The organism is Streptomyces sp. NRRL B-24085, assembly GCF_001282115.1.
Lineage (GTDB): Bacteria > Actinomycetota > Actinomycetes > Streptomycetales > Streptomycetaceae > Streptomyces.
The window spans coordinates 1-44,958 of record NZ_LJBR01000006.1 but is presented as its reverse complement, the minus strand read 5'-3'; the positions used below and the strand labels follow the sequence as shown (position 1 = coordinate 44,958).

Genomic DNA, 44,958 nt, shown 5'->3' with positions numbered 1-44,958 from the left:
GGTGCCCGACGGTGTGCCGGAGGAGGTCCTCGCGGCGTGGCGGCGGGCCCGTTTCTACGGCGTACCGCACGACTTCGGCGTGCCGCACGACTTGCGGGAACCCGCCGCCGATCCGCCCCGGCCGGTCGAGTCCGCGCTGCTCGGCGCCGCCCGCCCGGTGCTCGAACGGATCGCCCCCGCCCTCGGCACCGGCCGCTCCGTCCTCCTCCTCACCGACGCACGGCTGCGCGTGCTGTGGACGTACGGGAACGCGCCCGGGCTCGTCCCCTGCCCGGGGCTGTCGGAGCAGGAGGTCGGTCACAACAGCGCGGCCCTCGCCCTGCGCAGCCGGCGCCGTGCCGAGGTGCACGGGCCCGAGCACTTCCTCGACCTGTGGCAGGACGTGTCGGCGGTCAGCGTCCCGGTCCTCGCGCCGAAGGGGGGACAGGCGCTCGGTACGCTCACCGTCGCCTCCCACCTGCCGGGCGGACGCCCGCCGCACCCGCAGGCGGCGCTCGCCGAGGCCGCCGCGGCGGCCGTCGAAGCGGAACTGCTGGCCCGGGCCGGACGGCCCGAACAGGTCCTGCTGGACGCCTACTTGCGGGCCGCCCGCGGCGAGGACCGCGCGGTGGCCGCGCTGGACGGCCGCAACCGCCTGATCAGTGCGGCGGCCGAGCGGCTGGCGACTCCGGAGGTGCTCCGGGCCCTCGAGCACACGGCGATGGCGGCACGGCACACAGACGCGCCGCCGGTCGCCGAGTTGCCCGAGGGAGCCGGGTGCGGGGCCCGCATCGACCCGGTGCGCCAGGAGGGGGTGGTCGTGGGGATCGTGGCCGTCCTGGAGCCGCGGGCGCAGGACGTCCCGAGGCCCCGGCCGGTGCCGTTGCCCTGCCTGGCGGGTTCCTCCCCGCCGTGGCGTCACGCGGTCGAGCGCGCCGCCGAACTGGTCCGCTCCCCCGAGCCCGTGCTGCTGACCGGGGAACGGGGGACGGGAAAGACCGCGCTGGCCCGGGAGTTGCTGGGACCGGCCGGCGTTCAGGTGGTCGACGCGGCCGAAGGCGGCACCCTGGAAGGCGACTTGGCCGAGTGGGCTGCGGGGGGTCCCCTGGTCCTCCGGCACGCCGAGCGCCTGACGCAGCCCGCCGTGGCCACGCTCAACTCCCTCCTCGACACGCACCCGGAGCTCCGGCTGCTGGTCACCCACACCCCCGGCACGGCACCCGGGCCCTGCCTCCAGCGGCTCCTCGACAAACTGGCCGCCCGCACGGTCGTCCTGCCGCCGCTGCGTGAACGCGCCGAGGACATCAGGGAGTTGCTGTCGGCGCTCGCCCCGCGCCCGGCCCCGGGGTGCCCTCCGCTGACCTGGACGCTGGACGCCCTGCGGGCGCTCGAACAGCATCCGTGGCCCGGGAACGTCACCGAACTCGCCCACGTCGTGCAGGCCTTGGCGGAACACCGGCGGATCGCGGGACCGGTTAGGCGGGACGAGCTTCCGGACACCGTGCGGGAGGGCCCCGCCGTCCGCCCGCTCAGCCCGATGGAACACGCCGAACGCGCCACGATCCTGGAGACCCTGCACCGCCACGGCGGCAACAAGTCCCGGGCGGCGGCGGCCCTCGGCATCGGACGGGCGACGCTGTACCGCAAGCTGCGGGAGTACGAGGGCTGAGGAGCGGGCCGGGCCCGGGCCGGAATCCGGCAGGCAGCCCCCTTATCAGGCTCATCCACTCCATGGATGAACCGGATACGGGATTCGGATCGCGTGGAGGATGGCGGTGAGCCGTCCGTACCGCTCATAGTCGTGCCAGCCCGCACGCCGCTGTCCGACGAGCCGCCGGTGTGCGGACGCCCCCGGCATGCCGAGCGCGCCCACGCAGGGCGTGTCGCTCACGGCATGACCGCTTCCCGTACACCGTCCCTGGAGTCGTCATGCCCGGATCCGTGCCCCCGTCCCCCGCCGCGGTGGACGACACCGCCCGTCGCCGTCTCGGGCCCGGCCCATCTGCTGCGGGTGACCCTGCTGATGGCCGGAAGCTGCCTCCCGATCCTGGGGGCGGTCCTGATCGCCCCGGTGCTGCCGAAGATGCAGGACCACTTCGCGTCCGTGCCGGGCGCGAAGGCACTCGTGCCGCTCGCGCTGACCGTTCCCGCGCTGGCGCTGGCGTTGCTCGCCCCGTTCGCCGGGGTGATCGTGGACCGGCTCGGGCGCAAGCGGCTGCTGATCGTGGCGACACTGCTGTACGCCGTCTTCGGCACGGCGCCGCTGTGGCTGGACTCCTTGGGCGCGATCATCGCGAGCCGGGCGTTGGTCGGGGTCACCGAGGCCGCGATCATGACGTGCTGCACGACACTGATCGGCGACTACTACTCGGGGCGGCTGCGGGTGCGGTACCTCGCGCTGCAGACGATGTGCGCCTCCGCGTCGGCGACCGTGTTCTTCGTGCTCGGCGGGGCCGCGGGCGCGGCGGGCTGGCGGATGCCGTTCTGGGTGTACGCCGTGAGCCTGGTGCTGGCGCCGCTCATGGCCTCGGCGCTGCCCGGCACCGCGAGCCGGGTGACCGTTGCCGAGCGCCCGGCCGGTCCTCGACGGCCCTTCCCCTGGAGGCAGTCGGGCGGCATCTGTGCGCTCACCTTCTTCGGGGCGATGGTGTTCTACACCGTGCCGGTCGAGATGTCGTATCTGCTCGACGACCTCGGGGTGGCGAACTCGGGGGTGATCGGCCTGGCCACGGCGGTCGCCGGTGCGGCCACGCTGGGCGGGGCGATCGCCTTCGCCCGCCTGGAGCGTGCGCCGGAGCCGATGCTGCCCGCCGTGCTCGCGGTGTGCGCGGCCGGTTTCGGGGTGATGTCCCTCGCGGGGAACGCCCCGCTGCTGGTGGTCGGCGCGGTGATCAACTGTGTGGGGACGGGGATGCTGCTGCCGGCCCTGCTCACGAGCGCGATGTCCCGGTTGGCGTTCGAGGACCGCGGCCGCGGTACCGGCCTGTGGACGGCGGCGTTCTTCGGCGGCGAGTTCGTGTGCCCGCTGGTGCTGCTGGCCGGGGAGTCGGCCGTGGGGAGCCTGGCGGGTGCGGTGGGGGTCCTGGGGGCGGCCGCACTCCTGGTCGCCGCGGGCCTGAGGGGCGTACGGCGACGGCCGGCGACTTCCGGCGCCCGCCCTCTGCCGGACGAAGCGGCCTGACGGCGGTTCCTCGGGGGGCGGGCTCTGCACTGTGCTGAGGCTCCCCGCACGGGCGCCGCAGCCAAGCCCATTTCCGCCACCTTCCGGCGCAGCCGGATGTGCGCCGCGTCCTGGGCGTGCACCGGATGCCGCCTCGCATGAGCTGGACGTTCGGGAAGAGGACGGCCTGCGCCTCTGACAGCCTGCGCCTCGCGCGGGAGCTGGGCGCGCCCCGGAGACGTTCTCGGCTCCGGGGCCTGCGGAAACGGCCGCTGCTGCGCCGAGCTGTGCGGCCGCGCGGCAGGCAGGACCCGGCCCCGCGGCCCGGGGACACGGTCACCGTCAGGGTCGGGGGCACGGCGGTGTCAGCAACACCGTGGTGCGCGGCACCGAACCGGTACCGGCGGAGCTGAGTGGCCGCAGGCCGGGAGGGTCCCGACCGGCGGGGCGCCGCACCGGGCCGCAGCGGGCCTGCATACCGTAGAGGCAGATCACCGTCTGCCCGGGAGCCCGCATGACCGGTAGCCGCCGCAGGAGACCCGGCGACACCTTCGACACCATCGAGCCGCCCGGCGACGCCCAGCTCGTCGCCGCGGTGGTCGGTGTGACGGGCGTGGTCGAGTTCCTCGGCGCGCTGTCCGGGTCCGAGGTGTGGCTCCTCGGGCTCCTGGTGTTTCTGCCGGGTGCCGCCTCGGCGCTGGGCACGGTCCGGCAGACGGCGTTCGTCGCCGTGTGGACCACGCTCGTCGTCACCGCCAGCGTGCTGCTGCGGGACCGCCAGGCGGGCCACTGGTTCGACCGGCTGCTGCTGATCCTGTTCACCGTGGTCCTCGCGGCGACCTCCGTCTACGGATGCCACCGCCGGATCAGACGCGAGGAGGCGATGCTGCGCCTGCGGTCCACGGCCGCGGCCATGCAGCGGCACATCCTGCATCCCCTGCCCCTGATGACCGTCGACGTCCTGGTCAACGGCGTGTACGAGCCGCTCCAGGAGGAACGGCTCGTCGGCGGGGACATCTACGACGTCGTGGACTCGCCCTTCGGTACGCGGGTGCTGATCGGGGACGTGCAGGGCAAGGGGCTCGCCGCCGTGGGCTCCGCGTTCGCCGTCATCGGCGCCTTCCGGGAGGCGGCCCACCGCGAGCCGACCCTCACCGCGCTGGTCGACGCCCTGGACGCCGCCGTCGTGCGGCACAACTCCTACGCCCTGCACACCGGCGACGACGAGCGGTTCGTCACCGCGCTCATCGTCTGCGTCGACGCGGACACCGAGGTGCAGGCCGTCAACTGCGGGCACGTCCTGCCGCATGTGCTGCACGAGGGGACGGTCAGCACGCTCGAACTCGAACCGGGCGTCCCACTGGGTCTGGCCGAGCTCGCCCACGAGCCCACGACCGTGGGCTGGTTCGACTTCCCCGAGGGCGCGACGCTGCTGCTGAGCACCGACGGCCTGACGGAGACCCGGTCCGCCGACGGCACCTTCTATCCGCTCGACGAGCGCCTGACCAAGTACGCCGGCCTGTCCCCCACCGAGCTGCCGCAGGCCCTGCACGACGACGCCCGCGCCTTCGCCGGGAACGGCGGTCCCCAGGACGACGTGGCCGTCCTGACGGTCCGCCGTTCCCTGCGCACCTGAGACCGCGCGGGCCCGCAGCGGTCCCGGAGGCCGCCGTGGCATCACCTCCATGGACACCCTGGGCAGTGTCTCCCAAGCCCAGGACGTGAGGTGCGGCGCAGTCGGCGCGGGTGCGCAGGGAGGCGTGCGAGGCGTTCAACTATCCGTACGACGAGATCGCGGGCATCGTCGGGCTGGCCCAGGCGAATGTGCGGCAGGTCGTCAGCCGGGCCCGCAAGCGGCTGTCCGCCGAGCGCCGTGGGCCCGTCGGCACGGTGGAGCACCGACGGCTGCTCGACGCCTTCGTTGCGGCGGCGCGGCGACGTGGCGACGTGGCGGCGCTGGAGAGGGTGCTGTCGGCCGACGTGGTCGTCTACACCGGCGGCAACGGGCTGCGGGGCGTGGCCCGGCTGGAGGTGGTGGGCGCGGAGCGGGTGGCCAGGATCAGCGCGTTCGCCGACAAGTGCTTGTCCGCCGGGGCGGGGAGACCGTCGGCCTGGTGAGCGCCACGGTCGGGGCCGACGGCATCGACGGGCTCTCCCGGGTGCTGGCGCCGGAGAAGCTCCGGGCGTACGAGCGCTCCTCGGACCGCCTCGGGCGCCGGGAGCCGTAGGGACCGTGCGGCCCGACCGGTTCGGCGCGAGCCCAGTCACCAGGTCTTCCCGAGAGCACCGCCCGCGGTCACGAGACCTGGAACGCGCGCCCGCGCCGCCCGGAAAATCGCTGTGCCCCGAGGCTCCCGCCACGGCAGGATGATCGCTCGGTGTCGGCCACACGAGGGGAGACGGCGGATGAGGCGGAACCGGCTCGGCAAGACCGATGTGCACGTCACGGAGCTGGGCTTCGGCGGCGGCCCGCTCGGCGGTCTCTTCGCACCGCTGGACGACGAGACGGCCGCGGGCGCCCTGGAGGCGGCCTGGGACAGCGGGATCCGCTACTTCGACACCTCCCCGCACTACGGCATCGGCCACTCCGAGCGCCGCATCGGCGCCCTGCTGCGGGACCGGCCGCGCGACTCGTTCACCCTGTCGACGAAGGTCGGCCGGCTGCTGGTCCCGCAGGACCCGGCGGGCCGCATGGACGAGAGCTTCGCAGTGCCGGCCACGCACCGCAGGGTGTGGGACTTCACGCGGGACGGTGTGCTGCGCAGCGTGGAGGACTCGCTGGAGCGGATGGGCGTGGACCGTGTCGACACACTGTTCCTGCACGACGCGGAGGAGCACTTCGAGGACGCGTTGCGCGACGGATACCCGGCCCTCGCCGAACTCCGCGCCCAGGGCGTGGTGGGGGCGATCGGCGCGGGGATGTACCACCCCGGCCAACTGGTCCGGCTGGTCAGGGAGTCGGACGTCGACGTCGTGATGCTGTCCGGCCGTTACACGCTCCTGGACCACAGCGCCCTGGACGAACTCCTGCCGCTCTGCACGGACCGCGGGGTGTCGGTCCTCGCGGCCTCGGTCTTCAACTCCGGTCTGCTCGCCACGGCCCGGCCCACCGAGGGCAGCACCTTCGACTACGCCCCCGCCGAGCAGAGGATGCTGGACCGCGCGCACCGCATCGCCGACGTCTGCGAGGCCCACGGCGTGACCCTCCCGGAGCTGGCGATGGCGTTCCCGCTCCGCCATCCCGCGGTCGCGGGCATCGTCGTCGGCATGCGCACGGCGGAGGAGGTGCGCGCCAACACGGCGGCGTTCGGCGCGGAGATCCCGGCCGGGCTGTGGGACGACCTGCGGAGTGAGCGGCTCCTGGACGAGCGGGCACCTGTGGCGTAGCACGCCGTACGCACGGCGGATCGGTGGTCGCCTGCCTCGGTGCGCGGCACACCGAATGACCGGAGACGATCGGGCGGCCGATGACGCTCCGGGGCGGCAGCGGCGGGGCACGTGGAGAAGTCCGTGCGCCCGCCGCTCGCGCACGCGTGCGACGGGCCGCCGGACCGCGCTCCTGGCAGGATGGCCGGCATGGAACGTGTGCTTGGCATCGGCGGATACTTCCTCAGGGCCGCCGACCCCGTGGCCCTGAGCGCGTGGTACCGCGACCACCTGGGCCTGGAGGCCGACGACAACGGCCTGTGGCGGCAGGACGCCGGACCCACGGTGTTCGCGGCGTTCGAGTCCGGGACCGACTACTTCGGGTCCCGAGCCCAGCAGACCATGCTCAACTTCCGGGTCCGCGACCTGGACGCGATGCTCGCGCAACTGCGCGCGGGCGGAGCGGACGTGGCCGAGGAGATCCAGGACATGCAGGGGGTCGGCCGCTTCGGCTGGGTCACCGACCCGGAGGGCAGCCGCGTCGAGCTGTGGCAGCCCGCCTGACCCGTCGAGGGCAGGAGCGCCGTTCCGGCCCTCAGTCTGCGTGACGCGTACGGAAGCGGTCGGGTTCGGCCGGATCCCGGTCGACGATCCGGACCGGCGCCCGGTCCCACTGCCAGACACCGGTGCCCGGCGTGCGGGAGAACCGGATCCGGCCGCGGGTGCCTTCCACGGCCACGTGCGGCCAGGCCGCGGCGATGTCCGCCCGGTCCGTTCCGTGGGTGCGCAGCACCTCGGCGAGGACGGCGATCGTGTCGTAGCCCTCGAAGGCCACGAAGGAGGGCGGCGCGCCCAGCTTCTCGCGGAGTGCCGCCTCGACCCGTGCGCCGAGGGGGCCGAGACGCTCGGGCAGATAGCGCAGGAACGGGATCGCGGTGCCGTCGCCGCCCAGCGACCCCGCCCATGCGGCGAACTCGGGCTGTCCGGCCGGAGCGCCGATCATGACCTCGGCGAGGCGCCGGTCGCGGCGGACGGACCGGACGATCGACACGGCCGGCTCGGGGAAGCCGGCCAGCAGGAGGAGGGCCGTCGCCCGCTGCTCCACGAGTCGGTCGCACAGCGCCTCGGGAGTGAGGGCCCGCGCGTCGAGTTCGACGACGGTGCCGCCTCGTGCCGTGAGCCGGTCCCGGAGGATGCGGGTCCCCGTCGCCCAGTAGACGCTCGGTTCGGTCGCCACGGCGACACGGCTGTGGCCCGCGCCGAGGAGGAAGTCGGCGTAGACCCGCCAGCCGTGGGACTGCGGCGGGGACAGGCGCGCGACCCATGGCGTGGGCTGCTCGGTCAGCGCGTCGAGGACCGCCGACGAGCAGAGGTACGGCAGACGGAGGGCGTCGGCCCTGGCGGCAACGGCGCGGGCGACGACGCTGTGGTACTCGCCCACCACGGCGGCCACGCCGAGCCGGTCCAGTTCGTCCACGGCCGCCGCGGCCCGCAGCGGATCGGCCGCGGTGTCCCGGACCGCCAGTTCGAGAGGTCTTCCGTCGATCCCGCCGGCCTCGTTGACCTCGTCGACGGCCCGTTCCAGGCCGGCGAGCAGGTGCCGGCCGGCCTCGACCCAGCCGGGCCGCGTCAGCGGAACGAGAGCGCCGATCCGGACCGGCGCCGCCGGACGCACCTGAGTGATCATGCCGGTCATTGCACCCCTCACCCCGGCCCGAGGGCAACCTCTTGAGTGTTTCCGGGACCTGAGAAGCGCTTCAGCAGGCCGCCCTCGGCATGCGGCGGGCGGCGGGCTCGTCGTCCAGCCGGAGTGATCCGTCGGCACGATGCCCGCCGCCCGAGTGCACCGCCCTCGCCGCTCAGTCGTCGTCCGGGAACTCGCCCGCGAACGCGCCGGCCATCCGCAGCCAGGGCTCCGCCTCCTCCGCGCGGCCCAGCCGTTGCAGGGTGCGTCCCAGCATCAGGTGGGCGTAGTGCTCCACCGGATCGCGCTCGACGATCACCCGCAACTGCTCCTCGGCACGCCGCAGTTGGGCGGAGTGGTAGTAGGCGCGCGCCAGCAGCAGCCGGGGGCCGGTCTGTTCCGGCGCCTCCTCGACGACGGCGGCGAGGAGCTTCGCGGCACCGCTGTAGTCGCGCGCCTCGAACAGCAGCCCGGCCCGCTCCCAGCGCTCGACGGTGGTCTCCTCGTGCGGCACTCCGACGCCGTCGTCGAACAGGTGCAGCGCGCTGGCCCAACGGTCGGGCGCCACCCCACCGGTGGCCGCGTACGCGTTGAAGTTGTCGGTCATGATGGCTCCGTCCGCCGGCCGCGCCTTCGCGCGGACCGGCTTCGTCGCGAGGGTCCTGGGATTCGGGTTCAGACCGCCGGTGCGGCGGTCGCGGCGCGCTCCGCCTCGTGGGCGGCGAGCAGGGAGGCGTGGGTGGGGGCGTCGGGCACGTCGGCCGGCCGGTTCCGGGCGAACTCCTCGCGCAGCACCGGTACGACCTCCTCGCCCAGCATGTCGATCTGTTCCAGGGCGGTCTTCAGCGGGATGCCGCCGCCGTCCACGACGAACAGCTGGCGCTGGTAGTCACCGGCGTACGTGCGGAAGGACAGGGTCTTCTCGATGACCTGGTCCGGAGTGCCGACGGTGAGCGGGGTCTGTCGCATGTACTCCTCCATACTGATCCCGCCTCCCATCACCGGTGAGTGGTCGAAGACCGGGCGGAACTCCCGGACGGCGTCCTGGGAGTTGTGGCGCATGTAGACCTGGCCGCCGAGGCCGACGACGGCCTGCTCGGGGGTGCCGTGGCCGTAGTGCGCGTACCGCTCCCGGTACAGGTCGATCAGCTTCCCGGTGTGCTCCTTCGGCCAGAAGATGTTGTTGTGGAAGAACCCGTCGCCGTAGTAGGCGGCCTGTTCGGCGATCTCCGGCGAGCGGATGGAGCCGTGCCACACGAACGGCGCGACTCCGTCGAGGGGCCGGGGGGTGGAGGTGAAGCCCTGGAGCGGGGTGCGGAACTTGCCTTCCCAGTTCACGACGTCCTCGCGCCACAGGCGGCGCAGCAGGGCGTAGTTCTCGATGGCGAGGTTGATGCCGTCCCGGACGTCCTTGCCGAACCAGGGGTAGACCGGGCCGGTGTTGCCGCGGCCCATCATCAGGTCCACCCGGCCGTCGGCCAGGTGCTGGAGCATCGCGTAGTCCTCGGCGATCTTCACCGGGTCGTTCGTGGTGATCAGCGCCGTGGACGTCGAGAGGATGATGCGCTCGGTGCGCGCGGCGACGTGGCCGAGCAGGGTCGTGGGAGAGGAGGGCACGAACGGCGGGTTGTGGTGCTCACCGGTCGCGAAGACGTCGAGTCCGACCTCCTCCGCCTTCAGCGCGATCGCGACCATGGCCTTGATGCGCTCGTGCTCGGTCGGCGTACGGCCGGTGTGCGGGTCGGTGGCCACGTCCCCGACGGTGAAGATGCCGAACTGCATCGCCCTCACCCCTCCTAGTGGTTGATGCATCAACTATACCCGCCCAACACGGGGCCACCCCCGGCTATTCCGCTCGGTCCGGAGCAGGCCCACGGGGATTCCGAGCAGGCAGAACGCGGGCGAGGGCGGTTGGCGCCACGGGATCCCGATCGTGGACTTTCGCAGGCAGGACCCGGCATCGCTGCCGCCGACGGCCCTCGTCGCCCCGATGACCGGTTCGGTGGCGACCGGAGGCTTGCGTGCGTCAGGTCGAGTCAGCCGCCGCACACCGCGAGGACGACTGCGAAGACCTCCGCGTCAGGCCGGGTTCTCGTCCAGCTTGCCGATGACGCGCTCGGAGATCTCGGCCAGAACCCGCAGCTCGGCCGGTGTGACATGGTCGATGAACAGTTCACGCACCGCCTCGACATGACGCGGGGCCGCCGCCTCGATGGCCGCCCGGCCGGCGTCCGTGATGACCACGAAGGCGCCGCGCGCGTCCTCCGGGCACTCCTCCCGGACCACCAGCCCGCGCCCGGCCATCCGCGCGATGTGGTGGGACATCCTGCTCTTCTCCCACTCCAGCGCACGGGCCAGATCCTGGTACCGCTGCCGCCCCTCCGGGGTGTCCGTGAGATGGACCAGCACGGCGAAGTCCGCGGGCGACACCCTGGACTCGGACTGGAGCATGCGCCCGAGACGTCCGCCGAGCCGCTCGTGCAACCGGACGAAACCCCGCCACGCGCGCTGCTCCTCCGGCGTCAGCCATCGCACTGTGTCTGCCATGGAAAAAGTGTAAGCGGAGTTGACACATCACCGAATTGTGCGGGGCCAGGCGGCGCTCGGCTCCCCGGCCGGCCCCGTCCGGGCTACTCCGTGGTTCCCGGGGGCGGAATGCTGCCCTTGGTCGCCAGTTCCCGGTACCACAGGGCGCTGTCCTTCAGGGTGCGGCGCTGCGTCTCGTAGTCGACGTGCACGATGCCGAACCGCTTCGAATAGCCGTAGCCCCACTCGAAGTTGTCCATCAGCGACCACACGAAGTACCCGCGCAGGTCGACTCCGGCGGTGAGCGCACGGTGGGCGGCGAGGAAGTGCCGGTACAGGTAGTCGATCCGCTCCGGGTCGTGGACGGCCTGGCTGCCGTCGGGGCGGGTGACGAGGCGGTCCTCGAAGGCGGCGCCGTTCTCGGTGATGACCAGCGGCTGGTCCGGGAACCGGGTGTGCAGGTCCAGCAGGAGCTCTTCGAGTCCGTCGGGGTCGATGTTCCAGCCCATGGCGGTGTGCGGGCCCTCCTGCGCGACGAACTCCACCTGGGGGGAGCCCGGCCAGGGCGAGCCGCCCATGTCCTTGTGCCCGTCGTTGTTCTGCCGCGCCGTGGCGCCGTCCCACAGCCGCACCCTGGTCGTGGCGTAGTAGTTGACGCCGAGCAGGTCCAGGGGCTGGTGGATGCGGGCCAGGTCGCCGTCCTCGACGAACGACCAGTCCGTGATGGCCGCGGTGTCCTCCATGAGGTCCTGCGGGTAGTGGCCGCGCAGCAGGGGTTCGGTGAACGCCCGGTTGGCCAGCGCGTCGATCCGGCGTACGGCCTCCTCGGCGCCGTCCCCCTCACCGCGCAGGACGTGGAAGTTGAGGGTGACCGAGTACTGCGGGTCGTTGGTGGCGACCTCCCTGAGCTGCTGGACCGCGAGCCCGTGGGCGAGGTTGAGGTGGTGGACCGCCGTCAGCGCCGCCGCGCCGTCGGTGCGGCCGGGGGCGTGCGCTCCGGAGCCGTAGCCGAGATAGGCGGAGCACCACGGCTCGTTCAGCGTGGTCCAGACGGCGACACGGTCGCCGAGGGCTTCGCCGACGATGCGTGCGTAGTCGGCGAAGGCGAACGCGGTGTCGCGGTTCGTCCAGCCGCCCTCGTCCTCCAGCGCCTGGGGCAGGTCCCAGTGGTAGAGGGTCGCGACGGGGACCATGTCCCGCTGGAGCAGGCCGTCGACCAGCCGGCTGTAGAAGTCCAGCCCCTTGGGGTTGGCCGGGCCCCGGCCGGTGGGCTGGATGCGCGGCCAGGCGATGGAGAACCGGTACGCCTTCAGGCCGAGGGAGGCCATGAGGTCGAGGTCCTCGTCGAGGCGGTGGTAGTGGTCGGCGGCCACGTCACCGGTGTCGCCGTTCCACGTCTTGCCCGGGGTGTGGGAGTAGGTGTCCCAGATGGAGGGGCCGCGCCCGTCCTCGTCGACGGCGCCCTCGATCTGGTAGGCGGCGGTCGCGGAGCCGAGGAGGAAGTGCGCGGGGAAGGACGGGGGCTGGGCTGTCGACATGCGGGTCGCTTTCCGGTGAAGGCCAGGGATGGGGGGGCGGTGTCCGGTAACCACGGTGATGTTAACGTTAACAAGCTGTCAAGGGCTTGGCCCCGGCCAATCACCGCGTGCGGTGTTCGCACAGGAGCCGTGGTTCGCCCACGGTCCCCGGCCCCGCCGTCGGCCCGGGAGCGGAGCAGCTGTCCGACTCCCTTGCTCCGCGCCGGAGTTCAGGCGTCCGCGCGGGGAGCGGCCGTGCTGTCGCGCACGACGAGCCGCGGCGTGAGCTTCTGCCGCTGCGCCGGTTCCCCGTCCAGTCTGCGCACCAGCAGTTCGATGGCGCTCCTGCCCAGGTGGGCGAAGTCCTGGCAGACCGTGGTCAGGGCAGGCACCAGGTATCCGGCGCCCTTCATGTCGTCGAAGCCGACGACCGACACGTCGTGCGGCACCTTCACGCCCCGTCGGGCGAAGGCGGCCAGCACGCCCATGGCCATCTGGTCGTTGCCCGCGAAGACGGCGGTGGGCAGGCCGCCGTCGGCGTCGCAGAGCGCCTCGGCCAGGCGGAACCCGCTCTCCGCGCCGAAGTCGCCCTCCAACAGGGGTCCTTGGGCCGCCGCGGCGGTGAGCTCGGCCTGCCACCCCTCGACGCGGGCCCGGGCGTCGAAGGTGCGCAGGGCGCCGGTCAGATGGGCGATGTCGCGGTGTCCGAGGTCGAGGAGGTGCCGGACGGCGAGCCGGGCGCCGAGCTCCTGGTCGACCTCGACGAAGCTCAGTTCGGGATCGGGCGCGTTGCCGGACATCACCACCGCCACCGGCACCCCGAGCGAGAGGCCGGCCAGCGTCTCCACCGTGTCGGGCCGGTCGGCGACGACCGCGATCGCCTCCACCGCTTGGTCGGTGAGCCGTTGCAGTGTCTCCATGAGGTCGCCGGTGGTGCTCTCGCCCTGCCGGCTGGCCAGGCTCACCCAGTAGCCGGCCTGTTTGGCGGCCGTCTCCACGCCGAGGAGGATGCGCGGCAGCTCGAACAGCTCCGACCCGACGATCACCACGCCGATCGTCGAGGAACGCCGGCTCTTGAGGGCCCTCGCGACGCTGTTGCGGCGGTACCCCAGCTTCTGGATCGCCGCCTCGACCCGGGCCCGGGTCTCCGGCCGCACCGACGGATGGCCGTTGACGACGCGGGAGACGGTGATGTGCGAGACGCCGGCCTCCCGGGCCACGTCCATCATGCCCGGCGGCCGGTCCATGTCACTCGTCCTCTGCCCTCGACCCGAGCGGGCGGCCTCACGCCCACCGCCGATACTGTCACAGCCGCCGGGCCGCCTTCCCGGACCCTCCGCTCCCCTCCCGGGACCCGGCGTTCAGGACGCGTACCGGGGTGTCCACTGCGCCTGCGCGATCGCCTCGCGCAGCTCCGCCTCCGTCGCCTCGGGGGCGACGCCGTCCTCGACGGCTGCCCGGGCCACCGCGAGCGCGACCTCGCGGGCCGCGTCCCGCATGCTCGCCAGCGGGGGCAGCAGCGGGGTGGCTCCGTCGGCGCCCGCCCGCACGGCGCACTCCCCCACGGCGCGGGCCGCCGCCACCATCATGCGGTCGGTCACCCGGCGGGCCCGGCAGGCCGTGACCGCCAGACCGACGGCGGGGAACACGTAGACGTTGTTGGCCTGCGCGACCGGCACCTCGCGCCCGTCCACCGTGAGCGGCGGGAAGGGCGATCCGGCGGCGATCAGGGCCCTGCCGTCGGTCCAGCGGGCGAGGTCGGCGGGGTCGGCCTCGGCGTTCGAGGTGGGGTTGGACAGCGGCAGGATCACCGGCCGGTCGCAGGAGCCGGCCATCGTGCGCACGATCTCCTCGGTGAAGGCGCCGTGCGCGGTGGAGAGCCCGATCAGCGCCGTCGGCTCCACCTCACCGACGACCCGGGCCAGGTCGGGCGCGTCCCCGCCCCACTGCCGTACCTCCTCGTCGTCGCGGGCGTAGACCCGCTGCTCGGGGGTGAGGTCGGTGCGGGAGCTCACCAGCAGGCCGTCGATGTCGACGAACCAGAACCGGTCGGCCGCCTCCTCCTCGGACAGGCCCTCCTCCACGAGTGCGGTACGGATCATGTCGGCGACGCCGATCGCCGCCGATCCCGCGCCCAGGACCACGATCCGGTGGTCGGTCAGGGACGATCCGGCGACCTTCGTGGCGGTGGTCAGCGCGCCCAGTGCCACGGCCGCGGTGCCCTGGATGTCGTCGTTGAAGGTGAGCAGCCGGTCCTGGTAGCGGCCGAGGATGGGCCGGGCGTGGGCGGTCGCGAAGTCCTCCCACTGGAGCAGGGTGCCGGGGAGTTCGGCCTCCACGGCGGAGACGAACGCCTCGATCATCTCGTCGTAGGCATCCCCGGTGACGCGGTGCTGCCTGCGGCCGAGATAGTGCGCGTTCGTCAGCAGCTGCTCGTTGTCGGTGCCGACGTCGAGGAGGATCGGCAGGGTGCGGGCGGGGTGGATGCCGCCGATGGCGGTGTAGAGGCTGAGCTTGCCGATCGGGATGCCCATGCCGCCCACCCCCTGGTCGCCGAGGCCGAGGATGCGCTGGCCGTCGGTGACGACGATGACGTCGACCTCGCCGCCGGGCCGGTTGCGCAGGATCTCCCGGAAGCGGTGCCGGTCCTCGTAGGTCAGGAACAGACCGCGCGGCCTGCGGTAGATCTCGCTGAAGCGGCGGCAGGCCTCGCCGACCGTGGGGGTGTAGACGACCGGCAGCATCTCCTCCAGGTGCCGGGTGAGCAGACCGTAGAAGAGCACCTCGTTGGTGTCCTGGAGCTGGCGCAGGTAGATGTGCCGGTTGAGCGTCTTGTCGTAGCCGAGGAACGCCGCGTACGCCCGGTCCGCCTGTTCCTCCAGCGTCTCCGTCGCCGGTGGCAGCAGCCCGTCCAGACCGAGTGCGGCGCGCTCCTCGGGAGTGAACGCGGTTCCCTTGTTGAGCAGGGGGTCGGCGAGGAGGGCGGTTCCTCGGACACGGTCGGGGCTGGGAGTGGCCATGGTGTTCCTCGGTTCGACGGGCATCGGGACGGCCTCGGTGTGCGCGGCCGTCCCGTCAGCATCCCTACTGCCCCGTCCCCGGACGCCGGAATCACCGGTTCCGGGGGCGGGGGTTCCACTCGTTCAGGCGTCCCCCGCCGCGTGGACCCGCTGCCCTTCGACGAAGGTCTGCAGGACACGGGTGGCCGCGATCTCCTCGCGCGGGCCCGCGAACGGGTCGCGGTCGAGGACGACGAGGTCGGCCGACTTCCCCACGGCGATGCTGCCGCTGATGTCGTCGAGGTGGTTCACGTAGGCGCTGCCCGCGGTGTACGCGGCGATGGCGGTGCCCAGGTCGAGGCGCTGGCCCGGAAGGAACTCCGGGGTGCCCTCGGGGGCGCCGGGGGCGATCCGGTTGACGGCGACGTGGATGGCCTGGAACGGGTCGGGGCTGCTGACCGGCCAGTCGCTGCCGGCGGCCAGGGTGGCGCCGGCCCGCAGCAGGTCGCCGAAGGGGTACTGGCGTGCCCCGCGCTCGTCGCCGAGGAAGGGCAGGGTCAGCTCGTCCATCTGCGGTTCGTGGGCGGCCCACAGCATCTGGAGGTTGGCGCTCGCACCCAGGGCGCGGAACCGGGGGACGTCGTGCGGGTGCACGACCTGGAGATGGGCCAGGTGGTGCCGGGTGTCGCGCCGGCCGTTGGCCGTGCGGGCGGCCTCCACGGCGTCCAGCGCCTCGCGTACCGCGCGGTCGCCGAGCGCGTGGAAGTGGACCTGGAAGCCGGACGCGTCCAGTTCGGTGACGTACTTCCGCAGGTCGTCCGGCGCGACGAAGCTGATGCCGCTGTTGTCCGACGCGCAGCCGCAGTCGGTCAGATAGGGGTCCAGCATCGCGGCGGTGTGGTTCTCCGCGATGCCGTCCTGCATGACCTTCACGGTGCCCGCCCGGAACCGGCCCCGGTCCAACTCCGCACGGCGGGCGACGAGTTCGGGTATCTGTTCGGCGCCTCGCGCACGGTCCCACCACAGGGCGCCGACCACCCTGGCGGTGAGCAGGCCCCGGTCGAGGGCCGCGAGGTAGGAGGGCGCCGGGTCGGTCATGTTGGCGTACGCGCCGACGATGGCGTCCTGCCAGGCGGTGACCCCGTACGCGTGCAGCACGGCCTGCGCCCGGAGCAGGGCCCTGAGCTGTTCCTCCGCGGTGGGGTCCGGGACCAGCCTCCCGACCAGGTGGACGGCTCCCTCCTGGAGCATCCCGGTGGGGTTGCCGTCGGCGTCGCGTTCGATGCGGCCGTCGGCGGGGTCCGGCGTGCGGGCGTCGATGCCGGCGCGTTCCAGGGCACGGCTGTTGACCCAGGCGCCGTGGTGGTCGCGGTTGGGCAGGAACACGGGCCGGTCGGGGACGACCGCGTCGAGGGCCGCCGCGGTGGGCGCTCCGCCGGGGAACGCCTCCAGGGACCAGCCGCCGCCGGTGATCCACTCGGCGTCCGGGTGCTGGTCGGCGTACACCTTGATCCGGCGCAGGTACTCGTCCGGGTCGACGGTGTCGGCGAGGTGGCACAGGCCCAGTTCGAGGCCCGCGCCCTGCGGGTGGACGTGCGCGTCCTGGAAGCCCGGGAGGAGCGACTTCCCTGCCAGGTCGACGACTTCGGTGCGCGGGCCGATGAGCTCGTGCACCTCGTCGTGGCCGACGGCGGCGATCCGCCCCTCGCGCACGGCCACGGCGGTGGCGGTGCTGCGGGCGGGATCGACGGTGTGCACGGGACCGCCGGTGAGGACGAGGTCCGCGGTGGGTGACATGAGGGTGAACTCCAGGAGGGATCAGACCGCCGTACGGTCCATCGGCAGGGTCAGGGAGTCGGCGTCGGTGCCGCGCCCGGTGGAGAAGTAGGGCGAGTGCCGCCCGTACTTGGCGACGGCGGCCATGCCGAGGCCGGCCAGGACGATCGCGGCGGGCAGCGAGAACATGAACCAGCCGTTGTCCGGGCTGAGTTCGAAGTGGTCGCTCATGGCCAGGTACGAGTATCCGAGGTAGCCGCCGAGGCCCAGCAGGATCAGTCCGGACACCGCGGGCACGCCGACGGCGAGCAGCGCCTCCCGTGCTCCGTCGTGGCGTGCGGAGCGGAAGCGCACGGCGCAGGCGAGCGCGGTGAGGCCGTAGTAGAGGGCGACGATCAGTCCGATGGCGTTGACGGCGGCCAGCAGCATGTCGCTGAGCTTGGGGATCGCGACGGCGAGCACGGCGATCACGGCCGCGACGGACATCACGACGGCCGTGCCGGCCGCGGGGGTGCCCCAGCGCGGGTGGACGCGGGTCCACAGCGGTCCCATCGTGCGGTCGCGGCTCATCGCGAACAGGCCGCGTGCCGTGGGGATCAGCGTGGCCTGCACGGAGGCGACCGCGGAGAACATCAGCGCGACCAGGGGGAGGGTGGCCCAGGGTTCGGCGGCCAGTTTCTCCCCGAGGTACGGCAGGGCCTGGGGGCCGTTCCTGACGAGTTCGGCCAGGCTCATCTCCCGCTGGAAGGCGACCGAGGCGAAGAGGAACAGGCCGAGCATCGCGAACAGGGCGATGAGGCCGCCGCGGGCCGCGTCGCCCGGGCTCCTCGTCTCCTCGTTGACGCTGAACGCCGCGTCCCAGCCCCAGAAGAAGAACACCGCGAGGACCATGCCCTGGGCGAAGGCGGTGCCGCCGGCGATCTCGAAGGGGTTGAACCAGGACAGCGACAGGGCGTGGTCGCCGGTGATCAGGGCCCAGCCGCAGAAGGCCAGCAGGACCGCGTACTCGAAGACCAGGAGGGCGAACTGGAAGCGGGTCGCGGCCCGCACCCCGGTGACGGCCAGCGCGGTGAGGGCGAGGAGGATCACCAGTCCGACCGCGGTGGTGACGCCGGTGGAGGTCGGGTCGAGGGCGAGGCCGGCGACGCTGCGCAGTCCGGCCTTGTTGGCGAAGGCCAGGACGACCGAGCCCATGATCGCGCTGGTGTAGGCGCAGAAGATGACCGAGCCGACCAGGGTGACCCAGCCGGTCAGGAAGCCGGGCCAGGGGCCGAGTGACTTGCCGACCCAGACGTAGCCGTTGCCGCAGTTCGGCTCCGAGCGGTTCTGGCGGGCGTAGGCGGTGGCGATGCCGAGGACCGGCAGGAACGCCAGGATCAGCAGGGCCGGTGCCTGGAGGCCGACGACGGTGGCGATCGTGCCCATGCCGATGGCGATGCTGGTGGTGGCCGCCGTGCTGGACGCGGCGATGGCGACGCCGTCGACGACACCGAGGGAGCGGCGCAGGTCCGGGCTCGGTGCGGAGGGCTGGGGCGGTCTGGACGACATGGAGGGCTCCTCGGGGCCAGGGGACGGGGAAGAGGAGAAGAGCCGCGCGGTGAGGTGATGGAACAGCCCCCGTCCACTTTGGGTCAACCCTGTTGACGTAAGGGGGCCGGGGGCCGTTCACTGAGGGCCCCGCGGCGAGAGGAGTCCGGTCGTGTCCAGCCGTGTCCCCGAGGAACGCCGGCGCCGACGCCCCACCCGCACCGGTGTCCTGCTGTCCGAGGAGCTGATCGTCGAAACCGCCCTGCGGCTGATCGGCGAGCACGGCCCCGAGGCGCTGAGCGTGCGCCGGCTCGGCGCGGCGCTGGGCTGCGACCCGACCGCCCTGTACCGCTACTTCCACGACACCGACGACCTGGTGCTCGCCATCGCGGACCGGATCATCGGCGACGCGATGGCGGGATTCGTCCCCGGGGACGACTGGGTGGCCTCGCTGCGCGAGATGGCCCTGCGGGTGCGGGCCGGATACCTGGCCCATCCGCGGGCGGCCGCCCTGGCCGCGCACCGGGTGACCCGGCGCACCAGCGAGATCCGGGCGGTGGACACGGGGATCGGCCTGCTGCTGTCGGCGGGCTTCGCACCGGCCGACGCGGCCCGCCTGTACCTGGCCTTCATCGACACCGTGCTCAGCCACGCGGCCACGGACGCGGCGTTCCAGGCGCTCCCCCGGCAGCAGCGCGAGGCCGACCACCGCGCCTGGCGGGAGGTCTACCAAGCCCTGGACCCGGGGGCGTACCCGGCGCTCACCGCGGTACGGCGCGAGCTGCCGGGGATGGCGGAGAGTTCGTTCGAGGCGGCGGTGGACCTGCTGCTGGAGGCGCTGGCGGCGCGCGCGCCGGCGCGCCGGGCGTCCAGGAGGGGTTCGTCACCCGGATGAGTTTTTCCGTACGTTCCGTGGGACGGGGGTTGGCCCGAGGGGCCGGACGGTAGCAACGTCAAGATCGCACCAGTCCACAGGGGGGACTCGATGAGACACACACGATTAACCGCCCGCGCCTCGGTCGCGGCGGTCGCGCTCGCACTGCTCGGACTCGGCTCGGGCCCGGCGCTCGCCCAGGCCCCGAAGCCGTCCGCGCCGCAGTACACCGCCCTCGACCTGGGCACCCTCGGCGGCACCTACAGCTCAGGGTTCGCCCTCGACGCCGACACGGTGGTCGGCAGTTCCACCCTGGCCGGCGACGACTTCCACTCGCACGCCTTCGCCTACGACCGCTCCACGCACGTCATGACCGACCTCGGCACGCTCGGGGGTCCGGAGAGCACCGCGCTCGACGTCGAGGGCCGCTATGTGATCGGCGACTCCTCGCTGGCCGGCGGCGACCGCCGGGGGTTCGTGCACGACCTGCGCACCGGCCGGACGCGGGCCGTCGGCACCTTCGGCGGCGGCGACAGCCATGTCACCGACATCAGCGGCCACACGGTGGTGGGCAGCGCCCGGACACCGGGCAACCAGAACACCCACGCCTACGCCTACGACGCCCGTACCGGCACGATGACCGAACTCGACTCCCCGGTCGGCCCGGACGGCACCAGCACCGCGGCCGGGACCTCCCTGAACCGGTACGTCGCCGGCACCTGGGACCACCCCGGCACGCCGTTCGAGGTCGGCCACGCCTACGTCCACGACCTGCACACCCACGCCTGGACCGACCTGAGCAGGTACGACAACGGCGTGTCCAGCAAGGTCACCTCGATCACCGGGCACACGGTCGTCGGCACCTTCCAGCCGAAGCCGGACGGTTCCTCCGGCGGACCACCCGAGCGCGGCTTCGCGTACGACATCCGCAGCGGGGTCTGGAGCGACCTCGGCCCCGAGATGTCCTACCGTCCGGTCGTCACGGGGCACACCGTCCTCGCCACCACACGCCCGGGCGCGTACCGCTACGACCTGCGCACCAGGACCCTGTCGGCCTTCGGCCCCGGACCCGGCCGGACCTACATCAATGGCGTGGCCGGGAACTTCGCCGCCGGGGACACCAACCCCGGCCCCTTCGCCTACGTGTACCGGATCGACACCGGCGAGTTCACGCTCCTGCCCGCCATCGGCGGCGTCCACTCCACGGCGTCCGACGTGGACCGGCACGGCGCCGCCGTCGGCAACAGCGCGACGGCCCCGACCGATCCCACCAGCCCCGACGGCGTCTACCACGCCACCCTCTGGACGGTCCGGCGCGGCTGACCATCGACGGGCTTCCTGAGCCCGGTCCACGGCACCGGCCCTGCGGAGCGGGCCCCGTGCACGGCCAACTCGCCGTAACGGGGCCCGCGTTGGCCGCCAGCCCACCCGGTCGGGCCACACCGCGGGGGTCGCATCTCGGACAAGTGGCGTGAATCCGACGTACGCCCCTCGCGCCCATCGCACCCCTCGGACATCTGCGCAGGAGCATCACACAGGCTGCACACCGCCTTTCGAAAGCCTCGCTACTTTTGCCTCCGGCTCGATCCCCCGTGCGAACGAGACCGGCCACGGCCATCGGGCCGATGGTGCAGTCGACTCAGGAAGACCAGATGGACTACTGCTCCTCGTGCCGTCGGCATCTCAACGGCGCCCTGGCGTGTCCCGGATGCGGCGCCTACGCCCCGGACATCGCTCCCCCCGCCCACGTCGGCACGACGACCGGCACGGCGGCCGCGGCGTGGGACGAAGCACCCGAGTGGCACGACGCGGGGCTCCCCGAGGAGCCGGCGGCCGACACCGACCCCGGTGTCGCGTCCGAGGACGTGGTGGACGGGCCGGTGCTGACGGAGGGCCGGGCGGCACGGCGGCGCCAGCGGGCCCGCTGGAAGAAGAACCAGCGCAAGGCCGTGGTCGCGACCGCCGTCGCCCTCGTCGGCGGCGGCCTGACCGTCACCGCGATGAGCCAGCAGTCCCACACCCGGGCGCAGGCGGCCACCTCCCCGGACCCCCGGGCCATGGGCATGGCGGAGCTGCCCACCTCGGACGACGCCCAGCCGGCCTCGACGCCCGCCACGGCACAGCAGGCGACGGCCACTCCCGCCGCGAAGGCGGGCGCGCACCGGCGGACAGCCGACTCGGCGTCCGCCACGACCCTGTCGTCGGTCCACACGGACTCCGTCACCTCCCGCACGCAGACGGCGACGACCGGCTCGCGCTCGCAGTCCCAGGGCTCGCTCTCCTCGACGCTCACGGCCGGCACCGGCGGCACGAGTGCCACGACCACGACGACGGGCACGGCCGGGACGACCGGCACGTCGACGGGAACCTCTGACTCGTCCTCGTCCTCGTCGTCTTCCTCGTCCTCGTCCTCGTCCTCGGACGGCACGACGAGCACGAACACCGGCACGAGCACGGGCGGCGACAGCTCGCAGTCCTCGCAGACGGGCAGCTCCTCGTCGTCCGCGACCGACCCGTCGGGGCTGTGCGTGCTCAACCTGCTCTGCATCAACTGACGCGGGCGGGCCCCGAGAGGGGCGCCCGCTCAGCCCTCCCGGAAAGATCGGGCATGAGTCCGGATCTTCGGGGTAGCAGAGTCGATGCTTACCCGGAGGAAGGGCCGTCTCACCTGGGGAGGTCGCGACGGCCCTTCCTCCATCCTCAGGGCCGTCGGCGGGCGCCCGGGCCAGATGGCGGTGTCACACGTCGAACAGCCTGCTCGCGTTGTCGTGGCAGACGGCCCGCAGCCACTCCGCTCCCAGGTCCAGGCGTTCCAGGGCGTGCAGCTGGTGCAGGTAGGGGTAGGGGATGCTGGGGAAGTCGGAGCCCAGCAGGACGCGGTCGCCGAGGGCGGCGAGCCGGGGCAGCGCGCGGCGCGGGAACGGCATGAAGTCCTCGGTGAAGTCGGTGAACGCCATCGTCGTGTCCAGACGCACCTGGTCGTACCGTTCGGCGAGGTCGAAGAACTCCTCGTACTCCGGCATCCCCATGTGCGCGACGATCAGCCGCAGCCCCGGGTGCCGGGCCAGGACCCGCGCGATCGGCCCGGGACCGGTGTGCTTGCCGGGCGCGGGCCCGGAGCCGCAGTGGATCACCACGGGGACGCCCGCCTCGGCCAGCAGCCCCCAGGCCCCCTGGAGGAGGTCGGCGGCGGGGTCGTAGCCGCCGACCTGGACGTGCGCCTTGAAGACCCGCGCCCCCGCTTCGACGGCCTCGCGCACGTACGTCTCGACGTCCGGCTCGGGGTAGAGGGTGGCGGTGTGCAGGCAGTCGGGGGTGCGGCGGGCGAAGTCGGCCGCCCATCCGTTCAGCCACCTGGCCATGCCGGGTTTGTGGGGGTAGAGCATCGCGGTGAAGGCCCGGACGCCGAACCCGCGCAGCAGGGCCGTTCTCTCGTCCTCCGCCTTCCGGTACGTGATCGGCCAGCCCAGCCCGCCGATCAGCGGCCCGTTGCTGTCGAAGTACTCCCAGACCTTGTGCAGGACCCGCTCGGGCATGAAGTGGGTGTGGACGTCGATCAGGCCCGGCAGTCCGAGCCGGCCCCAGAAGCGGCGGACCTCGTCGGCCTCGTCGTGCGTCGCCTCGTCGCGATCGTTCATGCCGCCCACGATCGTCCCTGGTGGGGGGTACGGCGACCGTTTCCGCGAGGGGCGCGGTGAGGGATCCGTCACAGAGAGGGCACGGGCAGGGCCCGCGGCCGTGATCTGGTCACGGCCGCGGGCCGGGGCCGGGCGCCGGGTCAGGCGTTCAGCGCCGCCAGCACCACGGACCTGGCCTCCTCCTGGACCCGGCTCAGGTGGTCCGGGCCGAGGAAGGACTCCCCGTAGATCTTGTAGACGTCCTCGGTGCCCGAGGGGCGGGCGGCGAACCAGGCGTTGGCGGTGGCCACCTTGATGCCGCCGAGGGCGGCGCCGTTGCCCGGGGCTTCGGTGAGGACCTCGGTGACCGGCTCGCCGGCGAGGGTGTCGGCGGTGACCTGGCTCGGGGACAGCTTGCCGAGCAGGGCCTTCTCCTCGCGGGTGGCCGGGGCGTCGACGCGCGCGTAGGCGGGGGCGCCGAAGCGGTCGGTGAGCCCGGCGTAGTGCTGCGACGGGGTCTTGCCGGTGACCGCCGTGATCTCGGAGGCGAGCAGGGCGAGGATGATGCCGTCCTTGTCGGTGGTCCACACCGAGCCGTCCCGGCGCAGGAAGGACGCGCCGGCCGACTCCTCGCCGCCGAAGCCGATCGTGCCGTCGGACAGGCCGTCCACGAACCACTTGAAGCCGACGGGCACCTCGACCAGGGTCCGGCCGAGGTCCGCCGCGACCCGGTCGATCATGCTGGACGACACGAGGGTCTTGCCGATCCCCGCTCCCGCGGGCCACTGCTCGCGGTGCGCGTACAGGTACGAGATGGCCACGGCCAGGTAGTGGTTGGGGTTCATCAGGCCCGCGTCCGGTGTGACGATGCCGTGCCGGTCGGCGTCGGCGTCGTTGCCGGTGGCGATGTCGAAGCGGTCGCGCCGCTCGATGAGCGAGGCCATGGCGTACGGCGACGAGCAGTCCATGCGGATCTTGCCGTCCCAGTCCAGCGTCATGAAGCGCCAGGTGGGGTCGGTGAGCGGATTGACCACCGTGAGGTCGAGCCGGTGCTCCTCGGCGATCCGGCCCCAGTAGGCGACCGAGGCGCCGCCGAGCGGGTCGGCGCCGATGCGGACCCCGGCGGACCGGATCGCGTCCAGGTCCAGGACGTTCGGGAGGTCGGCCACGTAGGCGCCGAGGAAGTCGTGGCGGCCGGTGCCGGGGGCGGCCAGCGCGCGGCTGTACGGGATGCGCCGTACGTCCTTCAGACCACCGGTGATGATCTCGTTGGCGCGGTCCTGGATCCAGGAGGTCGCCTCGGAGCCGGCGGGGCCGCCGCTCGGCGGGTTGTACTTGAAGCCGCCGTCGGCGGGCGGGTTGTGCGAGGGCGTGACGACGACCCCGTCGGCGAGCGCGGAGGTCCACTGCCGGTTGTGGGTGAGGATGGCGTGCGAGACGGCCGGGGTGGGCGTGTAGCCGTCCGCCTGGTCGATGAGGACGGTCACGTCGTTGGCCGCGAACACCTCCAGTGCCGTGATCCGCGCGGGCTCCGACAGGGCGTGGGTGTCGGCGCCGAGGAAGAGGGGTCCGTCGGTGCCCTGGGCGGCTCGGTACTCGCAGATGGCCTGGCTGGTGGCCGCGATGTGGTCCTCGTTGAAGGCCGCCGCGAGGGACGAACCGCGGTGTCCCGAGGTGCCGAAGGCCACCCGCTGTCCCGGTTCGGCCGGGTCGGGGTGGAGCGTGTAGTACGCCGTGACCAGACGGGCCACGTCGATGAGGTCATCGGGCCCGGCGACCTGCCCCGCTCGCGCGTTCTGCATTTACCCGCTCCTCCGCAAGGGTCGACCGTTGGGGTACGGGCCCCATTCTCCCCCGCCGGGGTGGTGGGGACGCGCGTGGGTGCACGCTTCCGTGTGGCCCCGGGCCGGCGACGGGGTCCCGGGCGGCGGCCTGCCGACGAGGCGGGCGGTGGGGGTTCAATGGGCGTCATGATGCGTAGAAGGACGTCGTCCACCGCAGCCGTCGCCGCGGTCACCGCTTGCGTGTTGGCGCTCCTCACCTCGTGTTCCTCCGGCTCGCCGGACGGTTCCTCCGCCCGGGCGCGGCCGAGCGGGTCCGGATCCGGGCCGGCGTCCGGCCCGGAGGCCGTTTCAGCAGAGGCCGGTCAGGGCGATACGGGCGGTGATGCGCTTGCCGGGTGCCAGCCGCTGGATGTCGAGGTCCTCGGCGACGGCCCGGACGATCTCCAGGCCGTGCCGGCCGACGCGGTCCGGGTCGGTGGCGTGCGCCGCGGGCAGGGCGGGGTTGCTGTCCTCGACGACGACCTCCACACCCGCGCCGGTCACGCGCAGCTCCATGCGGACGGGTCCCGGGGCGTACTTGAGGGCGTTGGTGACCAGCTCACTCACGATGAGCTGGACCGTCCCCACGGTGTACGCGGAGACGCCCCGGCCATGCCTGTCCCGGAGCCGGGAGAGGAAGTCGGCGGCGTGCCGCCGGGCCCGCGCGATGCACCCCTCGTCCCCGGCCAGCGCGAAGCCGGCCCGCTGAAGGAGGGAACCACGCTCCCTGCGGTCCCCGTTCTCGGATGACGAACCCACCAGCATCAGCCCTGTCCTCCTCGTCTCCGCGCGAGTGCCCTCCGGATCCACTGGTATGCCCGCCGGAGACCATGTTCGAACAGAGTCGGCCTGGTGCAACCAGGGGGCCTGGTGCGGCAGAATCATCCGCTGACGCTGCCCCCCGCAGCCCCATTTCAGGTGAGGAACGGTGACCGACATATCACCCACAGGACGACCGGAACGGCTGTCCGTCGCGCACTCCACTGTCGACGGCATCCGTGTGGTGACGCTGCGCGGGGACATCGACCACGATGTCAAGGACGTGCTGACGACCGCACTGCTGCCCCAGGACCTCGACGACGACGGCCCGCCACCGCGTGTCGTGGCGGACCTCAGCGGGGTGACCTTCCTGGACTCCACCGGCATCAACGTCTTCGTCCACGTCCACCACCAGGTCGGCGCGGCCGGGGGATGGCTGCGTCTGGCCGCCGCGCAGGAGCCGGTGATGCGGGTCGTCCAACTCGTCGGCCTGGACTCCGTCATCCCCTGCCGTCCCACGCTGGAGCAGGCACTCGACCCGGGCACGGACACCGAGGTCCTTCGCCGACCGTAGACGGCGGGGAACCGCGCGAGGCTGTCCCGCCGATCTCTCCCCGCCCCGGGATCAGCCCGCTGATCCCGGGGCGGCTTCGGCGTCCCGGCGGCGATCGCCGTGCCAGTCCAGGACCACGACCGTGGCGTCGTCCCTGAGGCTGCCGTGGCAGGCGTCGAGCACCGCCCCGGTCATGGCCCGGACGGCTTCCCGCGGATGCAGGGCGGCGGTGTCATGGATGACGGAGGTCAGGTCGGCCGTCGCGGCACCGCGTTCCAGCATCCCGTCGGTGAGCAGGATCAGCCGGTCCCCGGGCCGCAGTTGCAGTTCCTGGAGCCGGTAGGAGCCGGGCGCCACCACGCCGAAGGGCAGGTTGACCGCGAGCCTGACCTCTTCGACGGTGCCGTCGCGCAGCCGCAGCGGCCAGGGGTGGCCGGCGTTGACCAGTTCGCACAGCCCCGTCCCCAGGTCGACGCAGAGCAACTGCCCGGTGGCCAGTCCGCGGCTGTGGGTCAGCAGGGCCCGGTGGGCGTGGTCGGCCTGGCGGAGAGCGTCACAGCCGCTGCGGCGGGCCTGCCGCAGCGCGCCGACCAGCAGGGTGGCCAGCAGCGCGGAGTTGGTGTCGTGGCCCATCGCGTCGGTGATCGACAGATGCAGGGTGTCGCGTTCGAGGGTGTAGTCGTAGGTGTCGCCGCCGATGTCGTCCGCCGGCACCAGCCCGGCGGCGAGGGTGAACTGGGCCGCCTCGCAGCAGGGCGCCGAGGGAAGGAGCTGGTGCTGGATCTCCGCGGCCAGGCTGGTCTCGGTGGTGCGCCGGCCCAGGTGGTACAGGTCGGTGAAGCGTCCGTCCGTGACGATGATGTACGCCAGCGCGTGGGCCGCGTCACGGACCTGCTGGAGCACGGCGTCGTCGGCGGCCTGCAAGGTCACCTCCAGGACGCCGAGGCAGTCGCCGCGGTTGGTGACCGGGGTGATGACGCGCATCCCGCCCTGGCCGTCCGCTTCCGTGTGCTGGCGCTGGCTGCGCAGCACATCGTCGTAGACGCTGCCGTGCAGGTCGATCGGCCCGGCATGCTCCGCGACGTCGGCGCCGGCCGCGACGAGCCGTACCAGCCGCTGCCCGATGAGGTCGACGAAGAGGAACGACACCCGCTCCGCGCCGAGCCTCTTCTGCAGGTCGCGTGCCACCACGTCGACGGACTCACCGGGCGGGGCCGCCTCCGCAGCGGCCAGCAGCTCGCCCAGTTCCAGATCTCCACCCTCCACAACGACCTCCCATCGGTTGCCGCAACTTCTTCCCCGCATCTGCGCAGCATCACCTGATTCGGCCGTCTTGCCTGGTCAAACACGTGGCCGAGAGCGCTCAGGGCTCAGCGGACCGGCGGAACGTGTTGATCCACATCCATCCCGGGTAGACGCGTCCGCATGGCTGAAGTGGTACAGGCTGGGCTGTGGGGGCTGGTGGCGGGCTCGGCGCTTCTGCTCGGTGCCGCGCTGGGGTACGGGGTGCGGGTGCCGCAGAAGGTGATCGCGACCGTGATGGCGTTCGGCGCCGGGGTGCTGTTGTCGGCGGTCTCCTTCGAACTGGTCGGGGAGGCCTACGACCAGGCGGGACTCGCTCCCGCGGCCGTCGGCACCCTGATCGGCGCCGTGGCCTACACCGCGGGCAACGTGTGGCTGGCCCGCCGGGGAGCCCGGCACCGCAAGCGCTCCGGTCACCAGCAGTCGGCGGCACAGCCCTCGGAGGCCCAGCAGGGCGGCTCCGGGACGGCACTCGCGCTCGGCGCCCTGCTCGACGGCGTGCCGGAGTCCGCGGTGATCGGCGTCAGCCTGCTCGACGGCGGCGCGGTCAGCCTGGTGACCGTGGCGGCGGTGTTCATCAGCAACGTGCCCGAGGGGCTGTCCAGTTCGGCCGGGATGAAGAAGGCCGGCCGCACCAAGGGGTACGTCTTCGGCGTGTGGGCCGCGATCGCCGCCGCGAGCACGGTGTCGGCCGTCCTCGGCTACACGGTGGTCGGCTCCTTCTCACCCGCCCTGATCGCCACGGTGACCGCCGTGGCGGCGGGGGCGATCCTCGCCATGATCGCCGACACGATGATCCCCGAGGCGTTCGAGGACGCCCACCTGGCCATCGGCCTGATCACCGTGAGCGGCTTCCTGGTCTCCTTCGCCCTCTCGCACGCCTGACCGGCCGGACGGCGAAGGGGGTTCACTTGAGGGAGGACTTGAGGGAGACGATCGATCGGGAGGCGGTGCGCTCTTGAGCCGGATTCTGGTGACCGGGTCCGCGGAGGGACTCGGGCGTGCCGCTGCGGACTCGCTCCTGTCCGCGGGACACGACGTCGTCGTGCACGCCCGGAACGGGCAGCGCGCGGCGGACCTCGACGCCCTGGCCGCTCGCGGGGCCCACGTCGTGGTGGGTGACTTCGCGGAACGCGACGACGTACGGCGGATCGCGGCCGAGCTCAGTGACGCGGAGCCGCTCGACGCGGTCGTCCACAACGCCGGCGTGTGGAGCGGTCCGGCCGTGATGCCGGTCAACGTCATCGCGCCGTACCTGCTCACCGCCCTGCTCCCCGGGCCCCGCCGACTGGTGTACCTGAGCAGCGGCTCGCACTTCGGTGGCCGCCCCGCCCTCACCGGGGTCGACTGGCGGGGAAGGAGCGCGGGGTCGTACGCCGACAGCAAGCTGTTCGTCACCGCGCTCGCGGCGGCGGTGGCGAGGCTGCGTCCCGGTGTGCTGAGCAATGCCGTGGATCCCGGTTGGGTGCCCACGAGGATGGGCGGACCCAACGCTCCGGACGATCTGGAGCTCGGTCATCGGACCCAGGAGTGGCTCGCGACGAGCGACGAGCCGGCGGCGTTGACCACGGGCGGGTACTGGTACCACCAGCAGATACAGGACCCGCATCCCGCCGTCCACGACGAGGAGTTCCAGGAGCGCCTGCTGGAAGCGCTGGCGGAGGAGACGGGGACGGCTCTCGCGGGCCGCTGACACGGGCGGGGGCGCCCTTGTGCAACCACCGCCGAGCGGCATCGGCCCGGAGGTTGATCGGGGCGGCGCCTTGGGACGGGGGCGGGCTTCGATCCGGATGCCTGTCGTTCCTGGGGACCAGGTCACGGGGCGACGGCGGGTCGGCGGGAGCGGGTTTCCGGAATTCACCGCTGCCACGACTCTCTCCCCCCGGCGGCCGGCGGGAGCCGACACCGGGGCGGTTCTCGTCGGCCAGGCGGAACAAGGCCGTTCCGCGGGGCGCCCTCGCCGCCAGCGTCGTCGCTTCACGAAGACGGGCCGCTCGCAAGGGGCCGAGGGCGGCCCGATCCCTTCCTCACCCCCCGGAACGGACTTGTTCCGCCTGGCCGGTGGCCGGGTCCGGCAGCGGACGGGGCCCGGAGCGGAAGGTGCGGCGGTAGGTGTCCGGGGGGACACCGAGGGTGCGGTGGAAGTGGCGGCGCAGTGTGGTGGCCGTGCCCATGCCGGTGGCCGCCGCGATGGTGTCGATGCTGTCGTCGGTGTTTTCCAGCAACTCCTGGGCGCGACGCAGCCGTTGGGTCAGCAGCCACTGCAAAGGGGTGGTGCCGGTCGCCGCGTGGAAGTGGCGGCCCAGGTGGCGTGCGCTCATCCCGGCGTGGCGGGCGAGGTCCGCCACGGTCAGCGGCTGGTCGAGCCGCTCGATGATCCAGGGGAGCAGGGCGGCGAGCGGATGGTCGTCCCGGGCGGGTACCGGAGCGGTGACGAACTGGGCCTGGCCACCGGCCCGGTGCGGCGGTACGACCAGGCGGCGGGCGACCGTGTTGGCGATCGACGAGCCGTGGTCGAGGCGGACGAGGTGCAGGCACAGGTCGAGCGCGGCGGCCTTGCCCGCGGAGGTGAGCACGCTGCCGTTGTCGACGTACAGGACGTCCGGATCGACCTCCACCTCGGGGTAGCGGGCGGCCAGGACGTCGGTGTGCGCCCAATGGGTGGTGGCTCGCCTGCCGTTCAGCAGGCCGGCGGCCGCCAGCACGAACGCGCCCGTGCACAGGGAGACCACGCGGGCACCCGCGTCGTGGGCCGCGCGTACCGCCTCCACCAGTCCGGCGGGCGGCGCCACGTCGATGTCGGCCCAGCCGGGGACGATCACGGTGTCGGCGTCCCGGAGCCGGTCGAGGCCGTGGTCGGGCTCCAGCCGGAACCGGCCGAAGTGGACCGGGCCCGGCCCGCAGACCGAGATGTCGTACCAGGGGACGGCGACCGCGTCCGGGGCGGAGCCGAAGACCTCGTGGGCCACGGACAGTTCGAAGTGCAGCATCCCCTCGGTGACGGCCAGCGCGACAGTTCCCATGTCCGTAATTGTATGGGAGATGTCGTTCCGGACACTCACGGGTGCGCCCTCCACCACGCGAGGATCGTCGTGGTCGATCGATTCCGGCACGGGGAGAAGGCATGGCGACGGGGCAGACGGTGACGGTGTACGGGGCGTACGGGCACACCGGCCGGTTCGTGGTGGCACACCTGCGGGAGCGCGGATTCGTTCCGGTCCTGTCCGGGCGCGATGCCGGCAAGCTGAAGGCGCTGGCGGACGAGCACCCCGGACTCGAGGTCCGCCCCGCCGCGGTCGACGACCCGGCCGCGCTCGATCACGCGGTGGCCGGTGCGGCAGCCGTCGTCAACTCCGCCGGCCCCTTCGCCACGACGGCCGCCCCGGTGATCGAGGCGGCCCTGCGGGCCGGGATCCCCTACGTCGACGTGGCGGCCGAGATCGAGGCCAACGCCGACACGTTCACGCGGTTCGCGGACCGGGCGCGCGCGGAGGGGGCGGCGATCGTGCCGGCGATGGCCTTCTTCGGCGGCCTCGGCGACCTGCTGGCCACCGCGACGATGGGCGACTGGACGGAGGCGGACGAGGCCCACATCGCGTACGGTCTCAGCAACTGGGCGCCCACGGAGGGAACACGCGCCGCGGGCAAGGTCTCCGCCGAGCGGCGGGACGGTCGCCGGGTCCGCTTCACGAAGGGGCGACTGGAGTACCACAGCGACGACCTGCCCACCCTGCGGTGGTCCTTCCCGGACCCGCTGGGGGCGCGAGACGTCATCAGCGAGTTCACCATGGCCGACGTCGTCACCCTCCCCAGCCACCTGTCCGTCCCCGAAGTACGCACGTACATGACCGCCGAAGCGGCCACGGGCGTGTCGTCCCCGGACACGCCGACCCCCGCCGCGGTCGACGAACACGGGCGCTCCGCACAGACCTTCCTCGTCGACGTCGTCGTACGCCGGGGCGGCACCGAACGGCGCGCCGTGGCCCGCGGCCAGGACATCTATGCCGTCACCGCGCCCCTCGCGGTCGAAGCGGTCCACCGCCTCCTCACGGGCCGGACCAGGACGGTGGGTGTCGCCTCCGCCGGCGAGATGTTCGACGCGCCCGACTTCCTGCGCGCACTGTCCCCGCACATCACCGTGGAGCCGACTCCGTAGCGGCAAGCCCCTGACCGTTCTTCGTGTGCGGCGCCGGGCCCGCCAGGACCCTTCACTGTTTGCACGGTGTCCCGTGACGCCGACATCGCCCGGACCCACCGCGTCGCACGGACCGTGCCGCTCGGGGTTCCGGCGCGGTCGCCTCGGACGGGTGGTCAGCGCCCAGCCGGGGCGACCGGCGCACTCGCCGCGGTCCTGCTGGAACGCGGCCACGCTCATGGACCCCATGCGACTCATTGCCAACCATTTTGAAAATGATTACCATGTTACTTGTCTGCGCACCTTCAAGCAGGTGTGCCTTCTGATCCGGGGGGATCCGTCTTGCGTGCCTCCACACGCGCCCTGACCGCTGCCGGTCTCGACGCCTCCGCTTGTGCGGTGACGACGATCGACCGGAGGCCACGCCGCCGTCAGGCACCGGCAGTTGACGGTTCGACAGCGACACAGCCATCGGCGGTCACACGTCCCGGACCCTCCCGGTAGGCACCCCAAGTCCGTTCCGTCCTTGCACATCTCGCGATCCTCGGAGGGATCACTTTGCTTACCTTCGCCCGCACTCTGACCGTTTCGGGTTCCCTCGCGGCGGCCGTCGCGATCGGCGGCCTCGCTGCCACCCCGGCCCTCGCCGCGACCACTCTCAGCAGCGGCCACGTCGACGTCCTCGACGCCGAGTGGGACGGCACCGACCTGCATCTGCACGTCCATGACGAGGAGACCGACACCGAGTACGAACCGGCCGACGTGACACTGTCCGTGCCCGCTGCCGCGAAGGTCGCCAACCCGGGCTACGGCTTCCTCGGCGACGGCAGCCAGATCTGGCTGCTCCCCGACACCGAGGCCGAGGCCGCCGCGGCCGGTGTGCTCTTCCCCGGTCTCTCCACCGAGCATCTGACCACCGGCGTCTTCGCGAACAACTCGGTGACCTACAGACTGGTCAGCGCCACCCGCAACGGTGCCACCACCGACGACTTCAGCGTCTACGAGGGCGCCGGCACCCGCTGGTACGACAGCAACACCGCCACCACCAGCTTCAAGTCGAAGTCCTTCGGCGTCGCCACGCACAACCACGCCAACTGGGCCTTCGAAGAGGCCGGCACCTACCAGTTGACCTTCCGTGTCCAGGGCACCGTCGGCGGTGTCACCGAGTCCGCCACCGCCACGTACACCGTCGTCGTCAGCTCGTGATGAGAGCCCTGACGCGCGGAAGACGCGCCTTCACGGCCGCTGCTCTCACCGCGGCGACCGCGGTGCTGTCGGGCGCGGCAGGGCTGGTCGTCGTCGGCGGCAGCGGGCCCGCCCGCGCCGCCGGCGGTGCCGTCGTCCTCGACGAGGGCGAACTCGACCTCACACCCCGGCTGGTCGCCGGAGAGCTGCAGTTGCAGATCGACGACCGCAGTGGGGACACGGTGGTCACACGCGAGCCGTCGACCGTCGTCCTGCACGCCGTACAGGAGTCCCTGCAGACCACCCTGAGCCCGGTCGCGAGCGCGCTGGGCACCACCGACATGGACACCTGGCAGCTGAACGGCTGGGAGTCCGCGGACCTCTTCGCGCCCGAACCCGGCTGGAAGGGCACCGAGGCGGGCGGGGACACCGAGGTGACCCTCGCGGGATACGACGGTCCCGGGGACTTCGGCCTGGCCACCTACACCCGGGAGATGGACTCCTCGGACATCCCGGCCCAGGCCCGTCTCGGCAGCACTGCTGCGGCTCCCCGTTCGTTCACGCTGTCCGGCGGCCAGGAACGGGTGGCGCCCACCTGGGTGTTCACGGCGGAGGGCGTCTACCGGCTCACCTTCAGGGTGACCAGCGGCGGTGCCACGGACACCGAGACCCTCGCCGTCGTCGTCGGCGACGACGTCGACCCGGCCGACGTGCTGCCCGGTGACGGCTCGACCCCGACAGCCACCCCGACGGATCCGGCGCCCACGAGCCCGTCGCCCACCGCCCCGGCGGCGCACGTCGTCTCCGAGGGCCATGTCGACATGGCGGCCCGCCCGGTGGACGGCCGTCTGGAGTTCCAGTTCAAGGAGGGAACCGAGACGCGGCACGAGTGGTACGAGCCGGGCAAGGTCGTCCTCCATGTGCGGCCGGCCGCCAAACGGAGGATCCCGCAAGGCTACGAGTTCCTCGGCGGCGCCGGTGACGCGGTGTGGTGGTTGCCCCTGCAGCAGAAGGCCGGTCTCCTGTGGCCCGGCTGGAACACGCAGGCGTACGCCACGAACGACCTCGACGGCAGGATCGCCTTCCGGCTCGACTCGGTGCAAGGGCCCGGGAACGTCGCGATGTTCTACGACGACTCGCTGGGAGTCCCGGTCGTCTCGCTCAACAGCGGTGACGGCCTGCCCGACGCCCACACGCTCAGGCCGGGCACCCACAGCCACTTCAACTGGGCCTTCACCGCCGAGGGCGTCTACCGCACCACGTTCACCGTCAGCGCCACCCTGGCCGACGGTACGAAGGTGAGCGACACGGAGACCTTCGCCTGGGTGGTCGGGGACGACGTGGACCCGGGGACCGTACCGCCGGGAGCGGGTGACGAGCCGACCGCGACGCCGACGGCCACCCCTTCGGGGACACCGACGGCCTCCGCCCCGGCGTCCGTATCGCCCACGGCACCGGACTCGGCGGCGCCGAGTGCCTCGCACGGGGTGAACTCCCCCGGACCGCAGGGCGGTTCGGTCACAGCCGGCGGTGATGGCCACGGCACCGGCCCGTCGTCGTCCGGCGCCCTGGCGTCCACCGGTGTCTCAGGCGCCGTGCTGGCCGCCGTGGCAGTGGCCACCGTGCTGGCAGGCGGCGGCGCGGTGCTCCTCGCCCGCGTCCGGCGCCGGCGCACCGCCCCCTGAGAACCTCGCGGACGGCGGCCCGGAAGCCAAGCCCGGAGCCGTCCGATCCGCCGACCGCTCGACCGCCATGTCCGGAAGAAGGAGGAGCCCCATGCGGGGCCACAACACAGGCATCATGACCGGCGCGCTCACCACCGTCTGCGCGCTGCTCGCCGCGGCGGCCACCGGGTGCGGCGGCGTCCGGCCCGGCTCGTCGGATGCCGCACTGACCGTGTCGGCGACAACGGCGATCATCGCCGACCTGGTCGAGCGGGTGGGCGGCGACCGCGTCGACGTCACCTCGATCGTGCCGCGCCACGGCGATCCGCACTCCTACGAGCCCAGCCCCGGCGACGCCGCCCGAGTCACCAAGGCGGACGTGGTCTTCAGCAACGGACTGCTCCTCGAAGAGCCGGGGATCATGAAGATGGTCCACAACAACGCCCCCCGGGACGCACCGAAGATCGAGTTCGCCGAGAGGCTGGAGCAGTACGGCGGCACGGTCATGAAACTCGAGGAGGACCTCGGGCTCGACGTGCTCTGGCTCGGCTGGGCCGTCGAGGGTCAGGTCAGGGGCGACGGCTCCCAGGTCCGTACGACCGCGACCGAACTGGAGGGACCCGGCGAGCTGCGCGTGTACCTCACCGACACGCTCGGCAGGCCCAAGGTGTACGTCGACTCCGCCGACGGCCTCGACGCGAAGGACTCCTTCACGCTGCCGCCCGAGGCGCACACCCACGTCAACTGGGCCTTCAGCAGACCCGGTACCTACCGGCTGACCGTCGAGGGCCGCACCGAGACCCTCGACGGGAAGCGGGAGAGGTTCGGCAGCGGCACCTTCACCTTCACCGTCGGCGACGCCGCCGAGGCCCCGGGGGGCGCCACCGTCCTGGACGCGGGCCACGCCGACGTCGCCCTCAACGCCGAGACCGGGAAGGTGTACGTCCGTGCGGACGAGGACGGGAGCGGCCGGCGCACCCGGCACCCGGCCCAGGACGTGGTGCTCAACGTGCCCGACCGGGCGAAGGAGTCCGTGCCGGTGGAGAAGCCGTACGCCTTCCTCGGCGAGCCCGGTGCCGACCTGTGGGTACTCCCCCAGGCCGTCATCGGCAAGCACGTGCACGGCGACATGGACCCCCACGTCTGGGAGGACGTCGCCAACGCGGAGGCGTACGTCCGCCGCATCGAGGCCGAGCTGACCAAGGCAGACCCGGCCGGAAGGACGACGTACGAGAAGAACACCGCGGCCTTCCTGAAGACGCTCGGCGCGCTCGACCAGGAGGTCGCGCGGAAGCTCGCGACCATCCCCGGGGAGAACCGCGAGCTGATCACCACGCACGACGCCTTCGGCTACCTCGCCAAGGCGTACGGCATGCAGGTCGCCGGCTTCGTCGTGCCGGTGCCCAACCGGGAGCCGAGCGCGGCCGAGGTGGAGGAACTCGGCAACACCATCCGGGAGAAACAGGTCCCGTCCGTGTTCCTGGAGCCGAACCTCGCCGCACGCGCCGACGTGCTCAAACGGGTCGCCCGGGACCAGGGCGTCAAGGTCTGCACGATCTACGGCGACTCGTTCGACGACAAGGTCCACGACTACGTATCGATGATGCGGCACAACGCGAACGAGCTCGCGAAGTGCCTGGGGAGGGACGCCTGATGAGGGCCATGGGCAGGGCAAGCAGGGAGCGTGCCGCTGTGGCGGCGGTGCTCGTGGCCACGCTGGCGGGGGGTGGTGTCGCGGTCGCCGACGAAGGCGGTGGCACAGGGCCCGGGGCCGGACTCGGCCGGATCGCCTACACGGGCGGAGAGTTGACCCTCGATGCCGCAGACGCCGCCGAGGCGCACGTGATCGAGGTCCCCGACGCTCGGGGGACCGCTCCGGCCCCCGGCTGGGACACCACCGGAGTACCCGCGGGCACTGTGGACCAGGACAGCGTGCGGTGGTCGCTCACCGGGCTCGACGGGCCGGGCGATCTGAGGGTGTACGGGCAGGCCGGCAACGGCGAGACGGGCCCGCTGCTGTTCGACAGCGCGGACGGGCTGCCCGACGGCTACGACTTGCCTGCGGGGCAGGAGGGCTCCACCCGCTGGGCGTTCACCGACGAGGGGACGTACCAGGCCGTTTTCACCGCAGAGGCCGGGACGGTCGACGGGCGGGAACTGTCCGTCGGGACCGTCTACACGGTGCTGGTCGGGGACGAGGCCATCGCGCGGGCGGCGGCCCGGCCCCCGCGACAGGAACCGGACGGCGCATCCGACAAGCCCGCTCACGTGGTGCCCGGCACCCAGCCGACACGTGAGGCGCAGAACCTCGTCGGGGCAGCCGGGAAGACACCGGCCCCCGCCCTGGGCGCTGCCTCGGCTTCCGCACGAGCCGCCGCGGACGCCGACGTGGTCTCGTCCCCTGTCGTCATCGGCGAAGGCCACATCGACATCGCCGCGCGGGTCGTCGACGAGAAGATGCAGATCCACATCAAGGACGGCACGGTCTCCGGGAAGACCACATGGCGCGAGCCCTCCTCCGTCGTCCTGCACGTCAGACCCGCCGCCAGGAACACCCTGCCCGACGGCGACGACTTCGCCTTCCTCGGCAAGCCCGGAGACGCCGTCTGGCTGCTCGACCAGGTGCAGCAGGACGGACTGCTGTGGCCCGGCTGGTCCACCGACAACATCCAGGCCGGCGCCACCAGGGGCGGGGTGAAGTTCTCCCTCACCGCGGTGAAGGGCCCCGGTACGGTCGCGCTCTACACCTACGACGCCATGTCCGGCGCGAACGTGCTGTTCAACAGCGGGGACGGTGTCCCGGACTCCTTCGGCGTCCCGGCGAACACGCACGCGCACGGCGGCTGGGCCTTCACCGAAGAGGGCACCTACCGGCTGACGCTCAGGATGAGCGGCACACTCACCGACGGCACAGCGGTCGACGACACCGAGACCGTGGCCTTCGTGGTCGGAGACGAGAACCCGAACACCGTCAGACCCGGCGACGGATCGGGCACCGGACCCTCGAACGGCTCGGACGCGACGGGCACGGGGGGCGGCGGCTCGCCCGGCACCGGGGCGGCCGTCGACGACGCGTCCCCCGCCGGCGGTTCTTCGGACAGCGCCGGTTCCATGGCCTCGACCGGCGCCGGGAACGCCGTACTCCTGGGCGGCGCCGCGGCTGCATTCGCCCTGGTCGGGACGGCCTTCGTCGCCGTCACCCGCAGGCGCCGCAGCTCTACCGCCGGAAGGGGCTCCGCGTGAGCACTGCGGAACCGCTTCTGCACGCTCAGGACATGAGTGTCGTCCTGGGCGGCAGGTCAGCCGTCCAGGGCACCCGGCTGACCGTGCACCGGGGAGACCTGCTGGGCCTGCTGGGCCCCAACGGCGCGGGCAAGACCACCCTGCTGCGCGCCGTCCTCGGCCTGGTCCCGCTCTCCGGCGGCGACGTGCTGATCGACGGCCTTCCCCCGGGCCGCGCCCGCCACCTGGTCGGATACGTACCGCAACGCCATGAGTTCGCCTGGGACTTCCCCATCGACATCGCCGGAGCGGTGCTGTCCGGCCGCAGCCGCTCCATCGGCCGGCTGCGCCGGGCCGGGCGTGCGGACCGGGCGGCCGTCGACGAGGCGCTGGAGCTGGTCGGCCTCGCCGACCTGCGCCGACGACCCGTCGGCGAACTGTCCGGCGGGCAGCGCCAACGCGTCCTGGTGGCCCGCGCCCTCGCGAGCGACCCGCAACTGCTGCTCCTGGACGAGCCGTTCACCGGCGTCGACGTGCCCACCCAGGAACTGCTCAACGACCTCTTCGGCCGTCTCGCCGCCGACGGCAAGGGCCTGCTGATGACCACCCACGACCTGGCCGCCGCCGCCCGCACCTGCACGCGCGTGGCACTCCTCAACCGCACGGTCGTCGCCGAGGGCGGCCCCGCACTGCTCACCGACCCCGAGCAGATGCTGCGCGCCTTCGGCCTCGACACCGCGATCGGAGCCGCCGCGTGACCGTCCTGGAATTCCTCACCGGCCCCTGGCAACTCCCCTTCATGCAGCGGGCGTTCGCGGTCGCCGTGATCACCGGGCTGGTATGCGGAGTCGTGGGGGTGTACGTCGTCCTGCGCGGCATGGCGTTCATCGGCGAGGCCGTCTCCCACTCGGCGTTCCCCGGCGTCGCCCTCGCCTACGCCTTCCAGGGCAACCTGCTCCTCGGCGGGGCGGTCGCCGGCCTGACCACCTCCCTCCTCATCGCGCTCGTCTCACAGAACCGCCGGCTGAAGGAGGACACCGTCATCGGCGTCTTCTTCTCCTGCGCGTTCGGACTCGGGATCGTGCTGGTGTCCACGCAGGACAGCTGGTCCACCGACCTGTCCTCGTTCCTGTTCGGACAGGTCCTCGCGGTCGGCCCGGAGGACGTGTGGACCGCTGCGTGCGTCGGCGCGGTCCTGGTGGCCGTCGTGCTGCTGCTGAGCAGGGAACTGGTCGCCGTCAGCCTCGACCGCGAGACCGCCCGCGCCGCCGGACTCCCCGTCATGCGGCTCGACCTGATCCTCTACGCGGTCGTGACCGCCACGATCGTGATGTCCCTGGAAGCGGTCGGCAACATCCTCGTCCTGTCCCTGCTCATCACGCCGGCCGCAGCCGCCCGCATGCTCACCGAGCGGCTGTGGAGCATGACCCTGCTGGCCTCGCTCTTCGGCGGCACGGGCGCACTGGCCGGACTGTACGTCTCCTACGCCTACGACCTGGCCGCCGGCGGCTCCATCGTCTGCGTCCTGACCGCCCTCTTCGCCCTGACCTGGTGCCTGGCGCCCCGGCACGGACTGCTGGCCAGGGCCCGGCGGCACCAGCGCGAGACGCCTGCCGGGCCGGCAGGCGTGCGGCTCACGCCCAAGCAGCCACCGGTACGAACGAACTGTCCTGTCGGAACAGATCCGTCCCCGTCGTCCGCTCCACCCGGAGCTGGTAGTTGTAGTGGCGCAGGTAGTGGCCGGGATAGTTGTACGACTCCCAGCGGATCGCACCCGAGGACGACCCCGTGCGGGCGATGAACGTCGCGTCCTTGGCGAAGGTCGACGTGCCGTCGTCGGCGTCGAAGCGGCCGCGGAAGTCCCAGTGGCGCAGGTACCTGCCGGAGGAGTCGCGGAAGGAGTAGGCGTTGGCGTCGGCGAGGCCCGCGACGACCGTGAAGGTGGCCGCCGTCTTCTCGGCGGCCGTGCTGGAGCCGGTCACCACAGGGAGGTTGAGCAGCGAGGACTGCGCCTGCCAGTACCGGGTCGGGTAGTTGGCGGACTGGAAGGAACGGGTGACGTTCCTCGCGAGCGAGGGACCGCCGGAGACCGTCTCCTTGATGACCGTGAAGTGGCGCGCGGTGCCGGAGACCACCGGCAGCGCGGCCGGCGCGGACCAGGTCGCGAAGGAGTCGTAGCTGTCGCTGTAGTAGTAGTTGCCGTCGCCGTAGCCGTCGAAGAAGATCCGCCAGCCGCCGTTGTCGAGCTGGATCACGGACGGGCCCTCGCGGTAGCTGCCCCAACCCGCCCAGTCGCCGGTCCTGGAGATCGTGTAGGGGCCCGTCAGGGACGACGCCGTCGCGTACTCGATGTACTTGCTCGTCTCGTTCTTCGTGAAGGCGTGGTACGTCGAGCCGGTCCGCACGATGTACGTGTCGATGTGGTTCGCGCCGATCCCGGACAGGGCGACGGGTGAACTCCAGGCCGTCAGGGCCGAGTTGGTGGCCCTCAGCCGGTAGGGGGTGAAGATCCACTCGTTGCTGGTGACCGAGCAGGACACGATGACGTTCACACTGCCGTCGCTGTCGACGAACCATTCCGGCGCCCAGGCGCGGGAGAGGTTGGCGATCGGGACCGGATAGTCGTACAGGAAGGTCCAGTTGGCCCGGTCGGAACTGCGTGCGAAGCCGATCGTGGTGCTGACGTCCTGCCAGGTGTGGGTCGTGTACGTGAGGTAGTACCAGCCGTCGGTGTGCTTGAAGACGCTCGCGTCGCGGATCCTGTTGCCGGGCGGGGTGTAGGCCGAGGACTTGAGCAGCCGGAAGTCCGTGGCGTCGTCGGACTGGTAGACGTTCACGGTGCCGTCGTTGCTGTTGAGGAACGGCACGATCGTGTAGCGGGTCGCGGAACCGCTCGGCGGGGCGGCGGCGAAGGCCGTGCCGGGCAGTTCGCCCAGCAGGACGGCGGAGGCGGGCAGGGCCGCCATCGCGCGCAGCAGGGTGCGGCGGGACGGCGTGGGGGGTCGTGAGGTCACGGCGGCTCTCCCTGGGGCAAGGACACGGACAATGCGGCTCCGCTTGTCCGGCATACCGAACGAAGTTCGGGAAGTCGATCAGAAGGTAAGGCTGTGACTTGCACGCGTCAATGCTTTGCGCAGGACCGCGTGAGCACTGCGAGGCAGCTGTGGCGTGCGCCCGAACCGCCACTGCCGCCAGGGCCGTTCCGGCGAAGCGCTTTCCGGGATTACCGTGCGGTAGGCACCCGTCGTACCGAAGGTGGACCGTATGACGCACGACCGCTCCGCGGGTCTGAGGGAGACCGCCCGTGTGCTGGCCGAGGGCACGATCACTTCCGCGGCGCTGGTCGAGCAGACCCTCGCGCGGATCCACGACAGCCAGGGCACCCTCAACGCCTTCCGGATCGTACGGGCCGAAGCCGCCCTCGCGGAGGCCGCGGCCGCGGACGCCCAACTGGCCGCCGGAGTACGCAAACCGCTGCTCGGCGTGCCGGTCGCCGTCAAGGACGACATGGACGTGGCCGGTGAGCCGACCGCGTTCGGCTGCGAGGGCGAGTTCCCCGCGGCTGCCAGGGACGGCGAGGCGGTACGACGGCTGCGCGCGGCCGGGGCCGTGATCGTCGGCAAGACCAACACCTGCGAGTTCGGACAGTGGCCGTTCACCGAGGGACCGGCCTTCGGCGCGACCCGCAACCCGTGGAGCCCGGAACATACACCGGGCGGCTCGTCCGGCGGGTCCGCCGCGGCCGTAGCCGCCGGTCTCGTGCCCGCCGCGCTGGGCTCGGACGGGGCCGGTTCGGTACGCATCCCCGCCTCCTGGACCCACCTCGTCGGCATCAAACCGCAGCGCGGCCGCATCTCCACCTGGCCGCGCGGCGAGTCCTTCCAGGGCATCACCGTCAACGGCACGCTCGCCCGCACGGTCGCCGACGCGGCCCTCCTCCTCGATGCGGCCGCCGGCAACCATGTGCTGGACCCGCACCGCCCGCCCGCCGTGGACGCCTCGGCGGCGGTCGGCCGGGACCCCGGCCGGCTGCGGATCGCGCTCGCCCTGAAGCCGCCGTTCACCGCGCTGCCCGCCCGGCTCCACCCGGAGGTACGCGCACGGGTCGTCGAACTCGCCGAGAAGCTGGGCGACTTGGGGCACATCGTCGAGGAGGCGGATCCGCCGTACGGCCAGATCGGGCTCACCTTCGTCCCGCGCGCCACCGTCGGTCTCGCCGAGCGGGTGCGGGAGGCTCCCTTCCCGGCGCTGCTGGACCGCCGCACCCGGGACGCGGCCCGGCTCGGCGGACTGCTCGGCGGGGTCCCGCTCAGGGCGGCGCGGCGCGCGGAAGCGCTCCTGCACCGCCGTATCGGCGGGTTCTTCACGTCGTACGACGTCGTCCTCGCCCCCACGACGGCCGCGCCTCCGCCGCGCATCGGGGCGATGCTGAAGCTGGGCGGGCTGGCCACCGACCGCGCGATGATCGCGGCCTGTCCGTACGCCTGGCCCTGGAACGTACTGGGGTGGCCGGGGGTCAACGTCCCCGCCGGGTTCGTCGGGGGCGGACTGCCCGTCGGCGCCCAGTTGCTCGGCCCCGCGAACAGCGAGCCGCTGCTGCTGTCGCTCGCCTCGCAGCTGGAGGCCGAGCTGCGCTGGCACGAACTGTGGCCGCGGCCCTGTGCCGGCGCCGAGTCACCGGCCGCGTGAGCGGCCCGGACCGTACCCTGTGACCATGGAGGATGCGTCGATGGTCGGGCTCATGGGGCGGGTCACGGGGACGATCGGGCCGGGGCTCGTCGGCGAGGTGATCGTCCGGGTGCGGGGCGGCGCCGAGCACTTCCTCGCCTACCCGGCCTCCGGCACCGACCGGATCGAGCGGGGCACGGTGGTGATGGTGGTGGAGTACCTGCCGCCGAGGACGGTCTACGTGCAGGCGGCGTACGACAGTTGAGCCCGTCCACGCGCAGGTGAGAGGCGCGTGCATCAAGGTTTCGACAAGGATTCGCCCGCGTCTTCACCCGGGCCGCGAACAGGCGCACACTCCCTTCGTTCGGTGCCGAAAGGGCACCATGCAAAGGGGGCGTATGCCGATGGTTGTCGGCGTCGTTGCGGGGGTGGCCGTAGGTGCCATCGCCGTTCTGATCGGTCTGTTCAAGATGATGTGGCGGGTCGCGGAACCCAACGAGGCACTGATCATCTCCGGGTCCAAGCACAGGACCGAGGGCCTTGAGGAGGGCATGGGATTCCGCATCGTCACCGGGCGCGGCACTTTGGTGCTGCCCGGGGTGCAGGCGGTGCGCAAGCTCTCGCTCGACCTGAACGAGACGGAACTTCAGGTGGACTGCGTGACCCACCAGGGCATCCCGCTCAAGGTGCGGGGCGTGGTCATCTTCAAGGTGGGCGACGACTTCGTGTCGATCGCCAACGCCGGTCGCCGGTTCCTCGACCAGCAGAAGCTGATGTCCGAGCGGGTGCACAACGTGTTCGCCGGTCATCTGCGTTCCATCGTCGGCGGGTTGACCGTCGAGGACATGATCCGGGACCGGGAGAAGCTCACCGGGCAGACCCGGGCCGCCTGCGGCACCGAGATGGAGAAGCTGGGGCTCATCGTCGACTCCCTTCAGATCCACGAGATCGAGGACCCGACCGGGTACATCCAGAACCTGGCGATGCCGCACGCGGCGGCCGTCCAGCGGGACGCTCGCATCGCGCAGGCCGAGGCGAACCGGTTGGCCACCGAGGCCGAGCAGCAGTCGTTCGCGCGGATGGCGGAGGCCACGCGGGACAGCGAGATCCTCCAGGCCGGCTACCAGGCCGAGCGGGACAAGGCGGCCGCGAAGGCGCGTCAGGCCGGTCCGCTCGCGGACGCCGGGGCCCGGCAGGAGGTCGTCGTCCAGGAGACCCGGGTCGCCGAACTCGAGGCGCACCGGCGTGAACAGCAGCTCCAGGCCGACGTCCGCAAGCCGGCGGACGCCAAGGCCTACGAGAAGCGCACGCTCGCCGAGGCGGAGCGCGACGCACGGATCTCCGCCGCCGAGGCCAAGGCGAAGGAGACCGAGCTCGCCGCGGCGGCCGAGGCCACGCGGGTCAAGACGGCCGCGGGTGCCGAGGCCGAGGCGACGAAGGCCCGCGGTACGGCCGTGGCCGCGTCGACCCGAGCGACCGGTGAGGCGGAGGCTGCCGCGGCCCAGGCCAGGGGGCTGGCCGAGGCGGAGGCCGCGAAGGCGAAGGGGCTCGCGGAGGCGGAGGCCATCAAGGCCCGCGCCGCAGCCCTCGCCGAGAACCAGGAGGCGGTCGTCGCCCAGCAACTCGCCGAGAACTGGCCGGAGATCGTCAAGGCGGGCGCGTCCGCGTTCGGCAGCGTCGACAACATGGTGGTGCTCAACGGCGCCGACGGCATGGCGGACATGCTCGCCAAGGCGCTCACGATGGGCGGCACCGGGCTGGGGCTGGCCCGTCAACTGCTGGCGTCGATGAACCAGAACGGGCAGACGCCGAGCACGACCTCGCTCAACGGGGTCGCCGCACCGCCGCCCGGCCAGAAGGTGCCGGTGCAGGAGTGAGGGGCGGGTGGTCCGGGGCCTTCGGTGAGGGGGTCCCGGATCGCCTGCGTTCGGCGTACGAGCGGTACGGGACGCCGCGTTCACCGCGTGCGCAGGCGGCACCCCGCGTTCAGCTTGCGAGCAGCGTGACGCCCGACCCGATCAGGGCGACGACCTTCGCGATCTCCAAGGCGATGTAGACGAGGTGACCGCGCGAGCGGGGCAGGTCCTCGCCGGCCAGGACACGGTCGGAGCGGCGGTTCAACCGGGGGCGGACCACGGCGAGCTGGCCGACGAGCAGTACCGTCACAGCCACGGTCCACGCGATCGCCCGGGCCGGTGCGTCACCGACGGCGACCAGCACGACCACCGCGGCGGCCAGGACGCTCTCCACCAGGTTCAGGGCCCGGAAGACCAGGCGGCCGATGCCCAGGCCGACTTGGACCGTCACTCCCGGCGCGCGGAACTTCAGCGGCGCCTCCAGGAAGGAGATCGCCAGCACCATCCCGAGCCACACGAAGGTGATCGCGCCCGCCGCTTCGTCCATCCGACAGACCGTACTACTCGCCCGGTCGGGCCGACGCCATAAGGTGCCCTCGTGACTGCGTCTATCCATGACACCGACGAGAACGTCCCCGGCCGCTTCGGCGCCACCGCCACCGTCGAGGCCGACCCGCGCGAGGTGGGCCGGGTGCGCACCGAGTACTCCCCCGCGCGGGACGGCGACCCCGACCCCGGCGAGATCGTGTGGACCTGGGTGCCCTTC

The 44,958-nt window shown here is 72.5% G+C and carries 37 protein-coding genes and 3 pseudogenes; 24 read left to right on the top strand and 16 right to left on the bottom strand.

What is annotated here, in order from left to right:
• The 7 genes and pseudogenes from AOJ26_RS00835 to AOJ26_RS00810 form a co-directional block, all read left to right on the top strand.
• Positions 1-1,648, top strand: a 1,648-nt coding sequence (locus AOJ26_RS00835) for a helix-turn-helix domain-containing protein (RefSeq protein WP_053846184.1), incomplete at its 5' end; no start/stop codon positions are given.
• Positions 1,649-1,873: 225 nt separating this feature from the next.
• Complete coding sequence (locus tag AOJ26_RS00830) at positions 1,874-3,160, top strand: MFS transporter (RefSeq protein ID WP_086724837.1); 1,287 nt, start codon at positions 1,874-1,876, stop codon at positions 3,158-3,160.
• 174 nt (positions 3,161-3,334) lie between these two features.
• Positions 3,335-3,623 (top strand): annotated as a pseudogene (locus AOJ26_RS44055) (hypothetical protein); the annotation flags it as partial.
• Between the two features lie 30 nt (positions 3,624-3,653).
• Positions 3,654-4,775 carry a PP2C family protein-serine/threonine phosphatase gene (locus AOJ26_RS00825; protein WP_053846183.1) on the top strand — a complete coding sequence of 374 codons (1,122 nt, stop codon included), beginning with the start codon at positions 3,654-3,656 and terminating at the stop codon, positions 4,773-4,775.
• A gap of 110 nt (positions 4,776-4,885) precedes the next feature.
• Complete coding sequence (locus AOJ26_RS00820) at positions 4,886-5,257, top strand: hypothetical protein (RefSeq protein WP_234358394.1); 372 nt, start codon at positions 4,886-4,888, stop codon at positions 5,255-5,257.
• Positions 5,258-5,545: 288 nt separating this feature from the next.
• Complete coding sequence (locus AOJ26_RS00815; RefSeq protein ID WP_053846182.1) at positions 5,546-6,526, top strand: aldo/keto reductase; 981 nt, start codon at positions 5,546-5,548, stop codon at positions 6,524-6,526.
• A gap of 189 nt (positions 6,527-6,715) precedes the next feature.
• Positions 6,716-7,069, top strand: a complete 354-nt coding sequence (locus tag AOJ26_RS00810) for a VOC family protein (RefSeq protein WP_053846181.1) — start codon at positions 6,716-6,718, stop codon at positions 7,067-7,069.
• Positions 7,070-7,100: 31 nt separating this feature from the next.
• On the opposite strand, the gene AOJ26_RS00805 is transcribed toward AOJ26_RS00810, so the two are convergent.
• The 9 genes from AOJ26_RS00805 to AOJ26_RS00765 all read right to left on the bottom strand — a co-directional run bounded on the left by AOJ26_RS00805 (position 7,101) and on the right by AOJ26_RS00765 (position 18,555).
• Positions 7,101-8,201: an ABC transporter substrate-binding protein gene (locus tag AOJ26_RS00805; RefSeq protein ID WP_234358393.1), complete on the bottom strand. Its 1,101-nt coding sequence runs from the start codon at positions 8,199-8,201 to the stop codon at positions 7,101-7,103.
• A gap of 163 nt (positions 8,202-8,364) precedes the next feature.
• Positions 8,365-8,796: a tetratricopeptide repeat protein gene (locus tag AOJ26_RS00800; protein WP_053846180.1), complete on the bottom strand. Its 432-nt coding sequence runs from the start codon at positions 8,794-8,796 to the stop codon at positions 8,365-8,367.
• A gap of 68 nt (positions 8,797-8,864) precedes the next feature.
• The gene (locus tag AOJ26_RS00795; protein ID WP_053846179.1) at positions 8,865-9,971 is read right to left on the bottom strand and encodes an LLM class flavin-dependent oxidoreductase; all 1,107 of its coding nucleotides are present in this window, start codon (positions 9,969-9,971) and stop codon (positions 8,865-8,867) included.
• 297 nt (positions 9,972-10,268) lie between these two features.
• Complete coding sequence (locus AOJ26_RS00790) at positions 10,269-10,736, bottom strand: MarR family winged helix-turn-helix transcriptional regulator (protein WP_053846178.1); 468 nt, start codon at positions 10,734-10,736, stop codon at positions 10,269-10,271.
• An 83-nt stretch (positions 10,737-10,819) separates the two neighbouring features.
• Positions 10,820-12,253: a GH1 family beta-glucosidase gene (locus AOJ26_RS00785; RefSeq protein WP_053846177.1), complete on the bottom strand. Its 1,434-nt coding sequence runs from the start codon at positions 12,251-12,253 to the stop codon at positions 10,820-10,822.
• Between the two features lie 209 nt (positions 12,254-12,462).
• On the bottom strand, positions 12,463-13,479 hold the full coding sequence (locus AOJ26_RS00780; protein WP_053846176.1) for a LacI family DNA-binding transcriptional regulator: 1,017 nt from the start codon (positions 13,477-13,479) through the stop codon (positions 12,463-12,465).
• Positions 13,480-13,593: 114 nt separating this feature from the next.
• The gene (locus AOJ26_RS00775) at positions 13,594-15,252 is read right to left on the bottom strand and encodes an NAD-dependent malic enzyme (protein ID WP_053846188.1); all 1,659 of its coding nucleotides are present in this window, start codon (positions 15,250-15,252) and stop codon (positions 13,594-13,596) included.
• Between the two features lie 123 nt (positions 15,253-15,375).
• On the bottom strand, positions 15,376-17,028 hold the full coding sequence (locus AOJ26_RS00770; protein ID WP_053846175.1) for an amidohydrolase: 1,653 nt from the start codon (positions 17,026-17,028) through the stop codon (positions 15,376-15,378).
• Between the two features lie 21 nt (positions 17,029-17,049).
• Positions 17,050-18,555: an APC family permease gene (locus AOJ26_RS00765; RefSeq protein WP_053846174.1), complete on the bottom strand. Its 1,506-nt coding sequence runs from the start codon at positions 18,553-18,555 to the stop codon at positions 17,050-17,052.
• A 151-nt stretch (positions 18,556-18,706) separates the two neighbouring features.
• Between AOJ26_RS00765 and AOJ26_RS00760 the strand changes: the two genes are divergently transcribed.
• The 3 genes from AOJ26_RS00760 (at position 18,707) to AOJ26_RS00750 (ending at position 21,963) form a co-directional block, all read left to right on the top strand.
• Positions 18,707-19,429 carry a TetR/AcrR family transcriptional regulator gene (locus AOJ26_RS00760; RefSeq protein WP_053846173.1) on the top strand — a complete coding sequence of 241 codons (723 nt, stop codon included), beginning with the start codon at positions 18,707-18,709 and terminating at the stop codon, positions 19,427-19,429.
• 90 nt (positions 19,430-19,519) lie between these two features.
• Positions 19,520-20,731 carry a hypothetical protein gene (locus tag AOJ26_RS00755; RefSeq protein ID WP_053846172.1) on the top strand — a complete coding sequence of 404 codons (1,212 nt, stop codon included), beginning with the start codon at positions 19,520-19,522 and terminating at the stop codon, positions 20,729-20,731.
• Between the two features lie 302 nt (positions 20,732-21,033).
• Positions 21,034-21,963 (top strand): SCO2400 family protein, encoded by a 930-nt coding sequence (locus tag AOJ26_RS00750; protein ID WP_179200271.1) that lies wholly within the window; start codon positions 21,034-21,036, stop codon positions 21,961-21,963.
• 183 nt (positions 21,964-22,146) lie between these two features.
• Here the strand turns inward: AOJ26_RS00750 and AOJ26_RS00745 are convergent, their stop codons facing one another.
• The 3 genes from AOJ26_RS00745 to AOJ26_RS00735 all read right to left on the bottom strand — a co-directional run bounded on the left by AOJ26_RS00745 (position 22,147) and on the right by AOJ26_RS00735 (position 25,613).
• A complete protein-coding gene (locus AOJ26_RS00745; protein WP_107092800.1) occupies positions 22,147-23,046 on the bottom strand; it encodes an amidohydrolase family protein in 900 nt (299 codons plus the stop codon).
• A 140-nt stretch (positions 23,047-23,186) separates the two neighbouring features.
• A complete protein-coding gene (pgm, locus tag AOJ26_RS00740; RefSeq protein WP_053846170.1) occupies positions 23,187-24,827 on the bottom strand; it encodes a phosphoglucomutase (alpha-D-glucose-1,6-bisphosphate-dependent) in 1,641 nt (546 codons plus the stop codon).
• Between the two features lie 330 nt (positions 24,828-25,157).
• Positions 25,158-25,613: an ATP-binding protein gene (locus tag AOJ26_RS00735; protein ID WP_053846169.1), complete on the bottom strand. Its 456-nt coding sequence runs from the start codon at positions 25,611-25,613 to the stop codon at positions 25,158-25,160.
• A gap of 163 nt (positions 25,614-25,776) precedes the next feature.
• On the opposite strand from AOJ26_RS00735, the gene AOJ26_RS00730 reads away from it, so the two are divergent.
• Positions 25,777-26,181, top strand: coding sequence for an STAS domain-containing protein (locus AOJ26_RS00730; RefSeq protein ID WP_053846168.1), 405 nt, complete (start codon positions 25,777-25,779; stop codon positions 26,179-26,181).
• A 51-nt stretch (positions 26,182-26,232) separates the two neighbouring features.
• Here AOJ26_RS00730 and AOJ26_RS00725 read toward each other — a convergent pair whose 3' ends face one another.
• Entirely contained in the window at positions 26,233-27,426 is a 1,194-nt protein-coding gene (locus AOJ26_RS00725; protein ID WP_053846167.1) for a PP2C family protein-serine/threonine phosphatase, read from the bottom strand.
• 159 nt (positions 27,427-27,585) lie between these two features.
• Here AOJ26_RS00725 and AOJ26_RS00720 point away from each other — a divergent pair, with 159 nt between their 5' ends.
• Together AOJ26_RS00720 and AOJ26_RS00715 are read left to right on the top strand one after the other, a co-directional pair.
• Positions 27,586-28,347, top strand: a complete 762-nt coding sequence (locus AOJ26_RS00720; protein ID WP_053846166.1) for a ZIP family metal transporter — start codon at positions 27,586-27,588, stop codon at positions 28,345-28,347.
• Positions 28,348-28,420: 73 nt separating this feature from the next.
• A complete protein-coding gene (locus AOJ26_RS00715; RefSeq protein ID WP_053846165.1) occupies positions 28,421-29,155 on the top strand; it encodes an SDR family NAD(P)-dependent oxidoreductase in 735 nt (244 codons plus the stop codon).
• A gap of 334 nt (positions 29,156-29,489) precedes the next feature.
• Here AOJ26_RS00715 and AOJ26_RS00710 read toward each other — a convergent pair whose 3' ends face one another.
• The gene (locus AOJ26_RS00710; RefSeq protein WP_053846164.1) at positions 29,490-30,485 is read right to left on the bottom strand and encodes a helix-turn-helix domain-containing protein; all 996 of its coding nucleotides are present in this window, start codon (positions 30,483-30,485) and stop codon (positions 29,490-29,492) included.
• A 101-nt stretch (positions 30,486-30,586) separates the two neighbouring features.
• Here AOJ26_RS00710 and AOJ26_RS00705 point away from each other — a divergent pair, with 101 nt between their 5' ends.
• The 7 genes and pseudogenes from AOJ26_RS00705 to AOJ26_RS41360 all read left to right on the top strand — a co-directional run.
• The gene (locus AOJ26_RS00705; protein WP_053846163.1) at positions 30,587-31,618 is read left to right on the top strand and encodes a saccharopine dehydrogenase family protein; all 1,032 of its coding nucleotides are present in this window, start codon (positions 30,587-30,589) and stop codon (positions 31,616-31,618) included.
• A 537-nt stretch (positions 31,619-32,155) separates the two neighbouring features.
• On the top strand, positions 32,156-32,803 hold the full coding sequence (locus AOJ26_RS00700; protein WP_053846162.1) for a choice-of-anchor M domain-containing protein: 648 nt from the start codon (positions 32,156-32,158) through the stop codon (positions 32,801-32,803).
• Positions 32,803-34,467, top strand: a complete 1,665-nt coding sequence (locus AOJ26_RS00695) for a choice-of-anchor M domain-containing protein (RefSeq protein WP_053846161.1) — start codon at positions 32,803-32,805, stop codon at positions 34,465-34,467. The genes AOJ26_RS00700 and AOJ26_RS00695 overlap by 1 nt, the downstream gene beginning before the upstream one ends.
• A 91-nt stretch (positions 34,468-34,558) precedes the next feature.
• Positions 34,559-36,100 (top strand): anchored repeat ABC transporter, substrate-binding protein, encoded by a 1,542-nt coding sequence (locus AOJ26_RS00690; protein ID WP_234358392.1) that lies wholly within the window; start codon positions 34,559-34,561, stop codon positions 36,098-36,100.
• Positions 36,101-36,108: 8 nt separating this feature from the next.
• Positions 36,109-37,689 carry a TIGR03773 family transporter-associated surface protein gene (locus AOJ26_RS00685; RefSeq protein ID WP_159044191.1) on the top strand — a complete coding sequence of 527 codons (1,581 nt, stop codon included), beginning with the start codon at positions 36,109-36,111 and terminating at the stop codon, positions 37,687-37,689.
• A gap of 32 nt (positions 37,690-37,721) precedes the next feature.
• Positions 37,722-38,426, top strand: a complete 705-nt coding sequence (locus AOJ26_RS00680) for an anchored repeat-type ABC transporter ATP-binding subunit (RefSeq protein ID WP_053846185.1) — start codon at positions 37,722-37,724, stop codon at positions 38,424-38,426.
• Positions 38,423-39,217, top strand: a pseudogene (locus AOJ26_RS41360) (anchored repeat-type ABC transporter permease subunit); the annotation flags it as partial. The gene AOJ26_RS00680 and the pseudogene AOJ26_RS41360, both read left to right, overlap by 4 nt.
• An 85-nt stretch (positions 39,218-39,302) precedes the next feature.
• On the opposite strand, the gene AOJ26_RS00670 reads toward AOJ26_RS41360, so the two are convergent.
• Complete coding sequence (locus AOJ26_RS00670) at positions 39,303-40,682, bottom strand: glycoside hydrolase family 43 protein (protein WP_053846158.1); 1,380 nt, start codon at positions 40,680-40,682, stop codon at positions 39,303-39,305.
• Positions 40,683-40,932: 250 nt separating this feature from the next.
• On the opposite strand from AOJ26_RS00670, the gene AOJ26_RS00665 reads away from it, so the two are divergent.
• The 3 genes from AOJ26_RS00665 to AOJ26_RS00655 all read left to right on the top strand — a co-directional run bounded on the left by AOJ26_RS00665 (position 40,933) and on the right by AOJ26_RS00655 (position 44,213).
• Complete coding sequence (locus AOJ26_RS00665; RefSeq protein WP_053846157.1) at positions 40,933-42,357, top strand: amidase; 1,425 nt, start codon at positions 40,933-40,935, stop codon at positions 42,355-42,357.
• A 25-nt stretch (positions 42,358-42,382) separates the two neighbouring features.
• Positions 42,383-42,601, top strand: a complete 219-nt coding sequence (locus AOJ26_RS00660) for a hypothetical protein (RefSeq protein ID WP_234358391.1) — start codon at positions 42,383-42,385, stop codon at positions 42,599-42,601.
• A 133-nt stretch (positions 42,602-42,734) separates the two neighbouring features.
• Positions 42,735-44,213 carry an SPFH domain-containing protein gene (locus AOJ26_RS00655; protein ID WP_053846155.1) on the top strand — a complete coding sequence of 493 codons (1,479 nt, stop codon included), beginning with the start codon at positions 42,735-42,737 and terminating at the stop codon, positions 44,211-44,213.
• 109 nt (positions 44,214-44,322) lie between these two features.
• On the opposite strand, the gene AOJ26_RS00650 is transcribed toward AOJ26_RS00655, so the two are convergent.
• Positions 44,323-44,739 (bottom strand): hypothetical protein, encoded by a 417-nt coding sequence (locus AOJ26_RS00650; protein WP_053846154.1) that lies wholly within the window; start codon positions 44,737-44,739, stop codon positions 44,323-44,325.
• A gap of 51 nt (positions 44,740-44,790) precedes the next feature.
• Between AOJ26_RS00650 and AOJ26_RS42630 the strand changes: the two are divergent.
• Positions 44,791-44,958, top strand: a pseudogene (locus AOJ26_RS42630) (type II toxin-antitoxin system PemK/MazF family toxin); the annotation flags it as partial.

What these genes read in the sequence shown, in the direction of transcription:
- AOJ26_RS00830 (WP_086724837.1), top strand. Translation starts at nt 1,874, where the DNA reads ATGACCGCTTCCCGTACACCGTCCCTGGAGTCGTCATGCCCGGATCCG.
- AOJ26_RS00825 (WP_053846183.1), top strand. Translation starts at nt 3,654, where the DNA reads ATGACCGGTAGCCGCCGCAGGAGACCCGGCGACACCTTCGACACCATC.
- AOJ26_RS00815 (WP_053846182.1), top strand. Translation starts at nt 5,546, where the DNA reads ATGAGGCGGAACCGGCTCGGCAAGACCGATGTGCACGTCACGGAGCTG.
- AOJ26_RS00810 (WP_053846181.1), top strand. Translation starts at nt 6,716, where the DNA reads ATGGAACGTGTGCTTGGCATCGGCGGATACTTCCTCAGGGCCGCCGAC.
- AOJ26_RS00805 (WP_234358393.1), bottom strand. Translation starts at nt 8,201, where the DNA reads ATGACCGGCATGATCACTCAGGTGCGTCCGGCGGCGCCGGTCCGGATC.
- AOJ26_RS00800 (WP_053846180.1), bottom strand. Translation starts at nt 8,796, where the DNA reads ATGACCGACAACTTCAACGCGTACGCGGCCACCGGTGGGGTGGCGCCC.
- AOJ26_RS00795 (WP_053846179.1), bottom strand. Translation starts at nt 9,971, where the DNA reads ATGCAGTTCGGCATCTTCACCGTCGGGGACGTGGCCACCGACCCGCAC.
- AOJ26_RS00790 (WP_053846178.1), bottom strand. Translation starts at nt 10,736, where the DNA reads ATGGCAGACACAGTGCGATGGCTGACGCCGGAGGAGCAGCGCGCGTGG.
- AOJ26_RS00785 (WP_053846177.1), bottom strand. Translation starts at nt 12,253, where the DNA reads ATGTCGACAGCCCAGCCCCCGTCCTTCCCCGCGCACTTCCTCCTCGGC.
- AOJ26_RS00780 (WP_053846176.1), bottom strand. Translation starts at nt 13,479, where the DNA reads ATGGACCGGCCGCCGGGCATGATGGACGTGGCCCGGGAGGCCGGCGTC.
- AOJ26_RS00775 (WP_053846188.1), bottom strand. Translation starts at nt 15,252, where the DNA reads ATGGCCACTCCCAGCCCCGACCGTGTCCGAGGAACCGCCCTCCTCGCC.
- AOJ26_RS00770 (WP_053846175.1), bottom strand. Translation starts at nt 17,028, where the DNA reads ATGTCACCCACCGCGGACCTCGTCCTCACCGGCGGTCCCGTGCACACC.
- AOJ26_RS00765 (WP_053846174.1), bottom strand. Translation starts at nt 18,555, where the DNA reads ATGTCGTCCAGACCGCCCCAGCCCTCCGCACCGAGCCCGGACCTGCGC.
- AOJ26_RS00755 (WP_053846172.1), top strand. Translation starts at nt 19,520, where the DNA reads ATGAGACACACACGATTAACCGCCCGCGCCTCGGTCGCGGCGGTCGCG.
- AOJ26_RS00750 (WP_179200271.1), top strand. Translation starts at nt 21,034, where the DNA reads ATGGTGCAGTCGACTCAGGAAGACCAGATGGACTACTGCTCCTCGTGC.
- AOJ26_RS00745 (WP_107092800.1), bottom strand. Translation starts at nt 23,046, where the DNA reads ATGAACGATCGCGACGAGGCGACGCACGACGAGGCCGACGAGGTCCGC.
- pgm (WP_053846170.1), bottom strand. Translation starts at nt 24,827, where the DNA reads ATGCAGAACGCGCGAGCGGGGCAGGTCGCCGGGCCCGATGACCTCATC.
- AOJ26_RS00735 (WP_053846169.1), bottom strand. Translation starts at nt 25,613, where the DNA reads ATGCTGGTGGGTTCGTCATCCGAGAACGGGGACCGCAGGGAGCGTGGT.
- AOJ26_RS00720 (WP_053846166.1), top strand. Translation starts at nt 27,586, where the DNA reads ATGGCTGAAGTGGTACAGGCTGGGCTGTGGGGGCTGGTGGCGGGCTCG.
- AOJ26_RS00710 (WP_053846164.1), bottom strand. Translation starts at nt 30,485, where the DNA reads ATGGGAACTGTCGCGCTGGCCGTCACCGAGGGGATGCTGCACTTCGAA.
- AOJ26_RS00705 (WP_053846163.1), top strand. Translation starts at nt 30,587, where the DNA reads ATGGCGACGGGGCAGACGGTGACGGTGTACGGGGCGTACGGGCACACC.
- AOJ26_RS00695 (WP_053846161.1), top strand. Translation starts at nt 32,803, where the DNA reads ATGAGAGCCCTGACGCGCGGAAGACGCGCCTTCACGGCCGCTGCTCTC.
- AOJ26_RS00690 (WP_234358392.1), top strand. Translation starts at nt 34,559, where the DNA reads ATGCGGGGCCACAACACAGGCATCATGACCGGCGCGCTCACCACCGTC.
- AOJ26_RS00685 (WP_159044191.1), top strand. Translation starts at nt 36,109, where the DNA reads ATGGGCAGGGCAAGCAGGGAGCGTGCCGCTGTGGCGGCGGTGCTCGTG.
- AOJ26_RS00680 (WP_053846185.1), top strand. Translation starts at nt 37,722, where the DNA reads ATGAGTGTCGTCCTGGGCGGCAGGTCAGCCGTCCAGGGCACCCGGCTG.
- AOJ26_RS00665 (WP_053846157.1), top strand. Translation starts at nt 40,933, where the DNA reads ATGACGCACGACCGCTCCGCGGGTCTGAGGGAGACCGCCCGTGTGCTG.
- AOJ26_RS00660 (WP_234358391.1), top strand. Translation starts at nt 42,383, where the DNA reads ATGGAGGATGCGTCGATGGTCGGGCTCATGGGGCGGGTCACGGGGACG.
- AOJ26_RS00655 (WP_053846155.1), top strand. Translation starts at nt 42,735, where the DNA reads ATGCCGATGGTTGTCGGCGTCGTTGCGGGGGTGGCCGTAGGTGCCATC.
- AOJ26_RS00650 (WP_053846154.1), bottom strand. Translation starts at nt 44,739, where the DNA reads ATGGACGAAGCGGCGGGCGCGATCACCTTCGTGTGGCTCGGGATGGTG.